Source organism: Mucilaginibacter sp. 3215 (assembly GCF_050433785.1).
GTDB lineage: Bacteria > Bacteroidota > Bacteroidia > Sphingobacteriales > Sphingobacteriaceae > Mucilaginibacter.
Genome location: NZ_JBNPWO010000004.1, coordinates 57,672 through 115,342, shown reverse-complemented (window position 1 = coordinate 115,342; position 57,671 = coordinate 57,672). Strand labels below are relative to the sequence as shown.

52 protein-coding genes (2 of these 52 cut by a window edge) are annotated in these 57,671 nt (G+C 45.1%); 20 read left to right on the top strand and 32 right to left on the bottom strand.

Going from position 1 to position 57,671, the window contains the following annotated elements:
* Window positions 1-871: the 5' portion of a gamma-glutamyltransferase gene (gene ggt / locus ABIC84_RS09080; RefSeq protein WP_429263402.1), read on the bottom strand. The gene continues 851 nt to the left of window position 1, outside the view; only the first 871 of its 1,722 coding nucleotides appear in the window; its start codon is at window positions 869-871; its stop codon lies off the left edge, out of view.
* Window positions 872-1,114: 243 nt separating this feature from the next.
* On the opposite strand from ggt, the gene ABIC84_RS09075 reads away from it, so the two are divergent.
* On the top strand, window positions 1,115-1,609 hold the full coding sequence (locus ABIC84_RS09075) for a hypothetical protein (RefSeq protein WP_429263401.1): 495 nt from the start codon (window positions 1,115-1,117) through the stop codon (window positions 1,607-1,609).
* Window positions 1,610-1,636: 27 nt separating this feature from the next.
* Here ABIC84_RS09075 and ABIC84_RS09070 read toward each other — a convergent pair whose 3' ends face one another.
* Together ABIC84_RS09070 and ABIC84_RS09065 are read right to left on the bottom strand one after the other, a co-directional pair.
* Window positions 1,637-5,377, bottom strand: a complete 3,741-nt coding sequence (locus tag ABIC84_RS09070) for a S8 family serine peptidase (RefSeq protein WP_429263400.1) — start codon at window positions 5,375-5,377, stop codon at window positions 1,637-1,639.
* Between the two features lie 109 nt (window positions 5,378-5,486).
* Window positions 5,487-7,136 (bottom strand): NAD+ synthase, encoded by a 1,650-nt coding sequence (locus ABIC84_RS09065; RefSeq protein WP_429263399.1) that lies wholly within the window; start codon window positions 7,134-7,136, stop codon window positions 5,487-5,489.
* A gap of 144 nt (window positions 7,137-7,280) precedes the next feature.
* On the opposite strand from ABIC84_RS09065, the gene gldB reads away from it, so the two are divergent.
* Window positions 7,281-8,318 carry a gliding motility lipoprotein GldB gene (gene gldB / locus ABIC84_RS09060; protein WP_429263398.1) on the top strand — a complete coding sequence of 346 codons (1,038 nt, stop codon included), beginning with the start codon at window positions 7,281-7,283 and terminating at the stop codon, window positions 8,316-8,318.
* Window positions 8,319-8,382: 64 nt separating this feature from the next.
* Here gldB and ABIC84_RS09055 read toward each other — a convergent pair whose 3' ends face one another.
* The 10 genes from ABIC84_RS09055 to ABIC84_RS09010 all read right to left on the bottom strand — a co-directional run bounded on the left by ABIC84_RS09055 (window position 8,383) and on the right by ABIC84_RS09010 (window position 15,720).
* Window positions 8,383-8,580 (bottom strand): hypothetical protein, encoded by a 198-nt coding sequence (locus ABIC84_RS09055; protein WP_426584302.1) that lies wholly within the window; start codon window positions 8,578-8,580, stop codon window positions 8,383-8,385.
* Between the two features lie 61 nt (window positions 8,581-8,641).
* Complete coding sequence (locus ABIC84_RS09050; RefSeq protein WP_429263397.1) at window positions 8,642-9,535, bottom strand: DUF4349 domain-containing protein; 894 nt, start codon at window positions 9,533-9,535, stop codon at window positions 8,642-8,644.
* Window positions 9,536-9,835: 300 nt separating this feature from the next.
* Entirely contained in the window at window positions 9,836-10,723 is an 888-nt protein-coding gene (gene atpG, locus ABIC84_RS09045) for an ATP synthase F1 subunit gamma (protein ID WP_090530320.1), read from the bottom strand.
* Window positions 10,724-10,869: 146 nt separating this feature from the next.
* Window positions 10,870-12,444, bottom strand: coding sequence for a F0F1 ATP synthase subunit alpha (gene atpA, locus ABIC84_RS09040; protein ID WP_090530323.1), 1,575 nt, complete (start codon window positions 12,442-12,444; stop codon window positions 10,870-10,872).
* 42 nt (window positions 12,445-12,486) lie between these two features.
* Window positions 12,487-13,029, bottom strand: a complete 543-nt coding sequence (gene atpH / locus ABIC84_RS09035) for an ATP synthase F1 subunit delta (protein WP_090530328.1) — start codon at window positions 13,027-13,029, stop codon at window positions 12,487-12,489.
* A 118-nt stretch (window positions 13,030-13,147) separates the two neighbouring features.
* Window positions 13,148-13,639 (bottom strand): F0F1 ATP synthase subunit B, encoded by a 492-nt coding sequence (atpF, locus tag ABIC84_RS09030; protein WP_426584293.1) that lies wholly within the window; start codon window positions 13,637-13,639, stop codon window positions 13,148-13,150.
* Between the two features lie 113 nt (window positions 13,640-13,752).
* Window positions 13,753-13,962, bottom strand: a complete 210-nt coding sequence (gene atpE, locus ABIC84_RS09025; RefSeq protein WP_110585792.1) for an ATP synthase F0 subunit C — start codon at window positions 13,960-13,962, stop codon at window positions 13,753-13,755.
* Window positions 13,963-14,009: 47 nt separating this feature from the next.
* Complete coding sequence (gene atpB, locus ABIC84_RS09020; protein ID WP_429263396.1) at window positions 14,010-15,092, bottom strand: F0F1 ATP synthase subunit A; 1,083 nt, start codon at window positions 15,090-15,092, stop codon at window positions 14,010-14,012.
* Window positions 15,093-15,106: 14 nt separating this feature from the next.
* On the bottom strand, window positions 15,107-15,493 hold the full coding sequence (locus ABIC84_RS09015) for a hypothetical protein (protein WP_429263395.1): 387 nt from the start codon (window positions 15,491-15,493) through the stop codon (window positions 15,107-15,109).
* Window positions 15,490-15,720, bottom strand: coding sequence for an AtpZ/AtpI family protein (locus tag ABIC84_RS09010; protein WP_426584287.1), 231 nt, complete (start codon window positions 15,718-15,720; stop codon window positions 15,490-15,492). Before ABIC84_RS09010 ends, ABIC84_RS09015 begins: the two co-directional genes overlap by 4 nt.
* Before the next feature lie 70 nt (window positions 15,721-15,790).
* On the opposite strand from ABIC84_RS09010, the gene ABIC84_RS09005 reads away from it, so the two are divergent.
* The 3 genes from ABIC84_RS09005 (at window position 15,791) to uvrC (ending at window position 23,034) form a co-directional block, all read left to right on the top strand.
* Window positions 15,791-18,757: a tetratricopeptide repeat protein gene (locus ABIC84_RS09005; protein WP_429263394.1), complete on the top strand. Its 2,967-nt coding sequence runs from the start codon at window positions 15,791-15,793 to the stop codon at window positions 18,755-18,757.
* Window positions 18,758-18,760: 3 nt separating this feature from the next.
* Window positions 18,761-21,025, top strand: a complete 2,265-nt coding sequence (locus tag ABIC84_RS09000) for a transglycosylase domain-containing protein (protein ID WP_176625296.1) — start codon at window positions 18,761-18,763, stop codon at window positions 21,023-21,025.
* A 185-nt stretch (window positions 21,026-21,210) separates the two neighbouring features.
* Window positions 21,211-23,034 (top strand): excinuclease ABC subunit UvrC, encoded by a 1,824-nt coding sequence (gene uvrC, locus ABIC84_RS08995; protein WP_429263393.1) that lies wholly within the window; start codon window positions 21,211-21,213, stop codon window positions 23,032-23,034.
* 83 nt (window positions 23,035-23,117) lie between these two features.
* Here the strand turns inward: uvrC and ABIC84_RS08990 are convergent, their stop codons facing one another.
* The 7 genes from ABIC84_RS08990 to ABIC84_RS08960 all read right to left on the bottom strand — a co-directional run bounded on the left by ABIC84_RS08990 (window position 23,118) and on the right by ABIC84_RS08960 (window position 30,623).
* Window positions 23,118-23,513, bottom strand: coding sequence for a hypothetical protein (locus ABIC84_RS08990; protein WP_090530353.1), 396 nt, complete (start codon window positions 23,511-23,513; stop codon window positions 23,118-23,120).
* A gap of 411 nt (window positions 23,514-23,924) precedes the next feature.
* Window positions 23,925-24,902, bottom strand: a complete 978-nt coding sequence (gene gldN / locus ABIC84_RS08985) for a gliding motility protein GldN (RefSeq protein WP_429263392.1) — start codon at window positions 24,900-24,902, stop codon at window positions 23,925-23,927.
* A gap of 6 nt (window positions 24,903-24,908) precedes the next feature.
* The gene (gene gldM / locus ABIC84_RS08980; RefSeq protein WP_429263391.1) at window positions 24,909-26,429 is read right to left on the bottom strand and encodes a gliding motility protein GldM; all 1,521 of its coding nucleotides are present in this window, start codon (window positions 26,427-26,429) and stop codon (window positions 24,909-24,911) included.
* A gap of 40 nt (window positions 26,430-26,469) precedes the next feature.
* Window positions 26,470-27,270, bottom strand: coding sequence for a gliding motility protein GldL (gene gldL, locus ABIC84_RS08975; RefSeq protein ID WP_426584275.1), 801 nt, complete (start codon window positions 27,268-27,270; stop codon window positions 26,470-26,472).
* A gap of 62 nt (window positions 27,271-27,332) precedes the next feature.
* Window positions 27,333-28,649: an SUMF1/EgtB/PvdO family nonheme iron enzyme gene (locus tag ABIC84_RS08970; RefSeq protein ID WP_426584273.1), complete on the bottom strand. Its 1,317-nt coding sequence runs from the start codon at window positions 28,647-28,649 to the stop codon at window positions 27,333-27,335.
* Between the two features lie 252 nt (window positions 28,650-28,901).
* On the bottom strand, window positions 28,902-29,660 hold the full coding sequence (locus tag ABIC84_RS08965) for a uroporphyrinogen-III synthase (RefSeq protein ID WP_090530369.1): 759 nt from the start codon (window positions 29,658-29,660) through the stop codon (window positions 28,902-28,904).
* Window positions 29,661-29,678: 18 nt separating this feature from the next.
* On the bottom strand, window positions 29,679-30,623 hold the full coding sequence (locus tag ABIC84_RS08960) for a DUF4271 domain-containing protein (protein WP_429263390.1): 945 nt from the start codon (window positions 30,621-30,623) through the stop codon (window positions 29,679-29,681).
* A gap of 465 nt (window positions 30,624-31,088) precedes the next feature.
* Between ABIC84_RS08960 and ABIC84_RS08955 the strand changes: the two genes are divergently transcribed.
* Complete coding sequence (locus tag ABIC84_RS08955) at window positions 31,089-32,936, top strand: glycoside hydrolase family 97 catalytic domain-containing protein (protein ID WP_429263389.1); 1,848 nt, start codon at window positions 31,089-31,091, stop codon at window positions 32,934-32,936.
* Between the two features lie 124 nt (window positions 32,937-33,060).
* Here ABIC84_RS08955 and ABIC84_RS08950 read toward each other — a convergent pair whose 3' ends face one another.
* The 3 genes from ABIC84_RS08950 to ABIC84_RS08940 all read right to left on the bottom strand — a co-directional run bounded on the left by ABIC84_RS08950 (window position 33,061) and on the right by ABIC84_RS08940 (window position 35,435).
* Entirely contained in the window at window positions 33,061-33,768 is a 708-nt protein-coding gene (locus tag ABIC84_RS08950) for a hypothetical protein (protein ID WP_429263388.1), read from the bottom strand.
* A gap of 139 nt (window positions 33,769-33,907) precedes the next feature.
* Window positions 33,908-34,222, bottom strand: coding sequence for an alpha-L-fucosidase (locus tag ABIC84_RS08945; RefSeq protein ID WP_429263387.1), 315 nt, complete (start codon window positions 34,220-34,222; stop codon window positions 33,908-33,910).
* Window positions 34,223-34,523: 301 nt separating this feature from the next.
* Complete coding sequence (locus tag ABIC84_RS08940; protein ID WP_429263386.1) at window positions 34,524-35,435, bottom strand: hypothetical protein; 912 nt, start codon at window positions 35,433-35,435, stop codon at window positions 34,524-34,526.
* 221 nt (window positions 35,436-35,656) lie between these two features.
* Between ABIC84_RS08940 and ABIC84_RS08935 the strand changes: the two genes are divergently transcribed.
* Entirely contained in the window at window positions 35,657-35,809 is a 153-nt protein-coding gene (locus ABIC84_RS08935; protein ID WP_429263385.1) for an SEC-C metal-binding domain-containing protein, read from the top strand.
* A gap of 6 nt (window positions 35,810-35,815) precedes the next feature.
* Window positions 35,816-39,439: a hypothetical protein gene (locus ABIC84_RS08930; protein ID WP_429263384.1), complete on the top strand. Its 3,624-nt coding sequence runs from the start codon at window positions 35,816-35,818 to the stop codon at window positions 39,437-39,439.
* A gap of 17 nt (window positions 39,440-39,456) precedes the next feature.
* Here the strand turns inward: ABIC84_RS08930 and ABIC84_RS08925 are convergent, their stop codons facing one another.
* The 6 genes from ABIC84_RS08925 to ABIC84_RS08900 all read right to left on the bottom strand — a co-directional run bounded on the left by ABIC84_RS08925 (window position 39,457) and on the right by ABIC84_RS08900 (window position 46,678).
* Window positions 39,457-40,500, bottom strand: coding sequence for an AlbA family DNA-binding domain-containing protein (locus tag ABIC84_RS08925; protein ID WP_429263383.1), 1,044 nt, complete (start codon window positions 40,498-40,500; stop codon window positions 39,457-39,459).
* Window positions 40,501-40,517: 17 nt separating this feature from the next.
* Complete coding sequence (locus tag ABIC84_RS08920; protein ID WP_429263382.1) at window positions 40,518-41,627, bottom strand: HNH endonuclease; 1,110 nt, start codon at window positions 41,625-41,627, stop codon at window positions 40,518-40,520.
* Between the two features lie 54 nt (window positions 41,628-41,681).
* On the bottom strand, window positions 41,682-43,661 hold the full coding sequence (gene mobC, locus ABIC84_RS08915; RefSeq protein ID WP_429263381.1) for a conjugal transfer protein MobC: 1,980 nt from the start codon (window positions 43,659-43,661) through the stop codon (window positions 41,682-41,684).
* Window positions 43,662-43,812: 151 nt separating this feature from the next.
* On the bottom strand, window positions 43,813-45,066 hold the full coding sequence (locus ABIC84_RS08910; RefSeq protein WP_429263380.1) for a relaxase/mobilization nuclease domain-containing protein: 1,254 nt from the start codon (window positions 45,064-45,066) through the stop codon (window positions 43,813-43,815).
* 29 nt (window positions 45,067-45,095) lie between these two features.
* On the bottom strand, window positions 45,096-45,497 hold the full coding sequence (locus ABIC84_RS08905; RefSeq protein WP_429263379.1) for a plasmid mobilization protein: 402 nt from the start codon (window positions 45,495-45,497) through the stop codon (window positions 45,096-45,098).
* A gap of 257 nt (window positions 45,498-45,754) precedes the next feature.
* Complete coding sequence (locus ABIC84_RS08900) at window positions 45,755-46,678, bottom strand: toprim domain-containing protein (protein ID WP_429263378.1); 924 nt, start codon at window positions 46,676-46,678, stop codon at window positions 45,755-45,757.
* Between the two features lie 141 nt (window positions 46,679-46,819).
* On the opposite strand from ABIC84_RS08900, the gene ABIC84_RS08895 reads away from it, so the two are divergent.
* Entirely contained in the window at window positions 46,820-47,101 is a 282-nt protein-coding gene (locus ABIC84_RS08895; protein ID WP_429263377.1) for a hypothetical protein, read from the top strand.
* 45 nt (window positions 47,102-47,146) lie between these two features.
* Here ABIC84_RS08895 and ABIC84_RS08890 read toward each other — a convergent pair whose 3' ends face one another.
* Both ABIC84_RS08890 and ABIC84_RS08885 read right to left on the bottom strand, forming a co-directional pair.
* Entirely contained in the window at window positions 47,147-47,722 is a 576-nt protein-coding gene (locus ABIC84_RS08890) for a hypothetical protein (protein WP_429263376.1), read from the bottom strand.
* A gap of 127 nt (window positions 47,723-47,849) precedes the next feature.
* A complete protein-coding gene (locus tag ABIC84_RS08885; protein ID WP_429263558.1) occupies window positions 47,850-48,449 on the bottom strand; it encodes a UPF0758 domain-containing protein in 600 nt (199 codons plus the stop codon).
* A gap of 98 nt (window positions 48,450-48,547) precedes the next feature.
* Between ABIC84_RS08885 and ABIC84_RS08880 the strand changes: the two genes are divergently transcribed.
* The 11 genes from ABIC84_RS08880 (at window position 48,548) to ABIC84_RS08830 (ending at window position 56,806) form a co-directional block, all read left to right on the top strand.
* On the top strand, window positions 48,548-48,988 hold the full coding sequence (locus tag ABIC84_RS08880; protein ID WP_429263375.1) for a hypothetical protein: 441 nt from the start codon (window positions 48,548-48,550) through the stop codon (window positions 48,986-48,988).
* A gap of 431 nt (window positions 48,989-49,419) precedes the next feature.
* A complete protein-coding gene (locus ABIC84_RS08875) occupies window positions 49,420-50,172 on the top strand; it encodes a DNA/RNA non-specific endonuclease (protein ID WP_429263374.1) in 753 nt (250 codons plus the stop codon).
* 203 nt (window positions 50,173-50,375) lie between these two features.
* Window positions 50,376-51,407: an amidohydrolase family protein gene (locus ABIC84_RS08870; protein WP_429263373.1), complete on the top strand. Its 1,032-nt coding sequence runs from the start codon at window positions 50,376-50,378 to the stop codon at window positions 51,405-51,407.
* Between the two features lie 48 nt (window positions 51,408-51,455).
* A complete protein-coding gene (locus ABIC84_RS08865; protein ID WP_429263372.1) occupies window positions 51,456-52,235 on the top strand; it encodes an HAD-IIA family hydrolase in 780 nt (259 codons plus the stop codon).
* Window positions 52,236-52,421: 186 nt separating this feature from the next.
* Window positions 52,422-53,285 carry a hypothetical protein gene (locus tag ABIC84_RS08860; protein ID WP_429263371.1) on the top strand — a complete coding sequence of 288 codons (864 nt, stop codon included), beginning with the start codon at window positions 52,422-52,424 and terminating at the stop codon, window positions 53,283-53,285.
* Window positions 53,286-53,554: 269 nt separating this feature from the next.
* Window positions 53,555-53,764, top strand: a complete 210-nt coding sequence (locus ABIC84_RS08855; RefSeq protein ID WP_429263370.1) for a hypothetical protein — start codon at window positions 53,555-53,557, stop codon at window positions 53,762-53,764.
* Between the two features lie 15 nt (window positions 53,765-53,779).
* Window positions 53,780-54,007 carry a hypothetical protein gene (locus tag ABIC84_RS08850; RefSeq protein ID WP_429263369.1) on the top strand — a complete coding sequence of 76 codons (228 nt, stop codon included), beginning with the start codon at window positions 53,780-53,782 and terminating at the stop codon, window positions 54,005-54,007.
* A gap of 17 nt (window positions 54,008-54,024) precedes the next feature.
* Complete coding sequence (locus ABIC84_RS08845; protein WP_429263368.1) at window positions 54,025-54,306, top strand: GNAT family N-acetyltransferase; 282 nt, start codon at window positions 54,025-54,027, stop codon at window positions 54,304-54,306.
* A gap of 215 nt (window positions 54,307-54,521) precedes the next feature.
* On the top strand, window positions 54,522-55,121 hold the full coding sequence (locus tag ABIC84_RS08840; protein ID WP_429263367.1) for a Crp/Fnr family transcriptional regulator: 600 nt from the start codon (window positions 54,522-54,524) through the stop codon (window positions 55,119-55,121).
* A gap of 316 nt (window positions 55,122-55,437) precedes the next feature.
* Window positions 55,438-56,472 carry a hypothetical protein gene (locus ABIC84_RS08835; protein WP_429263366.1) on the top strand — a complete coding sequence of 345 codons (1,035 nt, stop codon included), beginning with the start codon at window positions 55,438-55,440 and terminating at the stop codon, window positions 56,470-56,472.
* Between the two features lie 13 nt (window positions 56,473-56,485).
* Complete coding sequence (locus ABIC84_RS08830) at window positions 56,486-56,806, top strand: hypothetical protein (RefSeq protein WP_429263365.1); 321 nt, start codon at window positions 56,486-56,488, stop codon at window positions 56,804-56,806.
* Window positions 56,807-57,225: 419 nt separating this feature from the next.
* Here ABIC84_RS08830 and ABIC84_RS08825 read toward each other — a convergent pair whose 3' ends face one another.
* Window positions 57,226-57,671 carry the 3' portion of a DinB family protein gene (locus tag ABIC84_RS08825; protein ID WP_429263364.1) on the bottom strand. It continues 7 nt past the right edge of the window, so the window shows 446 of its 453 coding nt (coding positions 8-453); the start codon falls outside the window, past its right edge; it ends in the stop codon at window positions 57,226-57,228.

Genomic DNA, 57,671 nt, shown 5'->3' with positions numbered 1-57,671 from the left:
TCCCCCCACTTGAAGGCGGCGGCATGGTAATAATCTTGTAATCCTTGTATTTACCAACAAGTGCATCACGCCAAACAGCATGATAGTTTTTGAGATCATCTTTCGTGATTAGGCCATTACCCAATTTCATTTCATCAACAATCAAATCCGCAACAGGCCCGTCATAAAAACCGTCACGGCCTTTATCCCGGATCTGTTCAAATGTTTTGGCCAGATCTTCCTGTATCAATAAATCACCTTCCTTCCATTCCCCTTCCTTTACCAAATAATTTTTACCTGGATTTAGTTTTTTAAATTGTTCGGCGGTACGGTTAAGGTCGCTGGCCAAATGTTTGGTTATTTTAAAACCGTTGCGGGCAAGTTTAATGGCGGGTTCAATCAAATCGGCCCATTTCAGTTTGCCGTATTTACGATGAGCCTCAATCATTCCATCAACTGATCCCGGCACGCCCGATGCTTTGTGGGTGTACAAACTCATATTGGGGATTACATTACCGGCCGAATCAAGATATATATTAACATTAGCTGCACCCGGGCCTTTTTCCCTAAAATCGAGGGTGCTTGTTTTACCGTTACCGGCACGGTAAACCATGAAACCGCCGCCGCCGATATTCCCGGCTTCGGGCAAAGTGACTGCCAAAGCAAATTGCACCGCTACGGCGGCATCAACTGCATTACCTCCTTTTTTCAATATATCAAGCCCCACTTGTGCGGCATCGGGATATGCGCAAACTACCATTCCATTGCGGTACTGACCGCTGTTATTGAGCCCGAGCTGCCCCGGTGCACATCCCGACAAAACAAAAAATATTACGGATAAAAACAGGACATGGCATTTCGGATTATTTATTTCAAGACGGTTTATAGTCATTACAGCAATTAATTTTCACTAAAATAACTTATTTGGATGCTTAATTTAACAATCCAAAACCATTCTTTTCTGTTGAAAACCAATCCAATACCAATCAAAGCACAATGTTTTTTTAACTCAGATAGCATAAAAACGCAGTTCCGGCGTTTATTTGCATGAAATAAAAAAGCTTAAAATTGAACTAAACAAGCTGGTCACTTTTTTGTTACAGCTACATTATTGTCAATCATTAAATTCATCTGCATGAAAAAACTAACGTACCTTTTATTACTCTCCGTATCCTTTTTATTGATCAGCAAAAACTCACAGGCCCAAGACTATAAAACAGCAGTAGGTTTAAAATTTGGCGCATACGAAGTTGGCCCCTCTGTTAAATATTTTATGGATAAAGGCACCGCGCTTGAAGGCATCCTGGGCATCCGCGATCATGGCGTGGTATTAACCGGCCTGTATGAATTAAACCAGCAAGCTTTTAATGTTGATAAACTGAGCTTTTTTTATGGCTTTGGTGGTCACCTTGGTTCGGTAGGCAATGGTTATTACAAACGTTTTGGCGGCGACGACGAATACTACAACGGCAAACACATCCTGATAGGTGCCGATGCTGTTATCGGTTTGGAATATGTTATCCCTTCGGCGCCAATTGCGATCAGCCTTGACCTTAATCCGCGACTTGAACTGGCAAGAGGGCCATTTTTTGATATCGCACCCGGACTGGGAATAAAATATACCTTCTAAAAAATAAAAAGAGCTATCATCACCTGCCTAACGGGTGATGATAACTTTTTGCGAATAGACCTTCTGTCCAAGCAATACCCTCAGCACATATACTCCCGGCGTTTGCCTGCTTACATTCAAAATAGTGCTGTAATTACCCTGATCAATATTTTGCTGCCCGCCCTGGTAAACGGCTTCACCTAAAGCGTTAATGAGGGATAATTTCATGGTGGTGGCTTCTTTGGCCGCAAATACTACGTTTAAGTCGGTACTTACCGGTACCGGGAACACGCTCAACCCAATTTCATTTTTATTTCCGGTCCTGCCTTCGCGTGCGTAAACATAATTATCTGATTGCGCTACACAGCCATTGGCCAGTGTAACCTGCACCTGGTATTTTCCACTTTGTACAGGGTTATAAGTTGCGGCGGTAGCTCCGCTTATTACATTGCCATTTAACAACCACTGGTTACCATCGGTAAAGTTTGAGTTAAGGGTGTTATTGGTTTGGGTGATAAGCGGCTTGCTCAACGTTACCGCTTTACGCGCGGCCGATGCACAGCCCAGGCTTTGCACCTTCATATCGTAAAAATAATAGTAGTAACCTTTGTAGGCAGTTGTATCGCCATTGGTTGCAGTGGCGCTGTTACCGGTAATGCTAAATATATTACCAATCTTAAACGGATAACCTGTTACCCCTCCGTTGCTACGATATATTGTAGCCTGATCAGCAAAATCAACCGAAATCTGGTAATTGCCGGCGCCTGGTAACGATAGGTTTAAATCATACACCTGTCCCTGATCGTTAGGATCATCGGGCTGTGCGCCTGCCAGAGGGGTGGTACGGGTTGCAACAGCATTTATAGTAACCGACGATACAATTTGCCCGTTAGCGTTGGATACATTAAATGTTATTTTACCCGAATTGCCAATGTAAAGACGCGCGCTTTTAATTAATACCGGCACCTTAGTGCTTACAGTTACATAAGGGGTAAATTGGTTATACCCCCCAGCCGTAAATACACTTTTAGTAGCAGGACCAATTGTCCCGCTAAAATCATTAACGCCTGCATAGTAAGTGTTATTAACCGGCGCCTGGGTTATTAACGCTTCGCTGCCTGCCGCTATCGGCAATTCATCAGTTGCATTCTGATACCATAGTACAGTACCATCACCAGTGCCAAATAACTCGTATTGATTGGTAGTGGAGCAATAATAAGCACTCAGATCGCCAATAGTTGCCGGCGAATTAATGACGATATTGGCCGTAACCGAGTTATTGCTGCTAACCGGATCGCCGGTAAGTTTACTGGTAGCGGTAATAGTGTAGGATGCCCCTGCAACCGCATTAAACTCCTGGCTAAAGGTAAAGTTATCCTCGGCCAATGCGGGCAATGATGCCTTATAGATCTCGCTGTAAGTAGTTGTAACATTATTGGCATTGGTAATGGTAACTGTTACCGGGATATTGTTTATAGCTGCGTTGCCAAAATTTTTAAGCCTCACCGTAACAGGCGTGCTCGCCGAGCACGAACCGCTGCTGCCAGGGCTAACAATGGAAATAATGCCTGCATCGATACTGGTTTGCAGAAATTGCACCCGGTAGTCCTGGGTTTCGCCTTTGGCATAACTACCGCATGCTTTAATGGTTGATGCATCGCCGATCTCTGTAAGCACAACCCGCATCAAACTATAAGCCCCGGCAGTTACTGTTCCCGGCACGGCAATGTTGGTATTATAAGTACCTGTTCCATTAATGATACCGGTTGTTGCTGCAAGTTCATTATCTTCAAACACGCCGTTAGCATTCCAGTCTATAAACACTTTTGCAGCTTTATTAAAATTGTTACCGCAAGTGCCGAGGGTGATGCTCAAAGGGTACGTTTTAGCCTGCTCAAGCTGTACGGTAAGGTTGGTATAGTCCGAGTAGCCTGTGCAACCTGCAGTCGCGGTATTATCAATATTAGCGAGTTTTAAATTATCAATCTTTGAATCGGCATTTGAGAGCGGAGCCGAAGCACAGTAAGCAGTCCCCCCAACCCCGGTAACGATAAGCGAGTATGCCTGCGACCCGGATGATAAGCTTCCTTTATGTGATACTGTAATAGTATAAGCCCTGCCGGGAACCGAATTAGGGATATAAACCTGTTCAATGTTATCTCTGATGTTATCACCGTTTGTCGCAGCAAATCCGGGCTTATTAGGGTCAAGCACCCAGGGGGTAAAAGTTGTTGTGCCGTCGCTCACCCTGATATCAAGGTCATTCACCAATTTAGGAGTTCGGCTGTTGATCACACCCTCAGTAGTTGGCGTACCTTGCGGATCGGTCCAAGATATGGTTGCAGCCAGTAGGCGGTTACCGGATGCTATTACGTTATAAGTTTGTGTTTGTCCTTGCGCAAGTGTTTTTTCACTTACTATGCTTTTACTGCCATTATTAGTTATAGCTTGTGCGGCCTCGGTCATGTTAAGCAATCCCCAGCCATAAATATAATCAGGCCCTACATTACCGGCATCAAAGGCCGTATGGCAAACCAGCCCTTTCAATGTGGCCGACCGCATAAATGTTCCTCCATTTTGTTTAGCATAGTATTCCTGCAGCAAATAAAGCGAGCCCGTAACATTAGGGGCAGCCATTGAGGTGCCTGATAAAGTGGTATATGAGGTAGTGTTATCAACCCCCACCGAAAGTAAGTTAACACCATCGCCTACAATATCGGGTTTGATACGGCCATCATCCGTTGGCCCCCAGCTGCTAAAAGGTGCGATGGCTACATCGCTCCGGTTTTTTGGCCCATACAACAGCGGGTAAACTGCACCTACAGTAAGTATGTTTTTGGCATTGCCGCTGGTGCTGATAATATCATAACTATCATTATTGCTGATCCCGGCAGGGCGGGCGCCTTTGTTCACAAAAGTTTGATCGGTTTTACTTTTGTAACCATAGTAGGTTTCGCCTACCGCGGGGCCGTTACTTGTTCGCTCGTTACCTGCCGATTCAACAATGAGGTAATATGGGGCAGTATAAGCTATCTTATCCCAGTTGGCTGTTTTTGAGTCGTAGAAGCCAAAGTTATAATCTACCGTGTCGCCTGGTAAACCATTCCATTCCCAGCGGCCGGCCGAATCATTATAATCCCAACCCGTTACTACCCCGTATGAGTGATTGGAAAGTAGAAGATTGGCAGCAGCGGCACTCATGGTGGTTTCATCATTATTAAAATCGTATGACTGAAGCGTAGTTGCTCCAAACGACATGCCCTTAGCCGGTGCATAAATACCTTTGGCAATCATGGTACCTGCCACGTGTGATGAATGGTCATTTACTGGTTCGGTTGTTTTTAGTGTGATGGTTTTGCCTGCAAATTCCTGGTGGGCTTTGTAAACCGCGCCGCCATCCCATATGGCCAGTTTATTGGTTAAAAAGTCTGATGAGCCGGATAAATTTAAGCCCAACGAACCGCCTGGCTGCAGAGTATTAGTACCTGTGGTGGCTGCCGCGGTTGTATTGTTATGCGTAATAAGATATATAGGGAACCCTAATTTATTAACTCCCTGTAAAGTAACCAGGTTGCCGTTTTTTGTACGGCGGGATAATGTCCATCCATGCGTGGCCGCTAATGACACTGCCTTGTCGTGAGATGCTTTATAGTTTGTGAGCGATTGCTGTGAAATATCGTTAAGCTGAAGCCTGTTCTTTTCGCTGATCAAAGGCTGTTGGGCCATAGCGTCGCTTACTGCAAACAACAGCAAAAAGCAAAAAGAAATAATTGTGTAAAGTTTGATCATTGGTTTGAAAGATAGGCAATTTTAAGAAAAATCAACCTCAACTAAAACAAAACAACCAACGCTTTACAATATTCGTAAACTTGACAATTAAAGAGTGAAATTTTAGCTGTTACGACAGGTATTTGCCCACAATTGGCATCCTGCGACCCATACCAAACGCTTTGGGTGATACCCTTAAAATAGGTGGTGTTTGATAACGCTTATGCTCGGCCGAATTAGTAAGTTTGATAACCCGGCGAACGGTTGCCTCGTCATATCCCATCCTGATGATCTCGGCCGATGAGCAGCGATTTTCGATATACTCGGCCAGAATCTTGTCAAGCACATCGTATTCGGGCAGCGAATCGGTATCTTTTTGATCTGGCCTTAACTCGGCCGATGGCGGTTTAACGATGGAATTGATCGGTATGATCTCCTTATCGCGATTAATGTATCGGGCAAGCTCAAACACCTGGGTTTTGTAAACATCGCCAATAACAGAGATACCGCCGCACATATCGCCATATAAAGTGCCATAGCCTACAGCGGCCTCGCTCTTGTTACTGGTGTTCAGCAAAATATACCCGAACTTATTGCACATCGCCATTAATAAAACAGCCCTGCTGCGCGATTGGATATTTTCCTCCGCGATATTAAAAGGCAAGCCATCAAACTGCGGATTTAACGCTGTTTCAAACGCTTCTGTAATGTTTTTAATGGGCACTATTTCGTGCTTGCAACCAAGGTTATCAACCAAATCCTGAGCATCTTTCAATGAATGGTCCGTTGAAAAGCGTGAAGGCAGCAACACAGCCATCACATTCTGCGGACCAAGGGCTTCAGCAGCCAATGCACATACCACTGCCGAATCAATACCACCAGACAAACCTAAAATTGCTTGTTTAAAGCCCGATTTATAAAAATAATCACGGATGCCAAGTATAACGGCCTGATAGATCTGCTCAATATCGCCCGGACGCTCGGTTTTAATCGTTGTTGGATGATCAAAGCTGAGCGTGTTATCTTCATTTAATGTATAATAAGCCATGTTTTCCTCAAAATAAGGCATCTCATCAATCAGCTTACCTGTATTATCAAACACCAACGAACCTCCGTCAAATATCAGTTCTGTTTGGGCACCAACATGATTAACGTACAACAAAGGCAACTTATACCGGCTGGCATTATCACTCAATATCTCAATACGCTCCTCATCATGGTTATAAGCAAAAGGTGACGCCGCTATATTGATCATTACATGCGGGGCCTGATGAATGAGCATATCCATTGGGCGGGTAATATAAAGCGGGTTCTCGATAGTATTCCATAAGTCCTCGCAAATAGTAAGCGCTATGCGTTTGCCTTTAAAATCAATACAGTTAAATTCGGTAGAGGGCTCAAAATAACGGTACTCATCAAATACATCGTAATTAGGCAATAGCGCTTTATTTACTACGGCTTTCACCTGACCATTCTCAATAAAATAAGCAGAATTACTCAGGTCTTTACCCTCAGTTTTGTGGTTTGGAGTTGGCAAGCCTATGATGCAAGCTATATCAACACATACTTCAGCTATCTTTTTAGCGGCTTCATCGCACAGGCCTATAAATTCATCAAACTCTAAAAAATCTCGTGAGGGATAGCCGCAAACACATAGTTCGGCAAATACCACCAGGTCGGCGCCGTGATTTTTTGCTTTTATGATATGATCGATGATCTTATTGGTGTTCGATTCAAAATTACCTACGTGATAGTTGAGCTGTGCTAACGCAATTTTCATAGTATATGTATATTTAGTCTTAAGCCGCAAGTCTTTAGTCCAAAGTCAAAAAATGCGACTTTCAACTTAGGGCTACCGACTATTGACTTAACAATAGTAGCAACATTAATGCAAATAAATTTACTTTTGCCTTAAAGGATAAAGATGAACCCTACCCGGTATATAGCAAAGCAAATTTACTTAATTTTTTCCATCGGCCTGATATTAAGCAGCTGTACCCGCAACAAAAAAATTGATGTAAGCAATATCAACGTTAATGTTAAAATTGAACGGTTTGACCATGATTTTGATGCTATGCGCAACAAGCCCATGCCGCAGCAGGCTGCATACCTGCAAAAACAGTATGGCAGCTTTTACCCAGATTTTATTGAACGCATTTTACAGGTTGGGAGTACTAAGGATACCACCTATTTTAAAGCCCTGCATCAGGTGTTTGCGGGCAAAGCCTATAACGACCTGAAACATGATGCCGACGCCGCGTTCCCTGATATGGACAAGCAAAATGCCAGCCTTACCGAAGCCTTTAAATACATTAAATATTATTACCCTCAAAAACCGCTCCCGCGGGTATATGCTTATATTTCCGGTTTCCAGGCACAAACTACCATTGGCGATGGCTATTTCGGCATCGGGATAGATTTGTTTTTAGGTGCGGATTCACGTTTTTATCCTTCGCTGACCAATGCTTTTCCGCATTACCTTTCCAGGTGGTTTACGCCTGATAATATTACCCCGCGGGTAGTTGAAGGCATGGCGCGTGAGGATATGTTCCCGGAAGATGACAATGACAAAGCGCTCCTCAATAAAATGATCTACAACGGCAAGATCATGTATTTTATGGACAAGGTATTGCCTGATATGGCCGATAGCACCAAAATTCGTTACACCACCGAACAATTAAAATGGTGCAATGAGTTTGAAAGCAAAATCTGGGGATACTTTTTAGAACAGAACCTGCTATACGAAACCGATTACCAAAAAATTCAGAAGTATCTTACAGAAGCTCCCTTCACCCCCGGACTTGGCGAAAAGAATGAATCGGCACCGAAACTTGCTGTGTGGACGGGCTGGCAGATAGTAAGGAAATATATGGATAAGCACCCTGATGTGACGCTACCTGAGCTGATGGCCGATAAGGATGCCCAAAAGCTCCTGAACGAATCGGGATATCACCCCAAATAAAAGGCACAAAAAAAGCGTCTTCAAATGAAGGCGCTTTTTTTATATCATTTTCCTTATTGGGAATTTACTTCATGATTGTGAAAACGCATTTCAAAGCAATCAGGATACCAATGATCATGATAACATTCGAGATAGAAGTGTACATGAAGCCTGAATTGGCATCGCCGGCAAAACGCAGGTAAACACCTACTATACCGATAATTATAGCTACAGTTAATAATTTGTAGTGACCTTCTGCGTTAGCATTTTCCATTGATTCCATGGTACCGATTTTTAATGTTTGCGCAAAAATAGAAATGTTTACCGAAAAAGCGACAAAGTTTTTATGATTTTATGCCGCTGGCAAACCATGCAGGGTGTTTACGCCTATAATAGCGGTACAGCACCCATAAAACTGCCGACAGCACTATAAATACCCAAATGTTTGCCAGGCCTAACAGCAATTCAACAAACAAGTGCCAGCCATTGCTCAAAGCTATCATCAGCCTGTTAAAAAATGGCAACTGATAGGCAGAAGGATCGTCATTGGCTATCATTTCCTGATTAATGATATTGCTTTGGTAAAAGCTGAGGGATAATACGCTATATTTAACCGCGTCGTCAGTACGCATATTGCCAATTTGCTGATCAACCATGTCATCCTTCAACAACATCACATTTACCGGATTTTTAATTACAACTTTGCCTTTCTTTTGCTGATCTACCAGGTCCTGCCGGTTTTTGAGTTTTAATTTTTCGGAGAGATAATCGAGTGTACGGTCTTCAATATCCATTCTGCGTAAGGTTACGTACATACCCATATGAGCTACCTCGGTCATGTAACCCTCCAGCTTTTCGGATGGCACCTTAACCGTCATGTCGGCGCTCATACTCAAGGCAGACACGCGCTTAATCGAATCATCGCTTACACGAATGTCCTGTGAACTTTCCACATTCGCCTGCATTTGATGGTGCATTACCATGCCACCGTCGCGGGCGGTAAGCGCCGCTATGGCATCGCCTGTTTGCTGAACACTTTTTACTTTAAAACGCATGTCGGCAGTTTTTACCAGTTTGGTTGTCGGGATATCCACCTTTGATGTGTCGGTCATCTTAGCCACCGTATCCGCGCTCGATGAAGAAGCTTTGTCATCGCGGATGGCTTCATAATTTGAGCCCTTACAAGCGCCCAGCAGCAACACGCCCGCCAGTACCGCCAGGAATAACTTTGTTTTCATAACTGTTTAATTTTCTTTGGTATACATTGATACCGAAGAGTGTCAAGAGGTAACCCAGACCGTTGATTTTTGTTATGATTATGGTGATTTCGCTGATTTTGTCTGAACCAGGGTTTTTTGGATTAAACTGATTTGGGGATTTGCTTTTTTGCAAGTACTGGTTGAGTTTAGCGATAGTGTAACTTTAATCAGCGTCTGGGTAACGGGGTATAAAGACAATCCTCCAATCCCAAAAATCAAGGTTCAAAAAAAAAGGCTCTCCTTCCGGAAAGCCTTTTCTATATAAAAATACTCTTAAACTTAGTTACCGCCTGAAAGGGCTGCCGCGCCGCTCACGATCTCGGTAAGCTCGGTAGTGATAGCTGCCTGACGGGCCTGGTTGTACGAAAGTTTTAATGATTTCAAAAGCTCGCCTGCGTTTTCGGTTGCTTTATCCATCGCTGTCATACGGGCACCATGTTCAGATGCGTTTGAATCCAATACAGCGCGGTAAAGTTGAATCTTGATGTTTTTAGGGATCAGTTGCTCAACAATTTCCTGTTGTGATGGCTCAAGGATATAATCAACATTAGCTGCTTTTACTTCCTCTTTCTTTTCTGCCTTTGGTACTGGTAATAACTGCTCAGTGATCAGATACTGTACAGCCGCATTACGGAAGTGGTTATACACCAACTCCACACGGTCGTAATCGCCGTTAACAAAGCCCTGCATGATAGCTTCGGTAATTTTTGAAGCGTTCTCGAAGTTAAGGTCCGAGTACAGATCGTTGTTGTTACCAATTACGTTGTACTTACGCCTTTGATAAAACTCCTGTGCTTTTTTACCGATAGCAACGATAGATACATTACCGGCGGCAAGTTGCTTAGGATATTTTTCGGCAATAAGGTTATTGGCAGTTTTAATAACGTTAGTATTGAAAGCACCGGCCAAACCACGGTTTGATGATACCACAACTACCAATACACGTACCGGCTCGCGCTCCTGTAAATATGGAGAAGTATTATCCTCCAAACTTGCAGATAAGTTAGCCAACAGGTCCTTCAACTTACTTGCGTAAGGGCGCAGCTGAATAATAGCGTTGGTAGCACGTTTCAACTTAGCAGCCGAAACCATTTTCATAGCCTTGGTGATCTGCTGGGTTGATGATACAGATTTGATCCTGTTTCTTACTTCTTTTAAATTAGCCATTCTTTATTGAGATGTGAGATTTGAGATATGAGATTTGAGATAGCCTCACACCTGCACTTTCAATCTGTTTATCTAATTTATATAAAGATGTCAGATGTGGAAGAGACCAGTCTCATATCTCACATCTAACATCTCAAATCTAAAAATTAATACCTTGCTGACAGTTCTTTAGCTACCGTTTCCAGTACGCCGGTAAGCTGGTCGTCAAATTTACCTGCTTTAAGGGCTGCTAAAACTTCAGGGTGACGAACTTCCAACTGATCGGTAAATTCGGTTTCGAATTCCCTCACTTTATTTACCGGTACGTTACGCATTAAGTTTTTAGTACCTAAGTAAATGATAGCAACCTGTTTCTCTACAGTTACCGGTGAGTATTGACCTTGTTTCAGGATCTCTACGTTACGGATACCTTTATCTAACACGTTTTTGGTTGAAGCGTCAAGGTCGGAACCGAATTTTGAGAAAGCCTCAAGCTCACGGAACTGGGCCTGGTCAAGTTTCAAAGTACCGGCAACTTTTTTCATTGATTTGATCTGCGCGTTACCACCTACACGTGATACAGAGATACCTACGTTGATAGCCGGACGAACACCGGCGTTAAACAAGTTTGACTCAAGGAAGATCTGACCGTCAGTAATCGAAATTACGTTAGTTGGGATGTATGCAGATACGTCACCAGCTTGTGTTTCAATGATTGGAAGAGCTGTTAATGAACCACCACCTTTAACGATGCCTTTGATAGACTCAGGAAGGTCATTCATTTGCTGTGCGATAGAATCATTTGAGTTGATTTTAGCGGCACGCTCTAATAAACGGCTGTGCAGGTAAAATACGTCACCTGGGTAAGCCTCACGGCCCGGTGGACGACGTAACAACAATGAAACCTCACGGTAAGCAACGGCTTGTTTTGACAAGTCATCATAGATGATCAAAGCCGGACGGCCTGTATCACGGAAGTACTCGCCGATAGCAGCACCAGCAAACGGAGCAAAGAACTGCATGGTAGCAGAGTCTGAGGCGTTAGCGGCAACTACGATAGAGTATGGCATAGCGCCGTTCTCTTCAAGCGTACGAACGATGTTAGCAACAGTTGATGCTTTTTGTCCGCAGGCTACATATATACAGATTACAGGTTTACCTGCATCATAAAATTCTTTTTGGTTGATGATGGTATCGATACAAACCGCAGTTTTACCGGTTTGACGGTCACCGATAACCAACTCACGCTGGCCACGGCCGATAGGGATCATCGCGTCGATAGCTTTGATACCAGTTTGTAATGGCTCGGTTACGGGCTGACGATAGATTACACCAGGCGCTTTACGCTCAAGCGGCATCTCGTAAGTTTCGCCGGTGATTGGGCCTTTACCATCAATAGGGGCACCCAAGGTATCAACAACACGGCCAAGCATGCCTTCGCCTACGTTAATTGACGCGATCCTGTTGGTACGTTTAACGGTATCACCTTCCTTGATATCATCAGATTTGCCTAACAATACCACACCTACGTTATCTTCTTCAAGGTTAAGTACGATGCCTTGCAATCCAGTGCCAAATTCAACCAACTCGCCCGACTGTACTTTAGTTAATCCATAAACGCGTGCGATACCGTCACCCACCTGGAGTACAGTACCCACTTCTTCTAATTCAGATTCTGACTTGAAGCCGGCCAACTGCTGACGCAAAATTGCTGATACTTCGTCTGGTCTTACCTCTACCATTGTTTAAAATTTATTTAGAGTTTTACTTTTAATACTTACTTATTATGCCTTTACAGCAAATTCTTTTTTCATTTTCCTCAGGCTTGCGGCAATACTGGTATCAACCTGCCTGTCACCTATAGTTAACACAAAACCGCCTATCAAAGCCGGGTCAACTTTAGTTTCCAGCACTACTGTACCGCCAACTGATTGTTGCAATTCGGCAACCAATGTTTTCTTATTAGCTTCAGAAAGCGCAGTAGCTGATGTTACCTTAGCTTTGGTGATATGGTTTTTAACATTGTACAGGTTAATGTACTCGCCGGCGGTAAAATATAATACTTCGCCGCGGCCTTTGTTAACCATCAGCTTAAAGAAAGCGATAGTAGTTTTGCTAACTTTATTTAAAAATATCTCGTCAAGAATCTTGATCTTTTTTGAATGAGATATAATAGGATTAGCCAATACTGCTACCAGTTCGGGGCTGCCCTTCAGGGTTTTTAAGAAAAGGTCCATATCGGCTTTGACCTCTGCAACAATTCCTTGTTCCTGTGCAAGATCAATGATCGATTTGGCGTACCTGGTTGCTACCGTGATTTCTGACATGTTTTTTTATTTCGGATTTCGAATTTTCGATTTCGGAATTTTCAATTTGAATTTCGGTTTTTAATTGGTCAGCGAGTAGGGGAATAAATCCGAAATCCCACGTCCCAAATCCGAAATTTTATAACTTCACTTCTTTCAATAACTGGCTAACCAATTCGTCTTGTTGCTGCTGATCTTCAAATTGCTTGCGAAGGATCTTCTCAGCAATTTCTAAAGATAAGGTAGCTACCTGGTTTTTCACATCGGCCAAAGCAATTGCTTTTTGGTTGTTAATTTCAACGCGGGCAAGCTCAATCATACGTGCACCTTCTTTATGTGCAAGCTCTTTAGCGTCAGATACTATCTGCTCTTTCGCTTTGCGCGCTTCAGACAAGATCAGATCACGCTCGGCACGGGCTTGTTTAATCAACGATTCGTTTTCATTGGTTAAACGGCTCATTTCCTCTTTGGCAGCTTCTGCTTTTAATAAAGCATCTTCAATTGAACGTTCACGCTCGCCAATGGCTGCCATGATCGGTTTCCAGGCAAAAGCCCTTAATAAAATAAGCAAAAATACAAATGTGATCGTTGTCCAGATAACCAAACCCCAATCAGGTAATACTAACTCCATTTATTTTATATGATAACGTTATACTATAGTTCTAATTAATACTATTCATTCAAGTAAAAACCGGTGTGTAACCAACCGTTACACGGCCCGGTTTTTATTTTTTAAGGGTAAAATTATTTGTTACCCAAAAGTGCAACAATCACACCGAAAAGAGCAACACCTTCAACAAGTGCGGCAGCGATGATCATGGCAGTTTGAATTTTTGAAGCAGCTTCCGGCTGACGAGAGATACCTTCCATCGCTTTACCACCGATTTGACCGATACCAATACCTGCACCGATAACTGCTAAACCTGCACCTAATGCAGCAATACTTCCAACCATTGTTTTTAAATTTAAATGAATATAGTGTTATTATTAATTACAAATTATTAATGATGATGCTCCTCAACAGCGCTGCCAATAAACAATGCAGTAAGCATTGTAAAGATGAAAGCCTGCAGGAAAGCAACCAGCAATTCTAACACGTCGATAAACAACGCGAAGGCGATCGACACCGGCGCTACAGCTACTGTACCGAAGATGAAGATCAATGAAATCAGCGCAATAACAATAACGTGGCCTGCCATAATGTTAGCAAACAAACGCACCATTAACGCAAAAGGCTTCGAAATGATACCGGCAAGCTCCACTACCCACATGATTGGGTACAGCCAGAACGGAACATCAGGAGCAAATATGTGTTTCCAATAGTACTTGTTACCGTTAAAGTTAACCACTATAAGAGTGATAACTGCAAGCACCATAGTTACCGCGATATTACCTGTAAGGTTTGAACCTCCCGGAAAAAAAGGCACCATACCTATCAGGTTATTGATCAGGATAAAGAAGAACATGGTTAACAGCAGCGGCATAAACTTAGCATACTTGTAACCGATATTAGGCAACGCAACCTCATCACGAATGAAAAGAATAAGCGGTTCCAATAATGACTGCAAACCTTTTGGCGCTTTACCTACACGTTTTTTGTATGATCCGGCCACGGTAAAGAAGATGAGCAACAGCAAAACTACCGATAACCACATCGAGCAAACATTACGGGTGATCGACAAGTCGAACACTTTAGCGCTTTCGTCAACGGTTTTACCATCTGCAACAACAGCTTTTACTTTGTCTTTAACCAAAGCATAAGTATGATACTTTCCCTGATATACTTCTTCGCCTTCATGACCAAATTTTGAAGCCATGAAAAACTCCAGTCCGCCATCGGTATAAAGAAGCACCGGAAGTGGCACAGCAATCTTTCCACCAATGTGGAAATAATGCGAATCGGCAATGTGTTCAAGGATGGTAGCGTTGGCGTCAAACTTTTCTTTTTCGCCGCTTTCAGCAGCAGCTTCAGTAGTGTTTTTTTCTTGTACAGCCTGTACTTTTACCGTTACAAACAGCGAAAAAACGCTTAAAAGGATACCTAAGGTGATTTTTTTTGAGTTCAAAACAGGCCTAAAATCCATTAGCAGAGAGTTTTTTACTTTAATTTTTGGTTGCGCAAGGTACATAATAAGCCGTAAATTTCAAAGACGAGGTTGAAGAAATATACGTAAAAAAAATTGGCAATAAATATCACCCCGTTTACTTTGATTTTAAGTAAAAAAAACAGGCAAAAAAACATACAGGTCAAAAGCTTGATCATGGTAGCACCAAGGAAGGTTTGAGCATATATTTCCTTGTTGATTTTGGTTACTATCAGTATCGAAATAGTGGTAATAAATGTGAGCCCGGTTACAAAACCAAATATCACCCAAAAGTGAGGGTCAAGCCAGGAAGCATGAGCTGATCTGCTTAACAAAAATGGCGGCACAGCTATGATAACAGCAAATAGCAGGAATGATAAAACGGTGGTAAGCAATTTCAATTTTTAACAGATCTGATAACGATGAACAAAGCAATAAATACCCCGATAAGGGCCAGTACAGCGGTAGCCCATTTTACATCGTGCTTACCGGCCTCATCAATTTTATAGCCGGCAAAGGTAAAAATGCCGATAACAACCACCATCTGAAAACCGATACTGCTGTATTTGGCATAAGCGCTTAAAGGTTTACCTACCTCATCTTCGTTATTTTGTTCATTTTCGGGCATGCGCAAATTTATTAAACCTATTGCATAATCTTTAGTATTTTAGCAATGCTTTTTTAACTACTATATAGCATTGAGGCGATTATCATCATCCTATAAATTAAACACCCACTTTTTTTTTCTGTTTGCAGTTATCCTGATAGCGGCCGGTTGTTCGCTTGAAAAACAAAGCGGCTTTAACCGCACAATGCAAAACCTCACTGCCCACTACAATATATTATTTAATGCTAATGAAATTTTAAGGCTCAAGCAGGAAAGCTACGCTGCATCCTTTCCCGATGCCTATAGTGAACTATTAAATGTATATCCCGATACTACCGCACAAACAGGTACGCTTGGTAAGGACCTGGAAGAAGCTATTGTAAAAGCAAACAAGATCATCAGTATTAAGGAGCAAAGCCATTATTTAGGTGATGCTTACCTGGTACTGGGCAAATCCCGCTACCTGGAGGCTAATTATTTTGATGCTGTTGAGTATTGTAATTATGTAACCCGTTCATTTGGCAAACAAGCCAATCTAAAGCAGGAGGCTTTGGTATGGAAGGCCCGCGGGCTTATGTATCTTAACCAGTTACCTTTAGCTAAACTGGTAATTGATTCGGCCATACAGGATATCAACCCTAAAAAAAATATTACTGCTGATGTTTACGCCACCAAGCTGCAATATGATATCTTAACCCAAAACTATGCCGAAGCCGAAAAGATGGCTAAACTGGCCATTAAATACAGTTATGTCAGCAATCTCAAACTCCGCTGGATATTTATCCTGGGCCAATTACAGGAACTCAACCTCAAGCCGGCCGATGCCTATGAAAGCTATACCCGCATAGTTAAAAGCAACGCCAGTTTTGAAATGGCATTTAATGCTAACCTTAACAGGATCCGCATCCGCGACAATCAAAACGGTGTTAAAGCCAGTAAAATCGATCTGCTACGTGCCCTGCTTAAGAATGAAGACAATACCGATTTTTACGACCAGATCTATTACCAGATTGGTGAACAACAGTTCAAAGCCGGCGAAATCGACAACGCCCTGAAAAGTTATAAGAAATCAGTACGGGTAAGCACCAAAAATCAAAACCAAAAAGGCCTTTCGTATTTACGTATTGCCGATATCAACTTTAAAAACAAGGCCGATTACGTAAATGCCAGGCTTTATTATGACAGTACGCTCAATAACCTGTCGACAAATTATCCCGGTTATCAGCTCATCCGCAAAAAGGCCGATAACCTGCAGATCCTTACCCGCCTGCTTGAAACCATCTCGCGCGAAGATACCCTGCAAATGCTTGCCGCTTTGGATGAGAAAGCCCGTGATACCCATATAGATGAAATGGTAGCCCGCAAAACACGCCAGCAGCAACAAGCCGCTTTGGAAGCCACCGGTGCCGCTGCCAATGTCAATAACGGCACTATGCCAAATACCTTCGACAGAAACAGTAATTCACCTTCCTCCAATAAAAACAGCGGTAGTACATTTTACTTTTACAACAACAGCGCCGTAAGCCAGGGCTATAACGACTTTAAGCGTTTATGGGGCAACCGTAAGCTGGAGGATAACTGGCGTCGCAGCAGGCGTTCAAATACTGGTATTCCTACAGCCAATACCGGCATTGGCTCACAGGTTAATGATCCGGATGCTCCGGTTGGTAGCGTAGCGTACAATAGCACAAATGTATCGGCCGGTACTTTCAGGCAGGACTTGGTTAAAAACCTGCCTCTCACCCCTGCCCTTTTGCAGCAATCCAATTTCAAGATCTACAACGCTTATTTTGAAATGGCCAATTTTTATCGTGATGTATTGGAAGATAAAAAGGAAGCCATTGCCACTTACGAAACTTTGCTTAGCCGCTTTCCTCAAAGCAGCGATAAACCTTCTATCTATTATAACCTTTACAGACTTTATGCCGATATCGATGCGACAAAATCAAACGATTACAAGAACAGGCTGCTTAAAGAGTATTCGGAAAGTGTATTTGCTAAAGTAATTCTTGATCCGGATTATGCACGCAAGCTGGCAGATGTAGATGCTGTATTTAACGGCTTTTATAACGAAGTGTACGATCAGTATGCTCAAAAGCAATACGCAAAAGTGATTGAGAAAGCAAATGATTTGCTTAACAAATATCCTGACAACCGGTATGCAGCGCAGTTATACTATCTGAAAGCTATTGCTGCCGGGCATATGGAAAAGTTGCCCCCATTTCAGGCCGATCTGCAGTTAATCGCTGCAACATATCCGCAGGATAAGCTCATCGCTCCACTGGTCAACCAACACCTGGCCTATATCGATTCAAATAAGGCCGAAATAGCTGCGCGTCCGGTGGTATTATTTAATGATGATCCTAACGAGATCCCCTTTACCCCACCGGTAGCATATCAAAAACAAACAGAATACCGTCCGCCATATACCCCATCGGCACAAAATGTAACTCCCCAGGAGCGCCTGCCCGAACGGGATACGCATATAATAGCAGGGGCTAAAACATCGGCACCACAAATTCAGCAGGCTGCAATTCAACAACCAAAACAACTTGCCGTAGGCCAGATCCCTTTACCGCAACACCAAATGCCGGATACTTCAAGGGATATAGCCACGCAGCCGGCACCTAAACAAAAAGATACTGTGGCTACGGTTCACCCGGCCGCCATTAACAATACACCAGCGGTAAACTATATATTCAGCAAGCGCGATAGCAGCAACTATTACTTTGTGATAAATGTATCCAGTGGTACAACTAATCTGGCTTCTACACGTTTTGGAGTAGGGCAGTTTAACCGTACACGATACACCCGCAGCGAAGTAATCCACCACGTTAAAAGCGTTGGCGAAAATAACCAGCTGATATACGTTGGCCGTTTTTACAGCCTTGCCGATGCTAAAGATTATGCACGTACCATTGTACCTCTGCTACCCGATATTATGAAGGTTCCAAAGGATAAATACAGCATTTTTATCATTACCAAAGAAAATCTGGATAAATTAGCAACCCAAAGTATATTGGATAGTTATTTTGACTACTATCAGAAATTTTATTAGAAAATGAGAACCACTAACACAAGGTTTAACTCGAAAAATCAACTCCAGCCTGCAGATATAAGAAGATACAACTGGTACATATGGCGAATTGTGCTTGGCCTTTTTGCTTTTGTTGTTATGATGATAACACTCACTATTTTTGATGTGTTCGGTCAGCTGCCTTCGTTCCGCGACCTGGAAAACCCCAAGAGCAACCAGGCTACAGAGATCATCTCGTCCGATAAACAGGTATTGGGGACTTATTATATCCAAAACCGCTCAAACGTTACTTACCGCGAACTATCGCCAAACGTAATTAACGCTTTGGTTGCTACCGAAGATAAACGCTTTTATGACCATTCAGGTATTGACTTTGGCCGAAGCTTTACCATCTTCGCGCATTTGCTCATTGGGCAAAAGCAGGGTGGCAGTACCATAACGCAACAGCTGGCGCTTAACCTTTTTTCAGAACGTTCGGCCAATCCTTTTAAGCGGATCATCCAAAAACTCCAGGAGTGGGTTACAGCTGTTAAGCTTGAACGCCATTACACCAAAGAAGAGATCCTCACCATGTACCTTAACACGGTCGACTTTGGTGCTTATAACACTTATGGTATCAAATCGGCCGCGCGCACTTATTTTAACACTACGCCTGATAAACTAACACCCGATCAGGCTGCCCTCTTAATAGGCATGGTTAACGGCCCCGGCATTTATTCGCCTATCCGTCACCCGGATAATGCACTTAAAAGGCGTAACCTGGTACTAAACCGTATGGCCGAACAAAATTACCTGAGCGAAGGCCAGGTTGAAGAATATAAACGCAAGCCACTTGGCCTTGATTTTCACCAAAACAATCACTTTGACGGCCTTGCTCCTTACTTCCGTTCGGTATTGAAAAAAGAGCTTCAAAAGATCTTTAAAGAACAGAATATTAACCGCCCTGATGGCTCACCTTATGATCTTGACCGCGACGGTCTAAAAATATATACCACCATTGATGCTACCATGCAGCAATATGCCGAGGATGCGCAGCGCGATTATATGAAAGATCTGCAGGCCCAGTTCAACGATCACTGGCGCGGCCGTAACCTTTACAAAAGCATCCATAACTTCAAATTTTTGCTTGACCAGGGCATGCAAAAATCTGACAGGTACAAGCAACTGAAGCAACAGGAAAAATCTGACGAGGAAATTGAAGAAAACTTCAAGACCAAAACCATGCTTAACCTGTTTACCTGGCACGGCAATATCGATACCATGATGAGGCCAATTGACAGTATTATCTACTGTAAAATGCTTTTGCGTAACGCCCTCATGAGTATGGACCCAACAACCGGCTATGTTAAAGCCTGGGTGGGTGGTACCAACTTCGAGCACTTTAAGTACGACCAGGTAAAGAATGGCACGCGCCAGGTGGGTTCAACAGCTAAACCATTTACTTATGCTGTGGCCATTGATAATGGTTACTCGCCATGCATGAAGATTAATAATGTACCAGACACCATTCGTGGTTATGGCGCGCCATGGTGCCCGCGCTCATCTCCGTCCGAAACTTTGCCGGGCTTTATTACTTTAAGGCAGGCACTGGCGCACTCACAAAACTGGGTTACAGCCCACGTTATGGGCGAGGTTAAGCCTGAACCTGTTGTTGACCTGATCAAAAAAATGGGTATTACGACCAATGTTCCGCCTTATCCTTCAATTTGCCTGGGTACGTTTGATGCCTCGGTTTTTGAGATGACAGCCGCTTACTCCGCTTTTGCCAACCACGGCCTATGGACAGAGCCTACTTATATTTTACGCATTGAAGATAAAAACGGCAACGTATTGTACACCCATACTCCGCGCGTAGTGCAAGCCATGAACCCGCAAACGGCCTATGTAATGACCTATATGCTCAAAGGCGTTATTGAAGATGGAACAGGTTCAAGATTAACCTACAAATACGGCTTACGTAACCCTATCGGTGGTAAAACCGGTACAACCCAGAACAACTCAGATGGTTGGTTCATCGGCATAACCCCGCAATTAGTTACCGGCTTGTGGACAGGTTGCGAAGATCGTGACATTGCCTTCCAGAGCACCCGTTTGGGCGAAGGTGCCAACAGTGCCCTGCCGATATTTGCCATGTACATGAAAAAGGTATATGCCAATGCAGCTTTAGGCATTAAAAAGAATGTTGATTTTGATGCCCCTGCAAATGGAGTTAGCATCATATTGGATTGCGGAGCCTATAACCAGCAGCAACAGGGAACTACCGAAGTGGATAAGAAATTGGGATTTTAATTATTTTTGTTTAGGGTTAATGCCCCATCGTCATTGTTAATTTTAAATATGTCATTGCGAGCGATAGCATGGCAATCGCGAACTAAGCAGGTTGGCCCTGTATAGGATGCGATTGCTTCGTCGTTCCTCCTCGCAATGACATATCTCAGATTAGTAATGACGTTTTCATTAAAACCAATAACTCAGTGAGCGAGAAATTCGATTATAAAAGTGCTTTAAAAAACATCCCTCATAAGCCCGGGGTCTACCAGTACTGGGATAGTGAGCAGGAACTGATATATATTGGTAAGGCTAAAGACTTGCGCAATCGCGTTGGCTCGTATTTTAACCAGGATATCCATATTAATGCCAAAACACGGGTATTAGTATCCAAGATCCGCGCTATTACTTTTACCATCGTTGACACTGAGGTAGATGCCTGGTTGCTGGAAAACAGCATGATCAAGAAGCATCAGCCTCGCTACAACGTCATGCTTAAGGATGATAAGACCTATCCATGGATCATCATTAAAAACGAAAATTACCCACGCATCTTCTGGACCCGCCGTATAATCAAAGACGGCTCCAAATACCTTGGCCCTTATGCATCGATAAGCATGATGCATAACATTTTAGGGCTTATTAAGGAAACTTATCCTCTACGTACCTGCAACCTGCAGCTTACCCGCGAAAATATTGATAAGGGCAAGTTTAAAGTTTGTTTGGAATACCAATTGGGTAATTGCAAAGGCCCCTGCCAAAACTATCAAACCGAAGAAGACTATGATAACAGCATCGAAGAAATTAAGGATATTCTGAACGGGAAGATTGGTGCAGTTCTTCGTCGCTTAAAAAATGAGATGGAAGCGGCTGCTATGGAAATGAATTTTGAGCTGGCCCATCGGCTTAAACGCAAGTTTGAACTCCTTGAAAACTACCAAAGCAAATCAACCGTTGTTAACTCATCTATAACCGACGTGGATGTGTTCAGCATTGCGTCAGAGGAAAAACTGGCATTCGTAAACTTCCTGAAGGTGATGAATGGTACCATCATCCAAACACAAACCATTGAACTAAAAAAGCGACTGGATGAAAGTGACGAAGAGTTGCTTACACTGGCCATATCCGAGTTCAGGAGCCGTTATAACAGCGACAGCAAGGAAATCATCGTACCGTTTGATATCGATCTTGAGGACCATCCAAACATCAAATTCACGGTGCCAAAACTGGGCGAAAAACGCAAATTGCTTGACCTTTCGCAAAAGAATGTCCAGTTCTTTAAGAAGGAAAAGATTGACCAGTACGAGAAACTGAACCCCGAGATCCGCACCGAACGGTTGCTCACGCAGATGATGAAAGATCTGCGTATGAACCAGCTGCCACGCCATATTGAATGTTTCGATAACTCTAACTTCCAGGGCAAATACCCGGTATCGGCCATTGTAGTGTTCAAGGATGGAAAGCCCTCCAAAAAAGATTACCGGCATTTTAACGTAAAAACCGTAGAAGGTCCTAACGACTTTGCCACTATGGAAGAAGCTGTACACCGCCGTTACCGCCGCATGCTGGATGAAGGAACAGAATTACCGCAGCTGATCGTGATTGATGGAGGTAAGGGTCAGTTATCATCGGCCATGCATAGCCTTAAGTTATTGGGTATAGATAAAAAGGTAACCGTGATAGGCATTGCCAAACGACTGGAGGAGCTTTACTATCCCAATGATCAATACCCGATGTATCTCGATAAAAAATCGGAAACCCTTAAAGTGATCCAGCACCTGCGTGATGAGGCCCATCGTTTTGGGATCACTTTCCACCGTAAAAAGCGCGATAAGGGCACATTGGTAACAGAACTTGAGCTGATAGAGGGCATAGGCAAAACCACAGCCGAAAAGCTGCTTAAATACTTTAAATCGGTAAAGAAGATTCGCGAAGCTAACGAGGAAATGCTGCTCGAAGTAGTAAATCTTAAACAGGCCAAAGCCATATTGACGTATTTTAATACAGGAGCAGAAATTAAGCAAGGATAGCTCCCAGATTACTACGCCTAAAATAACAAAGGCCTGGTTCAATCAACCAGGCCTTCTTTATATATTGATGTTTGTGATTTTTATTACTGAGCGATGTAAAATGATTTTTGATCGCCATCCTGATAAACATGGATTGATTTTTTAACTACCTGTTTGTCGGTAGTGATTTCCATAGTGTATTCACCATCTTCCAAACCGGTTAACACATAACCTTTGCTTACATCAGTTTTGCTTGGCACAATATCTTTCAACAAAAGTTCATTGTCATTATTGTAAACTTTTACCATTGATCTTCCGCTTTCAGATTTTGCAAAGTTCACTTTTAAACCGCGATCATGATCAAGGGCTTTAAAGCTTACAACTTCTTTGGCTTTAGGGGTAACATCGATTTTGTCTTCGTCGGCTTTGGCTGCTGTAGTAGCAAATACACCTGCAGTTAATAATACAAATAAGGCTGATAATTTTATTGAGGTTTTCATGATCGTAAGGTTTTAATGTTTTAAATATGTTGTGTTGTTGTTTTCAATGATCAAATGAACAACATATATTTTGATCGCTAAAAAGTGTTATACCAGCTGTAGATATAAATAGACAAAGCCTCAAAAACACTCGGCAAACCCTAAAAAGCCCTTGTTTACTATTATTTCAGGCGTTGGTCGGAATTTTGGGGGAGTTGGTAGAAAGGAGTAAGCGATTGGTCATGCGTGGGGTGAAAATCGCATATGAAAAGAGATAAGCAATTGTTATCCTGTTAAATGTTTACCGGCTAAATAAGCACGGCAGCAGGTGCGATGAAAAATCTTAGCCGCCTTCCCGATAAAACAGATCTTAAAACAAAACAGGCGATGAAAATTCATCGCCTGTTTTATAATCTTGTTAATCTTAATGTATTAGTACTGCCAAAGATTAAGCTCCCAGTCAAGAAGGGACTTTTTAACCCTTTCTGATTCGTAAAGCTTATCAATACCCTGAGCATAATCTTTTATACGCTCATCTTTGTCGTTACTTTCTTTTACGATATAACTGGTAAAGATGCGTTTTATAAACACGTCGTCAAAGCTTAAGCCGGTGGCATCACTGTTACGGCTAACCACTTCTTTGGTTGCAAGTACCGCGCGTGCTTCAGGAAAATAAATCCAAAAAGCGGGCTGAAAATCGATGTCGAGTGTACCTGTACCTTTAGGTTTAACCAAAGGAGCAATACCTATAATCCGGGGCTCAAATACCGAGCGCTGTTTATCAAAGATCCAATCTTCTTTAATGCGGAATTTAAGCACGCTATCAGGGTTAAACTCACCTGCAACAAGCGTAGATGATATAACGTTATTATCCTTATCGCGCTTTTCAACTACGCTGCTGTCAGATGCTAACCGGCCACGGGCCTGTGCACCTGTTAAAGGAGTAGTAAAACCATCGCCATTGGGATCATCCTTTTTACCCGGGGTCGGGTCATATGCGGTAAGCTCGCCTTTGGCTATGGCATCAAGCAATACATCAATTAAACGGCCCTTGGGTGAAGCCAGGTACTGGTTCATCTTTTCGCGTACATCAATTTCGCGCCAAACGCGTTTGGCAAATGCCACATCACTTTCACGCAAATTAGGATACGGTGTAACCTTGGCGTTTAAAATATTGTTCTTTTTGTAATAGCCATCAAGCGGCCTGTCAAAAGGTTTTGCAGCAATTTTACTCGCAGTATCAAGGGGCTGCTGGCTGGTAACATTATCCGGCTGAACCTGTACAGGTTTCTGAGTTGTTTGCCTGGCGGTGGTGGCCTTTTTCGCCGGCGGCCTCTTGGTGCGCTTTTTTTGCGCATAAGCGCTTATACAAGCCAGGCACAGGATAACAACTAAAATTCTCTTTTTCATACGCGTTTAATTTGCGGATAATACAATCGGGTCAAGTGACCTCGGTGAATGGTCAGGACCTACCGCAACGATATCCTTAAATATAACAGTAGTTCCTGGTGTAACCGTATTTAAAGCACTACGCATAGCGCCGGTTAATTCCCCGCCTGAGCCAGATAAAATAATGGCATCCTGGCGCGGTTTTACAACCAGCATAGTAAAGTGCGTTACGTTAAATTTAGCATCAAAGTCAAAGTTATCCAACTGGGCAAAAAGCCTGTCCTGTGCTCTGATATTAGCCGAACTGGTGTTACCACCGCTTTTACCTGCAAACTGTGGCTTAGGGTCAGGGATCCTTTTGATACGGAACTGTGTTGAACCCAATACCGCTCCTTTTGCACCACTAACAGAAATTGTAGCTTTGCCTATGCTGTTTACAATTGCTGTGTAATGCCCGCCCGAACCACTAAGAGAACCGGCACCACTAAAATGCACGTTTAAGTCGCTGGCTGCTACGCCAGGCGCAGATACCGAAATAGGATTCGGTACACCGATATAAAGTACATTCATTTTATCAGGAGAAATAACTGCCGAAGGCCTTGCAACTGTATATTCCTGCTTGAAAGGATAGGGATCATTTTTACCGGTTGTATTATTTTTAACCATAATAACCCCTTCTATAGTATGCTTTCCTTCACCGCTTGCAGTAATGGTATAATTACCTTTACCATCTGTTACAGGAACCCTGCTACCGTTAACAGTGATATCAGGGTTTGATTTTGAATCGTAAGCAGTTAAAAAGATCTGGGCAGTATATGGCTGTCCGGCTATCACATAGCTGCTTGGAGCTACCACTACTGCGCTAAACTTATCGAGCGTAACCTGAGCCTGGTCAATTTTACCTAATAATTTCTTAACTACTTCGTTTTCGGCGTTTTTGCTATCAGCTTCAATTTTAGCTAAAGTAGTGAGGGCCGCGCCTAAAGGTATGCCATCCCCAAAATTGGCTTCTTGCCATGATTTTCTAACATCCCCATGCGGTTTGGGCGCTATGGTATTTAGTGAAAACTGTACGCCTGCGCTGTCTTTACCCAAAGCTACCATTAACCGTTGACGGGTTTCATCAATTTTAGCTTTCAATTTCTCCCCATTTCTCTGATTAATCATGATACGGGGTGATATATCCAGGTTATCCCGGGCATCAACGTCATCAATTTCCGGGTTAATCCCGCCGCCTTCCTGAATCAGCTTTGCTTTTAGCTGTTCAATGTAGGTATTTAGTTCTGCTGCTATAGCACTTGCCTGTTTAGCTTTATCATAAATAGGTTTAGCCCTTTCAGGTTGTTCTTTCAATTTTGTAGCCTCAAAAGCGCTGTATGTGTTTTGCAAACCAGTATTAACATTCCTGGTTGATGCATCTAAACTATTTGTAATATTCTTAAACGCGTCTAACAGGCTATCCGGTACGTTAAGGGCAATGAGGCCCAATAGTACCAGGTATAGTATACCTATCATTCGCTGTCTTGGGGTTTCCTTACCTCCGGCCATCTATTATAAATCTTTTCTGGTAATCAATTAATTAATTATATTAAACACGCGGCTGGTTCATAGCTGTAAGCATGTTACCATAAATGGCGTTTAATGATGCCAGGTTCTTAGCCAAACGACCTACCTCTTCCTTAAACTGTTTTGAATCATCCATTGATTCATTAAAGTTGTTCATGGTAAGCGAAAGGTTCTGGTAAAATTTATTCATTGATTTTAAATGCGCGCTTGAATCCTGTAATTCCAGCTCATAAACCGCGTTAAGCGCCGACAGGTTTTTAGCTAATTGGGTAACCTGGTCATGGTAAGCTTTTGAATCAACATTTGAATTAGCCATTTCTGTTAAATTAGCCGATGCCTTTTCAAAAGAAACACTTAGTTTTTCATAGCTTGCGGTTGCATCTTTAACTTTGCTTGTAAAAGCTATAGTAGCTTCTCCCGCATCGGTAACACGTGATATAGCGGCTACCTTATCGCCAAATGTACGTAAGCCATCACCAAGGCTGCGCACCAGCTCAGGGCCAATTTTTGCGTCTTCCATCATTTTATCCAGCGCAGCGGTTGTTGAGGGGCCTGTATTACCGCCGCCTCTTACAGTTGCTTTTGGAAGCTCTCCCTGAAAGTCTTCATTTAATTCAGGATACACACGTGCCCAGTTAATTTCTTTATCTTCTCTCTGAAATCCTAATATAAAAAACAGTATAGCCTCAGTTATAAGTCCCCCTGCTATCCAGTAAGTGGCACCGGGCCAATGCAAAATCTTAAACATTAACCCTATAATCACCACAGTAGCACCCCATGATACGATGTTGCCTATTCCGTAAGGTTTTTTCTTTCCAGCCATAATAATTCAGAAGTAAACTTTTATTTTTTAATTTGATTTGCTTGCGTTTAACTAACTCTCGATTAGCGTTTATCTGTAATGTCGCGCCCTAAGTATTTGGTGACGCAGCGGAAACCGATATATGATTTAGCGGTGTCCTGGTATTCGTAGGTCCGGGTTGAGTTTTGAAGAAAATATCCAATATCTTTCCATGAGCCCCCGCGTACAACTTTACGCTTCAATATTTCGGGGTCGGTAGACTTAGCTTCGTAATTGAATGTTGGTGCAAGATCATGCACAAATGTTGACGCTGATTCGTCAAAAGCAGATAATGTCCATTCGGCTACGTTACCTGCCATATTATATAAGCCATAATCATTAGGGAAGTATGAACGTACCGGCACAGTATACGCGCCGCCATCATCAGTATAGTTACCACGCCCCGGTTTAAAGTTAGCCAGTAAACAACCTTTTGCATTTTTAATGTAAGGCCCCCCCCATGGATAATCGGTACCTATCCTGCCGCCACGTGCCGCGTACTCGAACTCGGCTTCCGTAGGCAAACTGTAAGGTGCACGGTGCGGTAAATGGCGCTTATCTTTATAAGCGTCATTATAGCGTGTGCGCCATACACTGTAAGCTCTGGCCTGCCTCCAGGTTACCCCTACAACAGGGTAATTACGGAATGCGGGATGTGAAAAATAACTTTCAACCATAGGCTCGTTGGCAGCATATGAAAAATCGCTTAACCAAACAAGCGTATCCGGATATACCGCTACAGTATCACGAACAATGAAGTCGGAACGGTGTTTTGTTTTATCGTTATGATGATCTGCAGCATCACGCAGCGTAAACAAAGCGTAGTTATATTTAAGTAAGCGAACGTCAACCTCATTACGGTCAAACACACGGTCATCGCCCTGATAGTACATCCCCTGCAATTTTTGAGTATTGTTTGCCTGGTTGCCTTTGCGGCTCCAGATAGGGTTTTTCTTTACAAACTCCCAGTTGATGAATTTTTTACCGCCATTATTATTACCGGCGCCACCTTTGGGCTGTATGAAATATTTATTATCGTTGATATAATTGGTAATGGCTATTGAATCGCGCACCCAGTTCACAAACATTTTGTACTGACTGTTGCTGGTTTCGGTTTGATCCATAAAAAAAGGAGAAACAGTAACCTGTTTAGTTTGGGCTATCTGGGCAAAGGTTACGTCCTGATCAGTTTGCCCCATAAGGAAACTACCACCCGGAATATAAACCATTCCGTAAGGCACCTCGGCCCTGAATGATCTTGCAGGAACCCCTACAACTTCCCCCCGGTCACCGCCTCCGCGGCCACAACCACTTAATACACCACCTGCTAAAACAATTATTAAAAAGTAGATCTGCTTCATTTTACAATCAAAATCAGTTATATAACTATAACACAATGCAACGTCCGAATATATTACATTTTACTCAATGTAAGCTATAAAAAACGATAATTTGGCTTCTTGAATCGATAAACTGTGTACTTATCTTCCCAATACCGCACAAAACGCTATATAATTAACAAACCGCTAACCAATTGTTAACATGACAATTAGTTAGCGGTTATACGGGTAAATATGGTAAAAAGTTGCAGCCTGGTTAAATAAATTTCTAATTTATTTATTTACAAGCTTAACATACTGCTCAATAGCCATTGTCATTGACGGCGCGCCGGGGGTTGGAGCTGGTATATCCAAAATTAAGCCAGCCTCAAGCACTGCCTTATGAGTAGTCGCCCCAAAAGCGGCGATGCGTGTATTGTTTTGCTTAAAATCGGGAAAGTTTTTATACAGCGATTGTATACTCGACGGGCTAAAAAATGCTATAACATCGTAAAACACATCGGCCAGATCGGAAAGATCACTGCAAACAGTACGAAAAAGCACTGCAGGAGTAAAGTTATAACCGTTCTCCAGCAAAAAACGCTGCGTTTCTTCGGCAGCAACATCCGAGCATGGATAAAGGAATTTTTCCGACGAATGCTTTTTCAAAACCTCCGCCAGATCAGCAGCGGTTTGCTTGCCAAAAAAGATCTTACGTTTACGGTACTGAATGTACTTTTGAAGGTAAAGCGCTATCGTTTCTGAAAGGCAAAAGTATTTCATTTCAACAGGCACCTCAAAGCGCATCTCTTCGCATATGCGAAAAAAATGATCGGCCGAATTACGACTGGTAAAGATCACAGCGCTAAAATCAGCTAAATTGATCTTCTCTTTTCTGAAATCCTTTGCGGGCACACCCTCAACATGAATAAATGATCTGAAATCAATTTTCAGGTTAAGCTTTTTAGCCAGCTCGGCATAAGGATTTTTATCATTTTCGGGCTTAGGCAAAGTAACCAGTATGCTTTTAACCTTTTTCTTTCTATCTTCCAATTCAGTGCTTTTAATAACCTAAATTTTAATATTCAATGCCTTTATTAAAATCAAAACAGGGCAAATTTCGAGGGCACAAAGATACGTAAATAAATAAAACTTATGAAATCGAAAGGTAGAAATTATATTTACGCTGCTCCTGATGTATTGCCATATAAAAATTATAATGATGATAATAAGCGTAACCGTAAGTAATACAGGAATATATTGTGCACCAAGAAGGCTGAAACAAATAACCACCGGCAAAAAAACAAACGCGATATTAAAATAGGTAAGATGCAGAATATTAAGGTATTCGCTCACCAGCTTATTAATATCAAACACAAACCCTAAAAACTTGAGTATTAGAAACTTGAGCGAAAATAATACAATAATGACTATGGTAAGAAAAGTAAACAGGCCGCTTCCCGCTATTTTATAATAAACGCCTTTGTACGCAGCCAGTTGATATAAGAACAAACCGAACGTAGCACAAAATAACAAAAACAAGCCCAGGAAAGCCCACGAACTAACCGGACTCTCTTCTTTACCGGCTATCGAAAGTACGCGTTTGCTGTAAAAAGAGGCAAATACATTGCTTACATCTTTGCCCAGGGCAAGGTTAAGAATAGCTGTATACAACAGCATGGCAATAATGAGCACAATAACCCAGGGATCACGCGAAGGGCGGTTATGCCCCTCCATTACCCTGCTCTTTGACCTGGAATGGAGATCAAGAAAGCCGTAGCCATGATATAATTCGTGGGCAAAAACGCTATCGGCATATTGGGCACGCATGGCCGCGTCAGGCACCCTGAGGTAACGCATAGCAATAGAGTCTGCAATAAATTTATCTCTGTTTTGCATGGCATAAGCTACCGAATCAAGCACCGAATTGCCGGGACGAAAAGTGCGTGTTGGTGATTTTAAAGGCGTATCAACCACTATTGAATCTTGTTGCGCAAAAGCAGCAGTACAATTCAATAAAAACAGCAGGCAACACCAAATAACCAAACGAATCCTCAAAGCTTAAAAAAGGGCTTATTATTTTTTGCAAAAATAGGGTAATTATCTGAACCAGAATTTCATCAATTAATATTTTTTTGAATTTTACTTGAACGCTTAATCCCCGCCCTCAATTAAATAAAAAGTCGGATTCTTATAAAGAAAAGTCTAATTAATACAATCTGGGTAAAAGCTGGTAAAATATATTTGTTGCAGGATAAGCCGGGGTGGTTAACTATTTAAGGGATGGCTGAAAATTCAGCTAATATTAAGCAGTCATGTAAATTATTTGCCAAACCGTTAGTTAAACGACCCAACGCCGACATTAAACCGATAATTAACAATTAACCTAAATACCGATCTGGAATATTTAAATTCTTTGTACTGTTTATTTAAATGACAAAAGCGCTAATTATGAAAATAAATACCTGCTTATTACTACTTATGCTGTGTTTGTATTACAATGGATATGCCCAGCAAAAAACCATCACCATTAGCAGCCCCGACAGACAAATTAATGTCCACATATTCATCGCCAAAGGCAAATTATCATACAACGCGGCAGTTAACAATACGATGTTGATAGCACCATCGCGCCTGGGTTTAACTGTTGATGGTATCGATCTTGGAGTTGAAACCAAATTTGCGGGTGCCACTTCAAATAAAAAGATAAAGGAAACCTATACTATCAACGGCGCTCACGAAATGGCACATAATGAAGCAAATGAAACTACAATTCCTTTGCTGACAGGAGAGAAGAAATTCAACCTGATTGTGCGTGCTTATAATGACGGCATTGCTGTACGTTACACATTACCTTACAATACCCAAAAAATCAATGCCGACTCGACCTCATGGGAATTTGCCGGAAAAGTAACGCAGGTTGCCTGGTCGGATTATAATGAAGGATATGAAGGCTTAAGCCACGTAACTCCATTGCCATCGGTTCCACAAAATACACCGATAATGGGGCCCTTAACTTTTAATGTAAACGGGATTTTTGCCTCGGTTTCAGAAGCTGATTGCGAAGACTTTTCAGACATGTCTTTTATACGCCATGATAGTTCTTTCAAAGCAAATTTCCCCTTTGCACCCAACGGTTGGGATGTACAATCGGATAGCGATACCGAACATGCTGTACTTAAAGGTATTTATGAAAATCAAAAAGTATCTCCCTGGAGGACAACCATCATAGCAAAAAATTTAACTAAACTTATAAACTCAGACCTACTCATTAACCTTTGTCCGGCACCACAAAAGGATAACGATTTTAGTTGGGTAATGCCCGGCCGTTGTTTATGGCAATGGTGGAGCGTTGGCGCCCCCAAGCTTGCTGACCAGAAGAGTTGGTATGATGCAGCGGCTAAACTAAAATGGGAATATTATTTAGTGGATGACGGCTGGCGAAATTGGAGGGAGCCGGGTAAAGATCAATGGCAGCTTTTGGGAGATGCGATATCATACGGAAAAAGTGTTGGGGTAAAATCAATTGTTTGGGTCGATTCTAAAGAAATGCGATCAGCGGCAGCCCGTTATTCGTATCTGAAGCGGATCAAAGAATTGGGAGCAGCAGGTATTAAGATAGACTTTATCCCCCCTGCAACCTCTTCGATCATACAATGGTACATGGGTACCATGCAAGATTGTGCAGACCTCAAACTAATGCTTAATTTTCATGGAAGTGTAAAACCAACGGGATTGACGAGAACCTACCCTATGGATATTACGAGGGAGGCAGTTAGGGGGAATGAATATCATATGACCCGGTATAAAAGAGTGGCACCGTTAGACCATGACGTATCTGTACCGTTTACGCGTTTTACCGCCGGTGCTGCAGATTTTACTCCTGTAATACTGAACCCAGAGCAACTTACATCGCAAAAATTCACCTGGGCCCATGAGTTTGCTCAATCCATCGTATATCTTTCTCCTATTACGCATTTCGCGGACGAATATAAATTTTACCTGGAGAGCCCGATGTTTGATTTATTTCAACAGGTACCTACAACCTGGGACGAGACAAAAGTTTTAAGCTGTACCCAAATGGGTGAAATTGTTGCTTATGCACGCCGAAAAGGAAACACCTGGTGGGTTGGCGTTATGAATGGTGCCGATGCACGTGAAATTAAAATTCCTTTAAACTTTCTACAGCACGCAACAAAAGGGGTACTGATATATGACGGAGAAGATACCAATGCATCTATCCTCCGTGAAGAAAGATTAGTCAATCCCAAAGACACGCTTACTATAAAATTATCGCCGGGTGGTGGCTTTGTAGCTATGCTACGTTAAAAGCAAGGCGTTATATGGCATGTGGCGTGCATAGCGCATGGGCACATGCCAGACCATGTTAAGCACTTGTTTTGTATAAGAATGCAGAATCGACACAAAAGACATGTTCAATTTAGTAAATACGTTATTCCGTAACTCCTGTAGCGGCCCAAAAAACAAGGTATCCGGCTTTATCTTTACTTACAGTAACTTTTTTTAGAATGCGCCCGGGATCAGGATGAATATTCAATACATCGATATTATGATGATCATTTTCTGTTATCTTATTTCCCTGCCCCCATTTGGCCAGATCATGTACTAAGTAGCTCAGGTTTGAGTTACCTTCAGGTATATCATTATAATAATCGGGCAATTTAAAATCTTTAAACTCGCTACCATCGCTATAAGTTAGTGTAATATATAGTTGCGAAGGCCCTTCGGAACTGGTAAGGCTCAGATACAAACCAGAATATTTTTTGTGAGGAACATCGAAGCTAAAACTATCAATACCGGCAACATTTAGGCTTTGGTTACCGTTGTCACCGTTTTTATAATGAAGCAAGGTGGCTGGGTGAAACGAATTAGCCGGGATCAATGGATTATCAGGCAAAGCATGCGTATCATGATCGCCATTAAGTTTTGCTGCATCCGCGGTAAGATAACCATCCCCTTTGCCTCCGCCATCAATACCGGTTACCCAGGTTTGCAACTTACCATCGGTAACTGTAGTTACAGGGCGGGCATTTAACAGTTTTTGGATATCTATTTGAATGGTTTTATTGCTGTGCTGGCTGTTGGCAACTCTGCCGGCCAGCAAACACACAGATAAGAAAATAAAGTATTTAAAGGTCATGGTTGTTGTAATTGGGAACTAAAGATAAACAAAGCTTAAATGTCTCCTAACCCTTATTGCACAAATACCGGCTTTAGTCAAAAAATAATTGCACTACCTTTGCCGCATGGCCGGCATTGAATATAATTCTGGCAATCAACTACTTACAATCGCCGAGTAACAAATAAGCAACACAACAAAACCAAATATTCCATTTTGCAAATGCCGTACGGCTACATTTCCCGCGCATACCAATCACCCTGCTCGGGCTGGCACTGTGGCCCCAGTGGGCCCACATCCTAAATTTGGCATCTCGAAACCACTCAGGCACCCGGTATTGTGCCAGCGAATCCCAGGTTGGCTTAAACGGACCTGCAGCGTACGGCGCTTTCAACAACCGGCCTGCATAACTTTTGGAAAGGTAGAACGACGACAGCCCTAACGCCATACCTTTAAGTACATTTCTTCTGTTCATTTGATATTCAGATATGTTACAGCGTTAAGACAGCATACTTATTTGTATGTGGACTAACGGCTGAAGCTTAGTTTTATAATTGGGTTCATAACCCTAAGGTCGGCAGTTCGATCCTGCTCCCCGCTACTTGAAAATCAGCCTGTTACGAGAAATCGTAGCAGACTTTTTCTTTTTGTTAACGGTTTTGTTAACGGTTTTCATAGTTGCTCTTGCCTTCTTAAAGATACAAAACCCAGTTTAAACGTGCAACAAAATGGCAATTAATCGGGCTGGCACCGTATTTTATAACAGAGCTTGTTACTCAGGTATTACTGTTTTTCTTTGCCAAATGGGGATATAGTTCCTGTATTCTTTTCTTTTTCTCCACCGTGCCCGCCTTATCAAGCATCGTTTGGTAAAGGTTAGTCTGCAAATAATGTGTTTGAGCGCCGGTGTAAAAATATTCACCGATAAAATCAGCAGATTGATCAAGCAGGTTTTTCATTTCCAATAGGTCTCTTAGCTCAAAAAGGATCACCGTATCATCATCCGGGTTATCATCATATTTTATAAAGTGTTCTTTAAAAGCTCCCGGAATGCTGTTGATATGCTCGACAAATTTGTAAAGCGGTTCCAGCAATAATACCTGCAAAAGCGAATCGTCGTGCTTATTGCTGTTCATCGTATCTAAAGTAGCCTGATAAATTGCCTGCAGCTTATGCGTGTGTGGCGGCTGTACGCCGGTCAGAGAAAGGTAAGCTTTGCAGAAAACCTCAACATAGAATGTCAGGTTATGAAATATGGCAGGTGACAGATTGGTTAAGCGCCCGAAAAGATGGGAGTCAATATCATACACTTTTTCGTCGCTGACTACTTCAATGGCTTTCTCCAAAAGCAACGAGATTACCGTATGCTGGTTTAAGCAAGCATTAACGGCACTATTGGTGGTAGATTTACTTTTAGCGACCAGGCCCGCGGTACTGATCCACACATATTCGAATTCACTTTCCGCGATGTGCAGCTTCCGGCTATGGTCGTAGTAATAGTATTTTACTGTAAAATCATCGTAAATGATGCCCAATGAGGTAAGGACATCGACAAAAAAATCCCTGTCTGAAAATTTGAACCGGTAAGCAAATTTTACCTGCTCGTTGATCCGCGCAACCAACTCGGCCACTTGCGCGGTTTCGGAAATCAAAATAAATTCCCCGTCTTTGTCTCTTAGTATTTCCATTATTTAAAGCTGCGATTGTAGGTTTTTCGGCAATCAAATATAGGATCATCCATTGGATTTTTGATTGAATGAAAAACCGGCAGGTAAAACCGTAATGTGGTATGGTCCGCCCGGACGCCTGTACTACGTCCTGCTCTGATTTTCATAAGCCAACTTGTCAGATACGCTGCACTTAGCATAGTGTTTGCCAATCATTTGCAACCAATTCAACCTAATAGTTTATGTCAAAAGCCGGAAGAAACGACCCGTGCCCATGCGGCAGCGGAAAGAAGTACAAAAATTGCCACTGGGGAAAGGATGAGATAGCCCCCGCACAACCTGTGGCCATCGCCCGAAAGGAGCCTCCAACCTTTGCAAAACAGATCAGTAAGTAGAGGGCGATGCCCATCTTACGTTTTTTGGCCTATTTGCAAACGGTACCGGAAAACCATGGCCGCAATTTCGGTTTGGAAATGATGGCCGCCGACGTCATCCGGCAAATGCCTGATGACGATCAGCGCCCGTATATGCCCTGGGACGAACTGCGCAGGGCCGTCGTTCTGGGTGAAAGCTTTGGGGATGACGAACCGGAAAACCTCTTTACCGAAAATATTATATCCGCTAATGGCAACCAGATCGTTTTTCCCGGTGTTTACCGCAACGGCTCTGCCATTGTGAACGAACTTCTTGAAGTGATATTAACGGGTGATAATTCTTTGCCGGACGCTTTCAAGCGTTTGATTTACAGCGCAGCCGGAATGTTGCTTTTCCTGAGTAACCAGGTTGCAGAAGACCTGGGCTTTGACCGCTATGAGCGTGGCGAAATGTCAGATGATTTTGCATTCCCGGCATTTGAAGATTTTATTGAAGGTTCCCAGACGTTGGAATTTGACAGCGAATTCCTGACAAAAATTGCCAAGCTTTACGGCTATCAACTGGAAACGCTGGATCATTTCATCCTCGATCCGAAAGATCCGCGTTTAGCTGATGATGACCCCGACAATAATGTCGTATCGGTCAAACCATTATTAAAGGATGGTGAAAACTACTTTCTTTTCATGCCTACCACGGTTGTAAGCAGTTTAATTGCGTTCATTTTTGACCAGGCGGCCCACTTTGATTGCCACGAACTCCTCATGAAAATGCTGCATGGCGAGCAATACCACCGGGCGGGCCGGGCGATTGAATACCTGGGCTGGCAATACACTGATATTAAATTGCCGGAAAATAAAACCTCGTTCCCTTTCAGGGAATCGGTATGGCGCTTCGACAACCAAAAATTCGGTTACCTGTGTTACGTCCCGGTTGACCAGATCGGGCAGGCCACGCCGTTTGATAAAGCCATGCAGGAACGTGCTGCCGAGGTCGATGCCTACCTTAAAACGCTTGACCCGGATGTTCCCCACGAGGTACTCGCGGTTGTTGTGTTTTCTGAAACCGGGCACGGTGAATTCATTGCCATGCCCAAGCTGACGGTACCTGACCGTTATTTGTACCTGACTTCAAGTGAACTCAACGCCATCGTGTACGATAAAGAATCTGATTTTCTGACCCTTTGGAAATTTGCAGGGGTATTTAAAGATGCAGTAGCCCATTTCAAATTACCGCCAACAACCGGCCTTTTAAATTTGTATGCGGTTTACCGTAGTAACCACGGCGCGCTGACCAACGCCGATAGTGCCAGGCCCAAAGGTGCTATGCTGATGATCCTGCCGGGAAATGATGTAGAACTTAAACAGGAGATCAAGATCCTGAGGGATGAACATGCCGCGGAATTGTTGGTTGACAATGGCGTCCGCGCGTTCACCAATGTGATCCGCAAAGCTGAATTTGCACCGATTTACGCCTTCAAAGGCCCGCTTTCCCGGGAATACCGGCGCTTGCTTGATTGCTTTAAGATCCCGGTCTGGGTGACGAACTACCAGGCCGATCCCGAGCTACTGGTAAAAGAAATTGCCGACGCGTTGATGTTTTGGCTGTTCAGGCTTGTTGACGACCTGGCACCGGCCATCGACGAACAAAAATTTGTTCAGTTTGAAATGGAGCTTATCGTAGATGAACAAATACTGAACGGCCGTGAGTTCATTGTTAAAACGGTGGAGCCTGATGATATCGCCATTACGACGACTATCGCTGCACCGAAACTGCAATTGCACATTCCATACGAGTTTATTTACCTGACAGCGAGGCCTGATAATACGGGCGAAAAAATGCTGGTGAAAGCCGCGTTAAACGGGCTGGTTGATTATATCCGCGAAGCCGGTGGTAAAATAAACCTGACTCCGCAGGAAATCGAGGAAGCGGTCGAGCATGTGATGCAGCCGGCCGGTGCGAAGATGATCTTATTTTCTGACGCTGCAGCCGACGTGGAACTCGACGGGCACCACCTCCCGCCTGAACATTATTTCCAGGATACCGACAGCTCCTTTGTGCTTGACCATTTAACAAGTTACCTGCCCGGGGGCTATATGATCCCTGAAAAGATCGGTAAAATCACCGAAAAGATAGCCTTGTGCGACGCACTTGTCACGGGCCTGATCGGTGAACTGAGCCGGCGCATCGCAGCATTCGATGGGGCTGCGCTGATCAAATGGCTAATCAAGTGGAATGAACGCTGCGTGTTTACCCGGGAGATCCGCGAAATCCGTTCACCTGCGAAGATCGCCTGTTTTGAAGATTTTCAAAATGAAGTCGACGAGATCAACAAGCATGACCTGATGCTGGTTCCTACGTCGCTTGCCATAAGGACGCTGATCGAGTTTGTGGCCGCAAATCCCCCTTCCGAAAATAAGGTCCCTAATTATGCCGAAATCGATCAGTTACTGGCTATGGCCAATGAAGTAGCCAACTGGGGGTCGGAAAGCGAAGCCATGCGTATGGGGCTGGATGACCCGGAAATGGGCTTGCTGCCATCAGGCCGTATCGGAACGAGCAAGAAATTCCAAAATGAATCTTTAGCGCCCTACGCCCATGCACGGAACACCGGTGTTGTCGCCAGGTTCGTAGAGCGTTTCAAAAGCAGGTATGTACCGAATTACAAGGAAAGGGCGAAAAGTACGGCCAAATCGGAGGAAGCGGACGCCGCTTTTTTGGCAGAATTCGGCGTGACGATCACCGATATATCAGATGTTACAGGTGTACTGATCGATTACGGATTTCGCCGTGAAGAACCCTGCTCCGCGTTGCCGGCCGAAGAATTATTTACCATCCTGAAGGAGCAATTGCCGGATAAGGAGGAAAATATTATTAAAAAGGTTGTTGAACTTATGACCTTATTGCGCAGGGAAAGCATTGGCACGTTCCCTAAAGGCTATGGCACCAAAGATATTTTCCCATGGCGCTTTGGCCGGAATTTATCCTATTTGCGCAGGCCATTAGTAAAATTAGAAGGCGCTGACGGATCATCTACCTATCTGTTCGGTTTCAGGCATCTCAAAACCTATTTTGAAAACCTGATATTTTTGATCTTCACGGGCAAACTTCCTGAGAGCAACTCCGATGAGATGAGTTCTTTTTTAGGGAAGATCAATAACGAAAAGGGAACCCCTTACCGCAATGAAGTAAAGGACTGGCTGAAAGCCAACACTGACCTGGAGGTCATCGACCATGAAGTTAAGATCGAGCAGGGCGGGCACATTCCCGCGGATAGTAATTATGGCGATACCGACGTGATGGCGGTCGACCACGCCCTTAAAACAGTTTATTCCATCGAATGCAAAAACCTGGTCGGCGCGCGCACGATCCATGAGATGAAAACCGAACTGGACCTGTATCTGGGGCGTGAAGGCAAGCAAACGAAAGCGAAGATCATCAAGCATGTCAAACGCGATGAATACCTGAAAGCAAACCCGGACAAACTGAAGGCTTTTTTAAAACTGCCATCGGATGATTATGAGGTCGTTTCGGTTGTGGTCGCTGCGGAAGAAATGCCGATGGCTTATATTGCCAGGGAACCGGTTCCACTTCCGATCATTGCATTCCACCGGTTGAAACTGGAAGGAAAAACGGCTTTATCGCAAAAATGAAAATGAAACCTGCTTAATCACTTGTTTAGGTCGATGAGTTGCTTTATCGCAAACTTCCTGATCCCCTCATAGACGGTATCAATATCCTGCGGGCCCAGGTAAAGCGTTGCCTTCGGGACATTACTGGCGGTGATAGTTGGAAAAACTTTTTGATACGGAACAGAAAGAAGTGCAAGCGTTGGCTTGCTCTTCATATTGCCCTGCATAACTTCGAGGTCCACCAAAGAGTTGTTGAAGAAATAATCGACATCCCGGAAGTGCTCGTCATTCCTTAACTTTTCGAGCATCTGCTCGGCGGATCCCCAGGGGGCCAACTGGATCTCATAAGGCGTAGCGATAATCCGCCGTATCCTGAATTTGTACTTCGTCATCTTCCCGTCTTTCAGGCCGTGGTAGCCCTTAAGCTCATGAGTAGTAAATTGCAGGAGGTTTTTGTCGTTCGCCTTTCCGGCGAAAGCATGCATAGCCGCCATCGTGGCGGCAAGGCTTTTACTCCTGTCTGAAAGCTCGGCAATCAGTCGGTCCAGTTCAGCCTGGTCGATATTTATACCTGGCTTTTGGGCTTCGGCAGGAGGTGGAATGGATTGCTGCCATTGATGCAACTGGATCGTTTCCCTTGGGGAAGCGGCCGCATTGCCTGAGCCCCGCCTGAGATAGATGGTATCCGTTAAAATTCCTTTCATCTGCCGGGTGGCCTCCAATGGCGAGGGATAGTGGTGGATAGGAAATTCTATGATGCCGAACAACTTTCCCTCATATTGGTAAGTATAGCTTTTGAAAACCGCCTTCGGCCAGATCTTATCCTTTGCTTTTTGCTGAAAAATGGCATCGTCCGTAAAGTCGCTTAAACCCACCAGGTCCGTCTGTTGGGGTGTGTGGCTGATACCGGCGATGATGTAAGCTTCCTCATCGCGGATGGTATTGCAGAAGCTGAGGATGTCTTTTATGAATTTTGCATCTTCATCCGGGTCACCCTTTTTAAAACTATACGATTGCTCTTTAAAGTCGAGTGTCGCGCTTTCCGGGCGTTTGATCAATCGTTCAAATAATCTTTTGTTCATAGTGGAAACGTATGGGTTCAGGCCGGCTTACCGGTGATGTCATCAAATTTAATGGTCGTGCCTGCGGTCGCGAAAACGACTGCAACAATTTCGCCGGGATCGATAACCGCTTCCTTTGATTCACCTGTTTTCGGATCGAAACTCATCATGTTTTTAAGGTCTTCGGGTTTCATCTCAAAGCTTAAATGGCCTTCTTGCCCGACAACTTTTTCATAACCGGAAAGATCCAGGTTGCGGCTGATACAGCGGCTTTGCGGATGTGGCTGGTGAAAAACTATGGCCGGCGGATAAAGGATGTCCAAATCCTTGTATAAGCCGGCATTCCAATCCAGTTCATTAAACGGCAATGGCAAAGCAAAGATGTAGGTTTCATAATAAAACACAAAAACGTGCATGGGCAGTTTTGCGGCGGCATCAGTTTTTTTATAAAGAAAGCCTACCGGCTTGCTGTACCGGTGTTCCATTGGAAGTACATGAAACATGATCTTTGCAAACTCATCGAACCAGGGTAATGGTTGGCCGCTAATCAAATATTTTAAAGCCGGCCGGTACTGTTCGACTTCATCAGTGGCAATCATGGATAAAGCCATTTTTAGAAGGCACTTGTAAACCTTGATCGGTGTATAGGGCTCCTTCATATAGGTGATGACAGTCTTTCCCGATTCCCTATCGAAATTGATCGCGCCGGTATCCGGGCTGGGCGTACTGATCTTGGTGGCATTAGTGGTATAAAACTCGGTTAGGCGGGCGGTAATCATCTCATTGGGCGACTTAAATGTGGGCACCCCATTCTTGCCAACGGTTCCGTTTACCGACCTGGCGATGCCCAACCAGGCGGCGAAATCCGTCTCATACTTACCAAATAAAGCGTTACAGTCATCGCACTCGAAATCTGATTGCAAATGTTTGTTACCTAAGCATTCGGGGATGACATGCGCCGCCTTTTTAAATTTCCTGCTGCCTGCCGGGCTGTTACAAAACCGGCAAACCCGCAAATTCCGGGTCTTGAAACCCCGCATTGCTTTATCCGGCGGAAACATCAACTTATCCGCCGTGTATGCCGCAAGGAACTGATCCAGCTGTTCCTGGGTTGATGGGAAAGTGAAAAGGTTCGGATCCTGCGCCATTTGAAAAATAAACTTAAAGGTAAGGAATTGCGCAACTGTTTAAAAAGGCAGATTTCAGCTTTTTTTGATGATCAAATGCGCCAGTGCCGGGTCACTTAATAAGCGTTCCATTTCCAGCTCGATAATATCACGGATATCCTGTTTGATCTCCAGGTAATTCCGCTCCACGATGGCCGGGCTGATCTTCCGGATTTCCGGAAGCGGCAGGTACCCGTCGATCTCTTTTTTCAAGGCTGCATGGTCATTGATGATCTCGCCATGAAAAGCCTTTAACTCGACCTTGCAGTCCGGGTTATCCGCCACCATACCTACGAACTCACCTGAACTCAAAGCCGCTATCCGCGAGGGTGGTACCGCAGCCTCCAGTTGCTTCGAGCGGCTGATGGATGTATCGCTGCGGTTGATGGACAGGCTTTCCCGGTCCTGCATGATGCGGCCGATCTTTTCCGATACGAATTTGGCCGTATCGCCTGATACCTGGCCGACCGCCATATTGCCCACAATATTCATGATCACGTCCGCCTGTTCGCGCCCGTAATCCTTGCGCAGCTGGCTGGCATCCTGGATGCCCAGGCAGGTCGAGATCAGATTACTCCGGCCGGTACTGATCGTCGGGATGATATCTGTCGTTAACGTGGGAAACTCATCAAAGATCAGGCTGCATTTCAGCTTGCCCTTCTGGTTGATGATTTTTAATAACCGGTTGGTAAACAGTGACAGCACCGCACCGTAGATCTGTATCTTCTGCGGGTTGTTGCCCATGCACACGATCTTCGGTGCCTCCGGGTTATTGATATCCAGCGTAAACTCATTGCCCGAAAGCACATAATACAATTGCGGGGAGGCGATCCGTGCCATCGTAATTTTGGCGGAGGCGATCTGCCCCTCCAATTGTTCCACCGCGTCCCGTTTGTAGGCGCTGATAAAAGGGTTGATCAGTACATCGATCTCTTTTTGCGTGCCCAGCAGCGTAAACAGGCTATCATAGTCCGCCTGCATCAATTCGATCACATGCGGCAATGTGCAAAATTCCCCATCCTTATATTTCCGCAGGTACCAGATGATGGCCGTCAGAAAGTTAATCGGCGATTCCACGAAAAAGTCGCCCTGCTTTTTGATCCATTCGCGGTTCAGCCCCAGTAAAATTGTCCGGGCAGATTCCACCGCATCCGTCAGGTCCAGCATCGCCGAGGGATCCAGCGGGTTGCAGCGGTGGCTGCGGGACAGGTCATCGAAATTTATGGAAAAGAATTGAGGCGCTACCTTATAAAGATGCTTGCACTTCAGCCAGGTATTGTAGGCAATGATCGCCAGATCCGGCATCTTGAAGTCATATACGAACATCGCAAAGCCCTTGCGGATATGCTGCGTAATGACGTGCCGGATAATGAAATACGACTTACCTGAACCCGGCGAACCCAGCACTACCAGCGAACGAAACAGGTTGATCAGGTTGATCCAGCCATCCCGCTGTTTGCCTTTCAGCACGTACTTCATCGGCAGGTTCACCGAATACTCATTTTCCAGCAAGCGCTCTTCCTGCGGGAACGTCTCCTGGTCACGGTTGAAGATATCACCCGACAACTTATCCCTTATGATCCGCGAGAGCATCGTGCCACCGCTCATCATCAGCAGATAGCCCAACCCCGTCACCAACATATAGCCCACCGCAACCCATTCTATTTTTCCTCTCACCAGAATGATGAAGTAGCTGCTGAGGAAAAAAATAAAACCGCTGATGAGGTACAGCATTGCGGTTTTTACCGTCTGCTTTTCATCCTTTTTCCCCTTCACACCGATCAGCGCGATAGCGAGAAATGCCAGCGCGACCAGCTTGGGCTTCAGGAAGCTGCCCAGCAGCCCCGTCTTGACAATATTTTCTAACAGCCGGTCTGTGATCCCCGACACCAAATGCCAGCCCACAAAAGCCCCGTAACACTCCTTATAAAAGTGCAGCAGCAACACCGCCACACTGATCAGCCTGGTCATATCCAGGATCTTGCGCATGGCCTGATCATTCTCTCCAGTTTGCATATCAGCCCCCTCTCCATCTCCCCCCGGAGGAGGAGAATTTTAATCATCCACACTTATACATACACCCGGATTTTCCGGGCATAGCTAGCGCCAGCCATCCTTTGAAACCTCAAAAAATGGTTATCCTAAAGCCAATAAATCACACTGATCGTTAGCCCGGCGACAGCCGGACCCTTTTCTTTTTCTTCCGCTTCGTGCGCTTCAGTTCCCAATCCATCCCGGTACCTGCCTCACCATCTACCAGTAAAGTTTCCGCAGCCCGCAGCATACCGGAATCCAAACCGGCCACCTCCCGAAATTCTGGTAAAAAACCACGCTTTTCCCCCGCGTTTGCGTGGCCCGCCATGCCCGGTTTTTGCGTTTTGCCGTTTTGTTTTTTTCCCTCACTGGCCGCTATGTTAGGACAGCGTTCCAGAATGGCTTTGGCACTAAATGCCTTGCCTAATTCACTACCGTTAAACACCGTTTTCCGGTCATGATCCACATACGTCAAACCATAGATCACCCCATCCGCATTTTGCCTTACCACCAGGTCGATACCCTTTTGCTGCAAAGCTTTTTTCAAACCCTCCAAATTGTCCACGCCATTTAAAAAAGCCATATTAACCGCATTCGTCAACCGCGCTTTATGCGCCTGCTTCAAGGCCTCGTTCTTTGCAAACTTTTCCTGCAAATTCTTCAGCGTTGGCTTACTCGCAAAATCACTTGCTTTGATCGGCACACCCACTTTATTCCCATCCGCATCCAGCACCCTAAACACCAAGCCTTCATGCTTTTTAACCCGCGAACCATCCGCACCCGTATCGGCTACAATATTGTATAAGCCCAATACCGCATTATACTGCGCCAGCGACGTAAACTTATACTGATCGCTTACCACATTTATAATGCCGTTCATCGCCCGTTTGGTTTCCATCCGCCCGTATAAAGCGCGCTGCACATTCACCGGCTTCACCCGGTCATGCAATGAATTTTCTTTGCTATTGGCCACCACCAAACCGTATTCTTTTTCCATTTCCACGCAGGCAGGCCGCGCCTTGTGCTTGCCGATATTGTGCATCGAGATCGCTTTGCCATCGGCTTTAATATTGGTCGACACCAAATGGATATGTGGATGTCCTGCATCTGTGTGTTTGTATAATAAATAAGGCTGCCCTGCAAACCCGATCTTATCCAGGAACACCTCGGCCATTTCACGCAACTGATCATCCGAATGCTGTTCCGACGGGTGGAAATTCAAGGACACATGCAAACTATTATATTTCGTCCGCTGGTTCAATTCCGTCAACAATTCCAGCCGCCGCAGCTTCTGATGAAAGGTCATATCTGCCGCCTCCATCGGGTAAAAGCCAGCCTCCAAACACTCCGCAAAACCCAGCTTGACCTTTTGTTCATTATAGTTCAAAGTTCCCCTCAAACTCTTGCTTTGATGGACTACTGCAACCATTGCTCACTGATCGAATTGATCTTTAATTTTACTTCCTCGAACAACTCAAAATAGCGATCCCGGTCACGCCCGAAACGCTCCAGCCATGCCTGCATCTGCGGCGAATGATCCAGCATATTCAGCCGGTGCACCGCCTGGTTAAAATTCACGCCGACCGCATTCAATTCCCTTTTCAACACCACCAGTTCAGCCACCAACTCATCCACCGATTGACTACGCGAATAGACCGTAATGCGCTTGCCAAACAAGATGCGCCGCACATATTCCGACAGCTTGCCCACCGTACTCTGCTTCCAGTTCTTTTCCAGTTCACCAAACTCATCTACCGTCAACCGCAGGCCAATGATCCGCTTACGGCCCAAATCGGCCGTAGTATCTTTATCTGCCATCCGTCATCCTCCTCACAAATCCATTCCACAAAATCAACGCAGAATTCCAAACACCCAAACCCAACCTTCAAATACACCCAATCTTCCAAAAGCCTGCTTTCTACCCGCCCCCGAGTTTCGAGGGGGGCGGCCAGATTTCAGTTGTTGTTAAACAACTGTACATCTGGCCGAACGCAAATTGGGCGTTCTTAAAAGTCTCCCGGTGAGGGAAAAAAAGAAAATAGCCTCATGCCGAAATCCCAACACAAAACCAACCGTCAGCCAAGCGACAAGCCCGCTTTCTGCCGTACCCGCGGCGATTCGCCCTTGCATTGCAACCATTCGTTCAAATCCTTAAAGCGCTCATAAAGCGTGCTTTCATCCACGTACCGGCTACCCAACGAAAGCGCATAATCCCGGTAAGCCAGCCCCGTCACATCCCTGTCCAGCCATAAATGCACCCGGTCATGCGCGTTTAAAAATGGCAAGGCCCGGTCAAACAAACCCGCACCATTCAGCACCACATAGTCCACCGTTTTCGGGTCTTCATAAGGATGCAAAGAACGGTAGGAAAGGAAGTCCATAAAGCCCTCGAAAACATGGCAAGTTCCCGCTCCCAAACCCAGGCAAGTGATGTCTTTCGGCGTACTGCTTTGCTTGAAATTTTTGTTGCGCATCTCCCAGCCACCGGCATCATTTTGAAACCCGATGGCATAGTATAAGCGACCGCCCACTTCATAAGAAATTTCCTTGCAAAAAACATCAGCCACCGCCACCGGTATCGACCTTTCATGCAGGTAGTTTTTGAGCGGATAACTGTACAAAGGCTGTACGGATTTGACGGACAATTTATGTTCCGAACGGATACCGACAGCAAACCGCTCCGGCTCGAAAAGTTCTAGCGTATACGTCGAATAATTACGGTTCAATATTTCCAGCACTTCCGGGATACCGCGCTGATAATACCGCAGGAAAAAATCCAAAGGATTTCCCCCGGTACCGAGCCCGAAATCATACCATTCGTTGCGTAAAACGTCTACATGGAAACTCGCCGTACTTTCATTACGCAATGGCGATAAATACCACCAGTCCGTATCGTTTTTCTTCCGGGCTACCGGCGCAAACCCTTCTCTTTCCAGGAAAAGATTAAGATCAATTTCCCTGGCCTTTCCTAACGAAAAATATTCCTCACTCAAATCCATCACACAATCCTCCTGACCAATCAAAACCAAAAATAGCGCACGCATTTCACATTCACCCATCCACCCCAAATATTGGGTAGGATCGTTTCAACGGAACCAGCGACCTTTGCGCTAATCAATAATCATAAAATTAAAATGCGTATGGCAACGACAAATGTATTAGGGACCGTTTATGAAACCTTGTTATGCAGTCCGGGGATGAATGAAGTGGTGAAGATCGACGTCAAGATGAGCCGTAAAACCGTGCTCCTGTTAAACAGCGTGATCGAAGGCGGCATCAGCGACGACAATGAACGGCAGGAGCTATTGAAACTCGTCCCTGAAGAAGACTTGGCTAAACTCAAAGAATTCGCCGAAGATTGCTTAGGCAAAGCGGGCCTGAAAGAACTCAGCGAAAAAATGAAAAGCCTGGAAACCAAATAACCGCCAGCTAAAGGCCTGCCAAAGGCGGTAGGCCTCAAATATCAGTTAAAACAGCGCCAATTGTACCTGGCTAACTTGATACGCAGCGATAGCTTTCAATGTTTTTTGTAACACTTCCTGCTTGTAATTGGTGCTATCACCATTGCCGATGTATTTTGTCATACTGGCTTTCAACTCTCCAAGTGCGGCATCTAAAGCCCCTGCGCGGTTTTCAAACTTTTTGCAGAAAACGCATAGCGGGCCGCTGCTGCCCGCGGTTCCATAATTGCAGGAAAGAGAATAGGCCCAGGTTCCGTTCGGGCTGCGGCCGATGCGGATTTCGCTTTCATCTAATTTGATATCTTCCCGTTCAAGGAACTTCGGTGCCACAAACCAACCGTATTGGTTAAATGCAATCTCGGTAAAACCGAATTCCAGCGCCCGGCGGTATTCATGTACATTCATCAATATCTGACGCAGGCCGTCGCCGAAACCGGCGAACCAGTTTAGTTTTTCCGAATCGCCTGAACGGATAGCTAAGGCGATTTCGCCTAATAATTCACGCTCGTAAGCCATCGCGTGACCTGCAAGGTAGGCGTCGATGTCGGTTTGGGACTGCAAGGTTAATGTGAACTTTTCCATAAGCTAAGTCTTAAGTTTTTATTGCCCTACCGCGCGGCACGCCTGCCTGTCAAGGGCCCCGCGGTAGCGGGGTTTATATACCCTTGACAGGCGGGTGGGCAAGCGCGACCTTTGCATTTCAAAAAAATTAAGACTTAGCGGGAAGGAACACGCGCCGCCCCAATTCGAGCGCCGCCATCAGGATCGCCGCCTTGGCCACGCCAATGCCGGGAAAAGCACAAAGCTGTTCCGCCGTCATCTCCAGCATTCCTGACAAGTCGCCTTTCAACGACCGCACGATCTTTTTACAAAGATCCAGCACCGGAACTTCGGATGTCCCCGTGCATAACAGGATCGCCAATAATTCCTCCGCACTTAACTTCCCCGCGCCCAAGTCGTGCAGCTTTTCCCGCGGCCGGTCGTACTGCGCCAGCGCCTTGACACTTTTAGGATGTTTGACCACTTCCATCTTCTCTTTCTCTGGTTCCAGTTCGCCATAGGCCAGCCGGCTCAATACCATTGACAGGGCCTCCACGAATTTCGCCAGGTCTTCTTCCCAAAGCTGGATCGTCCGGCGTTGATACGCTTTTTCTTCGTTACCATATTCTTCGCTCGAAGTGATCAGCACAAAGTGGCTGTCATTCGACGCCTTTTTGACATCGATAAAATAATGTTTCCGCCCATGGCTAAACGTTTCAGTAGCAGGGTAGGATAGTTGGTTTTTACTGCTTCCATGATCAAAATAGATATGTGTAGGTCAAAGTTCTACATTACGCAAACCCAAACCGACAATTTGCTGTTATTTAAACGTTTATATCCGATTCAATGAAGTCGTTTCGATAAAAGATGCCAGAAACAATCATCAAAAAATGCCTCGAGTGCGGCAAGCCGTTGGGTCCCGGGCGCAGTGACCGGAAATATTGCGACGAATTTTGTAAGAGCGCTTACAATAATCGCCAGCGGACCGGGAAAGTGGCGGACCCCGCATTAACCTATGAACCGGACGACGAACAAAAGGCGCGGGAAAAACAGTCAGCCGCGATGGACAGGATATGCGATATCCTGGTGGAGAACAGGGTGAAATTACTGAATATGTATGCCCTCTACGAGCGGCGCTTATCGCTGGTAGAATTCAACCGTTTCGGCATCAATCTGAACTATTACACAAGCCAGCACACGGACGATTATTATGAAAAGGAGTTTAAGATGTGTTTCGACTACGGCTACCATATTGACGGCGACCAAGTCTACCTGGTTTACCACGGAAATGAACTTTATTTTAACTAAGCCATGTCTTTAGCATTGAAAGCTCCCCGTATGAAAGAAAGGCCGCGCAAAAAGCGGGCGCCGGGTTTGACCCCATCACATGGCAATGGCTCGCGCCGGTTGATTGTATAGATAACTTAATGGCCTACGAGCGTTGGTTTCCTTTAAAAGACCCAGATCTGGTTCTGCCCTATATCCAGTTGTTCAGCACGACCGCCTTTTGCTCCGCCTGCGATTAGCCGGCTTCCATCTTTGGATTAAGTATTTTGGATTATTACGTACAAGAAACCTACCTGAATGAAACCTGTTGGGGGCATGGGCAAAATACGGATTGCTTTATAATGTCACTGAAGCCTGGGTGTTTGTTCGCAATCATATCCATTAGGTTGAAAGTCCCCTTGCAGCGAGTGTTTGGGGACTTTTATTTATCTTTAAAAACCTTACCAGCTATCATGAGAAAATCGCTATTCATCATTTTTTTCCTTGCCCTGACCAGGATTGCCGGCGCACAAACTGTCAATGCCGCTTACGTCAAAGCACTTTACCAGGAATACCCTACACTTCCTTCAGACTTTTGTTCATCCTGTAAATTGTGGGTTAACCCATATTATAGGTCGATCGCAGATACGGCAAGGCACATGCCGCTGGTCACATTTTATATCTATACCAAAGCTCACCGAATCCAGCAGGAAAATGCCAATGTACCCCGAACGGGCATCTACGCAGCCTGGCACCCGGCGGATGGCCAACCGGATGAGACCAAAGTCTATAAACAAGCGAATGTGGAATCACCGGATATGATTGCTAAGGGCCATTGCCAGGCTTGGATCTTATTGGGTTACGATATTAACGGCGCTATCCTCTCGGACACCTATACCTTCAATGCCGGGATGGAATACCAGGGACAAAACATCGGGACAGAGATCGCAACCGAGGAACTTTGCCGGAAGCTAACCGATCAGACAGACAGTGTACGCATCTGGTGCGGCACTTATGGCAGTCAAGGCACTTATACCAAAAATAATATCATCGTTACAGTACCGAGCCATTATTATAAGATCATCCAGTATAACGATCAGTTGCTTTGCTACTGGCTTCCCAATCTGCCCACAGAGAAGCGGTCTTTATTACCGCAGCGCAAAGTCAGTCATGAACAATTAGTTGCGAATCTCGGATTTGACCCGATGGCCGTTTTTAAGGAATAGATTGCCGAAGCGACGACGTGAGTGTTCCTTATTTTTTCGCATTGCGCCTTAACCATTCTTCAATTTGCGGCAGGGGCATCGCATTCCTGGTCATGGGCTTGGTGAACATGTATTTTACAGGCTGCGCGACAATAAGATCAGCGAGAGGTCTGGTCGCTCATCGATAAAGAGGCGATCCGCGAACAGGTGCTTTCAACAGCGTAATGATGGCCCTCAAACAATCAGCTCCTGGTCTTGGTTTATTGGACATGCGTATCGTTACACTTGAAGAACATCTCTCATTTCCGGAAATGGCCGGACAGATACCGCCGGAAAAACTGGGTGGTTTCGGTCAAAACGAAAGAATGAAACAGCTGGTACCCAAACTGGCGGATATCACCGGCGAGCGTTTAGCCTCCATGGATGCCAATGGCATCAGCATGCAGGTATTATCAGTCGACAGTTCGGGCGCCAACCTGCTGGCCGAAGATACAGGCCCGGTATTTGCCAGGCAGTATAATGACCTGATCGCGGAAAGAATTCAAGGATATGAAACCCGCTTTACCGCATTTGCCCATTTGCCGATGACTGCGCCTGCTGCCGCCGCCGATGAACTGGAGCGAACAGTAAAAGAACATCATTTCCGGGGCGCCATGATCCGCGGGCTGACGGAAGACCAGTTCCTGGACCATCCCAGGTTCGCGCCCATTCTGGAACGCGCCGAAAAATTGGAGGTGCCTATCTATCTGCATCCCGGGCTGCCCCCTAAAGGCGTAGCTGATATCTACTACAGCGGCCTGCCCAATCATGCTGGCATAGCGGAAGCCCTCGCCGCCTATGGCTGGGGCTGGCATGCTGAAACCGCGCTCCACATCCTGCGCCTGGTTTATGCCGGCATCTTCGACCAATACCCCGAACTGCAGATCATCATCGGTCATATGGGTGAAATGCTGCCTTTCCAGATGGCCAGGTCAGAGCGCGCCTTCCAGCCAGGCGCGGGCGGCGCCAACCAGCGCAAGCTAAGCGATACCCTGCGCCAGCAGGTTCATATCACCACCAGCGGTTTCTTTACCCTGCCACCCCTACAAATCGCGCTGGATACTTTCGGCATCGACAACATGATGTTTTCCATAGATTACCCCTTCAGCACCAACGAGCAAGGTATGGAATTTTTTCGCCGGATCGATCTGCCCGATGCCGACCTGTCCAAACTCGCCCACGGCAATGCCGATAGGTTGTTAAAATTAAACACCTGAGCCAGCGATCGTGTATACCTCTTGCCCAAACACCAAATCATCAAGAAAATGAAACAAGGACTCATGATCGATATGGACGGCGTGATCTACGCCGGCGAAGAACTCATCAAAGGTGCGGACCGATTTGTCGCGCGGATGCTCAAAGAAAAGATCGATTTTATTTTCCTGTCGAACAACAGTTCGCGATCCCGCCGGGAAACCGTCGAAAAACTGGAAAAAGTGGGCGTCAAAGGAATCACTGAAGATCATATTTATACCAGCGCCATGGCAACCGCCGCCTTCCTGAAAGACGAATTTCCCGGCTGCAGCGCCTATGTGCTGGGCGAGGGCGGCCTGCTCAAAAGCCTGGAACATGCCGGGATCAGGCTGGTCGACAGGCAACCCGACTTTGTCATTTTGGGCGAGGGACATCAATTCGATCTGAAGATGGTGCACAAAGCCGTGGATATGATTATCGCCGGTGCAAGGTTCATCGCCACCAACCGAGATCCCTCACCGCGCAGGGAAGGCTGGAACAACCTCGGTATCACAGCTACGGCCGCCATGATCGAGGAAGGCAGCGGCCGTCATGCATTTGTGATCGGGAAACCCAGCCCCGTCATGATGCGCTATGCCAGCGCCTACATGGGACTCTCCCCTGAACAGACCACCGTGCTGGGTGATACCATGGAAACCGATATCAAAGCAGGCATCTATATGGGCTATAAAACCATATTGGTTTTGTCAGGCATTGCGGATAAAGATCAGCTCAACCATTATGGCTACAAACCAAGCCTCGTGGTGGATGCGGTCAAGGATATCCGGTTCCCGCTCGACTGGTGGAAGTAATGCAGCGCTGAACTTATTCTTGATCGAAATCAAATGTCGTGGTTTGAGACGCGATCAGGCGTACCAGCACGAAATCACTACGGGCCGCCCCACGTTTATTCAAGAGGAAGCAACATTGTTATCGCAAACTTGGGAACCAGCATTCCCAGGGGCAAAAAATACTTGTTACAAACGATCAGGGCACTAATGACGAATGCAAAACTGGTTACATCAAAATTTGATTCGAATCAACCGACCCTACACCCAGCCTGCTTAACTTTGATAGTAGAAAGCGCCGGCGAACAGTACCGGCACTACGACAATCTTATAAAAATCAGGAAAAAATTAGGAAACCCCGGCGGCCACCTTTTAAATATGGATATGGAAAACAAGGACCTGGCACATTACCCCTTTGACTGGCTTGATGAAGTAATCGGCAAAGACCTCAACCCGCAACATCCGGCTGCATCCCGGATTAACCAGGAGGAACTAACAGGCTGGCAGCACCGACTCCGGTCAGAAACCAGCAGCATCTGGAGAAACCTGAAATCACAAGCTTTTTCTTTACTCAGTTCCAAAAAGGTAACTGCCATGTTGACGCATTACCAGGACTGCTTAGAGGAACTCAAACGGCAGGCCATGGTCAACATGGCCGCTTACCCGGAAGACGATCCGCTCAATGCATTTTGCGGGCAGGTCCTTACTGAGCTCGGGCATTTACAAACGCAATTCCAACGGCGATACGCCCGTTATCTTGCTGATTGGCATCCAACTAACTCTGTCCGCCATGCGAGTACAACCGAAAGAACACCTCCCCTTTACAAAGTGACATGCGGGCTTAGCGTAGATCAAATCGCCATTATACTCAAGGCGGCAGATGATACCAGATTGCTGACCGCAAGGTCCTTCAGTCTCGTACTGCGCAGTATAACGCCGTATCTTTCCACCGAAAGGATGCAGGATTTCTCCTGGAAAAGCGCCAGGAGCAGCACGATGAAAATGGAGGACAGGGACAAACAGGTGGCTGCGGCCGCGCTGGAGCAACTGATCAAACAAATCAAAAACTATTGACAGCCCCATTATTGCGGCCGGTTCCTTTTCCGCGACAGCACAGTTGAAGATCATATCATTTACATTCCTTGTCTTACGCTTTTCCCGCACCAGCCGCCCGGGCGACAGCGCAGAAAGCAATGTTAAGGACAAACAAATGCTGACATGCCTGCATCGCGCAACTTGCTGAAGTTAAGAAGTATCCGTAGGCGCTAGCTTCAGTCTGCGCGATAAAACCGTTAAATTTGTTTGAGCGGTTAAATAAAAACCCATAATTTAAGCCGCTTGTTATGGTACACCTTTTATGCAACTGCCTTGAATGCAAGGATCACACCTTCGGAATCCGGAACGACACCTCAGACCGCTGCAAAACCGGCTTGATTATCCTGTTGTTAAAAAGCATGACGCACTCCATGATCAAAGACAGCCAATGCCGGTTTCCGGTGGTGCAGCATGATGGGATATCCCGCGGGACGGTTACCGCCCTAACTCAGTTATAACGCTGTAATGAGTATATGACCGCTATAGAAAACGAGACCTGTCGCATCGCCCCACTGGGCGCAAGCGACCTGCAGCAATATAAGCAGCTGGCCGGGGAAATCTATCAGTTGCTTTCTGATGAACACACCCTGCAATTCCTGCCCGAAAAAAAGCTGAGTTCCGTAGCAGCGGCAAAAAGCTGGCTGAACACCGCCCTCCTGAACTTTCATTCCGGCCGCAACCAGGTACATCTGATCCGGTAAAAGGGACCGGCACCCTTATGGGTGTTATTGACCTGATACCGCCCGCTGTAGCCCGGGACCATTACCGCTTAACAAAATATCCGTATTTTATTGAATTTTATCTGAAAAGCTGCGCCAGGGGCAATGCATTGATGTCGCGTTTATTGCCAAAGGTAGCAGCGCATCTCCGAAACGAGGGCATAGACGAGCTTGCCGCGGTGGTCAACAGGCAAAACCTGGCGGCGCATAAAGTACTGAAACGTTCGGGCTTCCGGCTTCAGGGAAAGTTTGATGCGCTCCAGGATATTTACCTGTTTTAAATTGCCGGCAACTTGAAGTACTTTTTCCCCAGAGCCTGGATGGCAAATTAGCTGCTGCATGATATATGATAGATACGCCCCGGGCACCGTATCATTTTACTTATTTTTATAATAATTATTTATTATAAAAATATATTTATTAACTTTCGCTTATTATCTGTTAACCAAAGGCTAAATCCTGTAATATCCGACGGTTTGATCTTAATCAAATTATTATGGATAATATTGACCAGTCGACAGCACTTGACATGCTTTTCCAGATCCTGACCATGATCGCGCCCTTATCGGGTGCACTGCGGAAACGGTTTGAAGATTTTATCATCACCAGGCAGTACAAGAAAAAACACCTGCTCCTGCGGGAAGGCGAGATCTCCCGGCGGATCTATTTTATCGCCGAAGGTTCCGCCCGCGCCTATCACCTGGACAGCGAAGGACGGGAGCACACGACCTGGTTCATGAACAAATATGACCTGATGATCTCGGTTTACAGCTTTTATACCCAGCAACCTGCCGCCGAGTATATCGAGCTCCTTGAGGATTCCACCCTTTTGTCCATGACCTGGGACCAGCTGCAGATCATTTATGCCGAGTTCCCCGAATATAATTTCCATGGCCGGCTCGTCACCGAAAAATACTATATCATGGCAGAAGAACGTGCCATTTTGCTGCGGAACAAACAACCCGCCGAACGCTATAAACTGCTGCTGCAAAAACAACCCGATATCACCCAGCACGCCTCTTTGGGCCAGATCGCCTCCTTTCTCGGCATCACGCTGGAGACGCTGAGCCGCATCCGCGCGAGGAAAGAAATTTGATTCAAATCAAATTATTCCCCGGAACAATGCCCCAATTTTGTTCAGACACCACCGCAATATGAAAACAAAAACAAGCTACTTCACCTTGTTGCTGTTCCTCTTATTAGCCTGCCGGAAAGAATCCCGGCGACCGGAGGAAACAACCACGGCAACGGCAATCCTCAGCCTTGAGCAGGTCAAAGCAAGTCACATAGATACCGGCCGTCATCTTTATTGGGATAAAGCCACCTACATCGCCGCCAAGCCTAAGCCCTACTGGCTGGTCGGATTTCCAGGGAGACCCCGCTTCGACTCCCTCGGCCTTGGCTACCGCGCCATGATCTTTTATAAAAACAAAGACGGAAAAATAGACAGCCGGATCCTGGAGATCATCCCCGATGTGATCTATCTCCAGCGTAAAAAGCAGATCAGCCAGGCAGATTTCACCGGGAGGGTGTTTACCTACGATTCCACCTACCGCTTGTTGTACGGCAGGATCTACATTACCGGCAAATTAGCCGGAGAGATCAGACCGGCAAACCCCGTAGCAAAGCCCGTCAAAGCCGACAGGCTCGAACCCGTGGTAACCTGCGGGTGGACCGATAATAATTATGTCGATGGCGATGGAAACGCGGTCATCTATTCCGAAAGGCTCTGCGCAGTTAACTTCCTGGACATGGGAAGCGGTGACGGCCCGGGGAGCCCAGACCCATTCAGCGGACAGCCGGCTGCGCCAACGGTCGGCGGAGGTGCAGCCCCGGCTTCCGCACCGGAGCCATCCAATCTCCCGGATGAAAATAAAAGCGGAATCAATCCCAAAGATTTTATGAAATGCTTTCAAAATATACCAGACAACGGCGCGACCATGAAAATCACTATATACGTTCAGGAACCCTGGCCCGGCACCACCTTCAATGTAGGGCCAAACAGCGTGGGCCATACCGCCGTCAGTCTGACCAAAAGCAATGGCCGTACCAGCATTACCCAGACCGTCGGCTTTTACCCCGATGCCACCGGTCTGGATAAAATGCATGCCCCATCCAAAATCGTCGACAACGGCGGCGACCTTGAATACAATGTGAGCATCAGTTATACCGTCACCGCAGAAAACTTCAACAAAATCGTAAACTACATCAGTAACCCGCCCGCCACGTACGACATCACTGAATTCAACTGTACCAGTTTTGTTAACAGTGCCTGCCTGGCTGGCAACGTCATAATCCCCAACCCCTTTGCTTATTCATCCCTATACCCCGCCCACCCGGTACCCGCGCCCGCAGCGCTCGGTAGCAGTATCGCGCAACAAAAAGGCGATCCAAATGTCAATACAACAGGTGGAAATATTCCTTTAAGTCATGGACCTTGTAATTAAATAAAGAGTTGAAATGAAAAAAGCATTAATTATCATCATAGCAATCGTATTTATCAGCAATTTACCAATCTTCAATTTCTTCTTTCAAGAAAATTATGAATACCAGAATTTCGATTCTTCATTTACGTATGCAGAAGAATCTGGAAAAGGTAATTCTTTCAAAAGTTGTTTAATTAATTATGGTGCGTTTCTATGTAAACACCCCGAAAAAGACCAAGGCGACAACCGCCTTTACCGCAGCTTTACCATCAAGCCCTGGCGCTTCTGGGAATGGGCCCAAATGCTGTTCAGCGAACGCTATCGCCTCCCTTATAAAGAAAAAACTAACAAATAGTATAAAAAGTAGCTGTTTCACCAGGTTTTACGCAAATGGTAATAGACCATATCCTGCCTCTCCGCCAGGTACTATTTATTGAGGATAGCGAAGACGACGCAATTCTTCAGGCAGTATTGCATATCTCAATACGCCGGGCGGCTGGCCGGAATGCCGGTGCTGGTTGATGATGCCGCTTACTGCGCTTCGCCGGCCACTTTCAGGCCGGGCGTTGTCTATACCCCGTGCCGCTGCACCTGGCTAAGGCCATACTGAAACAAAGCGCCGCCTATCAGGTCGCCTTCACACACTAACAATACCTACCCCGTATTGAAAAAGTACGGGCCATGGGAAAGCAAAGTCAAACTTCAAGCTAAGTTCCCGCGAGATATCTAAAACGCAGCGGGGAAGCCAAATTGTTCTGACTTTTTTACTAAGTATCATTCTTTCCGGTCAAGAAGCCGCCTGTGATAATTGACCTGCCCCAGGTGATAGCTGAGGTGTGTAGCGAGGTGAACAAGAAAATAACCGGTAGTTTGTTTGCCACCGTTTATTTCCTGCGGGTATTCGCTTTGCATTTGAACGTCAGTGACAAGCGGTAGTGTTGCCTCGATAACGGCAATCGTTTGCTCAATCTTACGAACAAGTTCATCTCTGGGTATATATTTCAATGAAAATTCTTCCGGTCGGTTACGGACGTAGCCGGAGTCGCCGAGAATTGCGCCGATATAAGTATTGAGGTTGCCAACCAGATGCAGGCACAGGTTGCCCGCTGAATTCAGAATGCTGCCGTCTATGTGCCAGATGCTGGCTTCATCCCGGTAAAGTTCCAATTCTTCTTTCAGTTTATTCAGGTCGCGGCATAAGAGCAATTGCAAAATACCGG

Coding starts and splice junctions, on each gene's coding strand:
- ABIC84_RS09075 (WP_429263401.1), top strand. CDS start 1,115: ATGAAAAAACTAACGTACCTTTTATTACTCTCCGTATCCTTTTTATTG.
- ABIC84_RS09070 (WP_429263400.1), bottom strand. CDS start 5,377: ATGATCAAACTTTACACAATTATTTCTTTTTGCTTTTTGCTGTTGTTT.
- ABIC84_RS09065 (WP_429263399.1), bottom strand. CDS start 7,136: ATGAAAATTGCGTTAGCACAGCTCAACTATCACGTAGGTAATTTTGAA.
- gldB (WP_429263398.1), top strand. CDS start 7,281: ATGAACCCTACCCGGTATATAGCAAAGCAAATTTACTTAATTTTTTCC.
- ABIC84_RS09055 (WP_426584302.1), bottom strand. CDS start 8,580: ATGGAATCAATGGAAAATGCTAACGCAGAAGGTCACTACAAATTATTA.
- ABIC84_RS09050 (WP_429263397.1), bottom strand. CDS start 9,535: ATGAAAACAAAGTTATTCCTGGCGGTACTGGCGGGCGTGTTGCTGCTG.
- atpG (WP_090530320.1), bottom strand. CDS start 10,723: ATGGCTAATTTAAAAGAAGTAAGAAACAGGATCAAATCTGTATCATCA.
- atpA (WP_090530323.1), bottom strand. CDS start 12,444: ATGGTAGAGGTAAGACCAGACGAAGTATCAGCAATTTTGCGTCAGCAG.
- atpH (WP_090530328.1), bottom strand. CDS start 13,029: ATGTCAGAAATCACGGTAGCAACCAGGTACGCCAAATCGATCATTGAT.
- atpF (WP_426584293.1), bottom strand. CDS start 13,639: ATGGAGTTAGTATTACCTGATTGGGGTTTGGTTATCTGGACAACGATC.
- atpE (WP_110585792.1), bottom strand. CDS start 13,962: ATGGTTGGAAGTATTGCTGCATTAGGTGCAGGTTTAGCAGTTATCGGT.
- atpB (WP_429263396.1), bottom strand. CDS start 15,092: ATGGATTTTAGGCCTGTTTTGAACTCAAAAAAAATCACCTTAGGTATC.
- ABIC84_RS09010 (WP_426584287.1), bottom strand. CDS start 15,720: ATGCCCGAAAATGAACAAAATAACGAAGATGAGGTAGGTAAACCTTTA.
- ABIC84_RS09000 (WP_176625296.1), top strand. CDS start 18,761: ATGAGAACCACTAACACAAGGTTTAACTCGAAAAATCAACTCCAGCCT.
- ABIC84_RS08990 (WP_090530353.1), bottom strand. CDS start 23,513: ATGAAAACCTCAATAAAATTATCAGCCTTATTTGTATTATTAACTGCA.
- gldN (WP_429263392.1), bottom strand. CDS start 24,902: ATGAAAAAGAGAATTTTAGTTGTTATCCTGTGCCTGGCTTGTATAAGC.
- gldM (WP_429263391.1), bottom strand. CDS start 26,429: ATGGCCGGAGGTAAGGAAACCCCAAGACAGCGAATGATAGGTATACTA.
- gldL (WP_426584275.1), bottom strand. CDS start 27,270: ATGGCTGGAAAGAAAAAACCTTACGGAATAGGCAACATCGTATCATGG.
- ABIC84_RS08970 (WP_426584273.1), bottom strand. CDS start 28,649: ATGAAGCAGATCTACTTTTTAATAATTGTTTTAGCAGGTGGTGTATTA.
- ABIC84_RS08955 (WP_429263389.1), top strand. CDS start 31,089: ATGCTGTGTTTGTATTACAATGGATATGCCCAGCAAAAAACCATCACC.
- ABIC84_RS08950 (WP_429263388.1), bottom strand. CDS start 33,768: ATGACCTTTAAATACTTTATTTTCTTATCTGTGTGTTTGCTGGCCGGC.
- ABIC84_RS08945 (WP_429263387.1), bottom strand. CDS start 34,222: ATGAACAGAAGAAATGTACTTAAAGGTATGGCGTTAGGGCTGTCGTCG.
- ABIC84_RS08940 (WP_429263386.1), bottom strand. CDS start 35,435: ATGGAAATACTAAGAGACAAAGACGGGGAATTTATTTTGATTTCCGAA.
- ABIC84_RS08935 (WP_429263385.1), top strand. CDS start 35,657: ATGTCAAAAGCCGGAAGAAACGACCCGTGCCCATGCGGCAGCGGAAAG.
- ABIC84_RS08930 (WP_429263384.1), top strand. CDS start 35,816: ATGCCCATCTTACGTTTTTTGGCCTATTTGCAAACGGTACCGGAAAAC.
- ABIC84_RS08925 (WP_429263383.1), bottom strand. CDS start 40,500: ATGAACAAAAGATTATTTGAACGATTGATCAAACGCCCGGAAAGCGCG.
- ABIC84_RS08920 (WP_429263382.1), bottom strand. CDS start 41,627: ATGGCGCAGGATCCGAACCTTTTCACTTTCCCATCAACCCAGGAACAG.
- mobC (WP_429263381.1), bottom strand. CDS start 43,661: ATGCAAACTGGAGAGAATGATCAGGCCATGCGCAAGATCCTGGATATG.
- ABIC84_RS08905 (WP_429263379.1), bottom strand. CDS start 45,497: ATGGCAGATAAAGATACTACGGCCGATTTGGGCCGTAAGCGGATCATT.
- ABIC84_RS08900 (WP_429263378.1), bottom strand. CDS start 46,678: ATGGATTTGAGTGAGGAATATTTTTCGTTAGGAAAGGCCAGGGAAATT.
- ABIC84_RS08895 (WP_429263377.1), top strand. CDS start 46,820: ATGGCAACGACAAATGTATTAGGGACCGTTTATGAAACCTTGTTATGC.
- ABIC84_RS08890 (WP_429263376.1), bottom strand. CDS start 47,722: ATGGAAAAGTTCACATTAACCTTGCAGTCCCAAACCGACATCGACGCC.
- ABIC84_RS08880 (WP_429263375.1), top strand. CDS start 48,548: ATGCCAGAAACAATCATCAAAAAATGCCTCGAGTGCGGCAAGCCGTTG.
- ABIC84_RS08875 (WP_429263374.1), top strand. CDS start 49,420: ATGAGAAAATCGCTATTCATCATTTTTTTCCTTGCCCTGACCAGGATT.
- ABIC84_RS08870 (WP_429263373.1), top strand. CDS start 50,376: ATGATGGCCCTCAAACAATCAGCTCCTGGTCTTGGTTTATTGGACATG.
- ABIC84_RS08865 (WP_429263372.1), top strand. CDS start 51,456: ATGAAACAAGGACTCATGATCGATATGGACGGCGTGATCTACGCCGGC.
- ABIC84_RS08860 (WP_429263371.1), top strand. CDS start 52,422: ATGACGAATGCAAAACTGGTTACATCAAAATTTGATTCGAATCAACCG.
- ABIC84_RS08855 (WP_429263370.1), top strand. CDS start 53,555: ATGGTACACCTTTTATGCAACTGCCTTGAATGCAAGGATCACACCTTC.
- ABIC84_RS08850 (WP_429263369.1), top strand. CDS start 53,780: ATGACCGCTATAGAAAACGAGACCTGTCGCATCGCCCCACTGGGCGCA.
- ABIC84_RS08845 (WP_429263368.1), top strand. CDS start 54,025: ATGGGTGTTATTGACCTGATACCGCCCGCTGTAGCCCGGGACCATTAC.
- ABIC84_RS08840 (WP_429263367.1), top strand. CDS start 54,522: ATGGATAATATTGACCAGTCGACAGCACTTGACATGCTTTTCCAGATC.
- ABIC84_RS08835 (WP_429263366.1), top strand. CDS start 55,438: ATGATCTTTTATAAAAACAAAGACGGAAAAATAGACAGCCGGATCCTG.
- ABIC84_RS08830 (WP_429263365.1), top strand. CDS start 56,486: ATGAAAAAAGCATTAATTATCATCATAGCAATCGTATTTATCAGCAAT.